The sequence below is a fragment of the Alteribacter natronophilus genome, from assembly GCF_006007885.1.
GTDB classification, from domain to species: domain Bacteria; phylum Bacillota; class Bacilli; order Bacillales; family Salisediminibacteriaceae; genus Alteribacter; species Alteribacter natronophilus.
In genome coordinates this window covers 1,371,464-1,422,034 of sequence record NZ_VCRO01000001.1, presented here as the reverse complement: position 1 = coordinate 1,422,034, position 50,571 = coordinate 1,371,464, and the positions used below count along the sequence as shown (strand labels likewise).

General features: G+C 48.9%; 48 protein-coding genes (1 of these 48 running past the window's edge). 30 read left to right on the top strand and 18 right to left on the bottom strand.

The annotated features are described in order from the left end of the window. Positions 1 to 237: 237 nt before the first annotated feature. The 6 genes from FGB90_RS07140 to FGB90_RS07115 all read right to left on the bottom strand — a co-directional run bounded on the left by FGB90_RS07140 (position 238) and on the right by FGB90_RS07115 (position 6,214). Positions 238 to 420, bottom strand: coding sequence for a hypothetical protein (locus FGB90_RS07140; RefSeq protein ID WP_138809889.1), 183 nt, complete (start codon positions 418 to 420; stop codon positions 238 to 240). A 73-nt stretch (positions 421 to 493) separates the two neighbouring features. Next, a complete protein-coding gene (locus tag FGB90_RS07135; RefSeq protein WP_138809888.1) occupies positions 494 to 718 on the bottom strand; it encodes a DUF5342 family protein in 225 nt (74 codons plus the stop codon). A 326-nt stretch (positions 719 to 1,044) separates the two neighbouring features. Then, complete coding sequence (locus FGB90_RS07130) at positions 1,045 to 2,070, bottom strand: YheC/YheD family protein (protein WP_138809886.1); 1,026 nt, start codon at positions 2,068 to 2,070, stop codon at positions 1,045 to 1,047. Next, positions 2,067 to 3,443 carry a YheC/YheD family endospore coat-associated protein gene (locus tag FGB90_RS07125; RefSeq protein WP_138809884.1) on the bottom strand — a complete coding sequence of 459 codons (1,377 nt, stop codon included), beginning with the start codon at positions 3,441 to 3,443 and terminating at the stop codon, positions 2,067 to 2,069. The genes FGB90_RS07130 and FGB90_RS07125 overlap by 4 nt, the downstream gene beginning before the upstream one ends. Continuing rightward, positions 3,427 to 4,530, bottom strand: a complete 1,104-nt coding sequence (locus tag FGB90_RS07120; protein WP_138809882.1) for a YheC/YheD family endospore coat-associated protein — start codon at positions 4,528 to 4,530, stop codon at positions 3,427 to 3,429. Before FGB90_RS07120 ends, FGB90_RS07125 begins: the two co-directional genes overlap by 17 nt. 301 nt (positions 4,531 to 4,831) lie before the next feature. Continuing rightward, on the bottom strand, positions 4,832 to 6,214 hold the full coding sequence (locus tag FGB90_RS07115; RefSeq protein ID WP_171051736.1) for a YheC/YheD family endospore coat-associated protein: 1,383 nt from the start codon (positions 6,212 to 6,214) through the stop codon (positions 4,832 to 4,834). A gap of 163 nt (positions 6,215 to 6,377) precedes the next feature. On the opposite strand from FGB90_RS07115, the gene FGB90_RS07110 reads away from it, so the two are divergent. The 4 genes from FGB90_RS07110 to FGB90_RS07095 all read left to right on the top strand — a co-directional run bounded on the left by FGB90_RS07110 (position 6,378) and on the right by FGB90_RS07095 (position 10,044). Continuing rightward, positions 6,378 to 7,517 (top strand): DUF445 domain-containing protein, encoded by a 1,140-nt coding sequence (locus tag FGB90_RS07110; RefSeq protein ID WP_171051735.1) that lies wholly within the window; start codon positions 6,378 to 6,380, stop codon positions 7,515 to 7,517. Between the two features lie 251 nt (positions 7,518 to 7,768). Further along, positions 7,769 to 8,140, top strand: a complete 372-nt coding sequence (locus FGB90_RS07105; RefSeq protein ID WP_138809876.1) for a YlbF/YmcA family competence regulator — start codon at positions 7,769 to 7,771, stop codon at positions 8,138 to 8,140. A 409-nt stretch (positions 8,141 to 8,549) separates the two neighbouring features. Continuing rightward, complete coding sequence (locus tag FGB90_RS07100) at positions 8,550 to 9,398, top strand: HAD family hydrolase (protein WP_138809874.1); 849 nt, start codon at positions 8,550 to 8,552, stop codon at positions 9,396 to 9,398. A 211-nt stretch (positions 9,399 to 9,609) separates the two neighbouring features. Beyond that, a complete protein-coding gene (locus FGB90_RS07095) occupies positions 9,610 to 10,044 on the top strand; it encodes a PaaI family thioesterase (RefSeq protein ID WP_138809872.1) in 435 nt (144 codons plus the stop codon). Positions 10,045 to 10,284: 240 nt separating this feature from the next. Here FGB90_RS07095 and FGB90_RS07090 read toward each other — a convergent pair whose 3' ends face one another. After that, positions 10,285 to 10,470, bottom strand: coding sequence for a YhzD family protein (locus FGB90_RS07090; RefSeq protein ID WP_138809870.1), 186 nt, complete (start codon positions 10,468 to 10,470; stop codon positions 10,285 to 10,287). Positions 10,471 to 10,763: 293 nt separating this feature from the next. On the opposite strand from FGB90_RS07090, the gene FGB90_RS07085 reads away from it, so the two are divergent. The 7 genes from FGB90_RS07085 to yhaM all read left to right on the top strand — a co-directional run bounded on the left by FGB90_RS07085 (position 10,764) and on the right by yhaM (position 20,655). Next, positions 10,764 to 11,663: an ABC transporter ATP-binding protein gene (locus FGB90_RS07085; protein ID WP_138809868.1), complete on the top strand. Its 900-nt coding sequence runs from the start codon at positions 10,764 to 10,766 to the stop codon at positions 11,661 to 11,663. After that, positions 11,656 to 12,906, top strand: a complete 1,251-nt coding sequence (locus tag FGB90_RS07080) for an ABC transporter permease (protein ID WP_138809867.1) — start codon at positions 11,656 to 11,658, stop codon at positions 12,904 to 12,906. The genes FGB90_RS07085 and FGB90_RS07080 overlap by 8 nt, the downstream gene beginning before the upstream one ends. A gap of 370 nt (positions 12,907 to 13,276) precedes the next feature. Next, a complete protein-coding gene (locus FGB90_RS07075) occupies positions 13,277 to 14,524 on the top strand; it encodes a metallophosphoesterase family protein (protein ID WP_138809865.1) in 1,248 nt (415 codons plus the stop codon). Next, positions 14,521 to 17,502 carry an ATP-binding protein gene (locus FGB90_RS07070; RefSeq protein WP_171051734.1) on the top strand — a complete coding sequence of 994 codons (2,982 nt, stop codon included), beginning with the start codon at positions 14,521 to 14,523 and terminating at the stop codon, positions 17,500 to 17,502. Before FGB90_RS07075 ends, FGB90_RS07070 begins: the two co-directional genes overlap by 4 nt. 97 nt (positions 17,503 to 17,599) lie before the next feature. Beyond that, positions 17,600 to 18,271: a response regulator transcription factor gene (locus tag FGB90_RS07065; protein ID WP_138809862.1), complete on the top strand. Its 672-nt coding sequence runs from the start codon at positions 17,600 to 17,602 to the stop codon at positions 18,269 to 18,271. Beyond that, positions 18,268 to 19,608 carry a sensor histidine kinase gene (locus tag FGB90_RS07060; RefSeq protein ID WP_138809860.1) on the top strand — a complete coding sequence of 447 codons (1,341 nt, stop codon included), beginning with the start codon at positions 18,268 to 18,270 and terminating at the stop codon, positions 19,606 to 19,608. The genes FGB90_RS07065 and FGB90_RS07060 overlap by 4 nt, the downstream gene beginning before the upstream one ends. 87 nt (positions 19,609 to 19,695) lie before the next feature. Then, positions 19,696 to 20,655 (top strand): 3'-5' exoribonuclease YhaM, encoded by a 960-nt coding sequence (gene yhaM / locus FGB90_RS07055; protein ID WP_138809858.1) that lies wholly within the window; start codon positions 19,696 to 19,698, stop codon positions 20,653 to 20,655. A 991-nt stretch (positions 20,656 to 21,646) separates the two neighbouring features. On the opposite strand, the gene FGB90_RS07050 is transcribed toward yhaM, so the two are convergent. Then, positions 21,647 to 21,982: a hypothetical protein gene (locus FGB90_RS07050; protein ID WP_138809856.1), complete on the bottom strand. Its 336-nt coding sequence runs from the start codon at positions 21,980 to 21,982 to the stop codon at positions 21,647 to 21,649. Positions 21,983 to 22,121: 139 nt separating this feature from the next. On the opposite strand from FGB90_RS07050, the gene FGB90_RS07045 reads away from it, so the two are divergent. Then, positions 22,122 to 22,394: a sporulation YhaL family protein gene (locus FGB90_RS07045; RefSeq protein ID WP_138809854.1), complete on the top strand. Its 273-nt coding sequence runs from the start codon at positions 22,122 to 22,124 to the stop codon at positions 22,392 to 22,394. Between the two features lie 45 nt (positions 22,395 to 22,439). Here the strand turns inward: FGB90_RS07045 and FGB90_RS07040 are convergent, their stop codons facing one another. Together FGB90_RS07040 and FGB90_RS07035 are read right to left on the bottom strand one after the other, a co-directional pair. Next, complete coding sequence (locus FGB90_RS07040) at positions 22,440 to 22,526, bottom strand: YjcZ family sporulation protein (protein WP_138810095.1); 87 nt, start codon at positions 22,524 to 22,526, stop codon at positions 22,440 to 22,442. A gap of 98 nt (positions 22,527 to 22,624) precedes the next feature. Beyond that, on the bottom strand, positions 22,625 to 23,338 hold the full coding sequence (locus FGB90_RS07035; protein ID WP_138809852.1) for a GntR family transcriptional regulator: 714 nt from the start codon (positions 23,336 to 23,338) through the stop codon (positions 22,625 to 22,627). A 163-nt stretch (positions 23,339 to 23,501) separates the two neighbouring features. On the opposite strand from FGB90_RS07035, the gene FGB90_RS07030 reads away from it, so the two are divergent. Together FGB90_RS07030 and FGB90_RS07025 are read left to right on the top strand one after the other, a co-directional pair. Then, the gene (locus FGB90_RS07030; RefSeq protein ID WP_138809850.1) at positions 23,502 to 24,833 is read left to right on the top strand and encodes a 6-phospho-alpha-glucosidase; all 1,332 of its coding nucleotides are present in this window, start codon (positions 23,502 to 23,504) and stop codon (positions 24,831 to 24,833) included. A gap of 305 nt (positions 24,834 to 25,138) precedes the next feature. Further along, complete coding sequence (locus FGB90_RS07025; protein ID WP_138809848.1) at positions 25,139 to 26,716, top strand: PTS transporter subunit EIIC; 1,578 nt, start codon at positions 25,139 to 25,141, stop codon at positions 26,714 to 26,716. A gap of 149 nt (positions 26,717 to 26,865) precedes the next feature. Here FGB90_RS07025 and FGB90_RS07020 read toward each other — a convergent pair whose 3' ends face one another. Then, entirely contained in the window at positions 26,866 to 27,798 is a 933-nt protein-coding gene (locus tag FGB90_RS07020) for a peptidylprolyl isomerase (RefSeq protein ID WP_246056099.1), read from the bottom strand. 134 nt (positions 27,799 to 27,932) lie between these two features. On the opposite strand from FGB90_RS07020, the gene FGB90_RS20210 reads away from it, so the two are divergent. Both FGB90_RS20210 and FGB90_RS07010 read left to right on the top strand, forming a co-directional pair. Then, the gene (locus FGB90_RS20210) at positions 27,933 to 28,190 is read left to right on the top strand and encodes a YjcZ family sporulation protein (protein WP_438502676.1); all 258 of its coding nucleotides are present in this window, start codon (positions 27,933 to 27,935) and stop codon (positions 28,188 to 28,190) included. 43 nt (positions 28,191 to 28,233) lie between these two features. Next, the gene (locus FGB90_RS07010; protein ID WP_138809844.1) at positions 28,234 to 28,323 is read left to right on the top strand and encodes a YjcZ family sporulation protein; all 90 of its coding nucleotides are present in this window, start codon (positions 28,234 to 28,236) and stop codon (positions 28,321 to 28,323) included. An 80-nt stretch (positions 28,324 to 28,403) separates the two neighbouring features. On the opposite strand, the gene FGB90_RS07005 is transcribed toward FGB90_RS07010, so the two are convergent. Then, entirely contained in the window at positions 28,404 to 28,583 is a 180-nt protein-coding gene (locus FGB90_RS07005; RefSeq protein WP_138809842.1) for a hypothetical protein, read from the bottom strand. A gap of 174 nt (positions 28,584 to 28,757) precedes the next feature. Here FGB90_RS07005 and FGB90_RS07000 point away from each other — a divergent pair, with 174 nt between their 5' ends. Continuing rightward, positions 28,758 to 29,372: a YpmS family protein gene (locus FGB90_RS07000; protein ID WP_138809840.1), complete on the top strand. Its 615-nt coding sequence runs from the start codon at positions 28,758 to 28,760 to the stop codon at positions 29,370 to 29,372. 7 nt (positions 29,373 to 29,379) lie between these two features. On the opposite strand, the gene FGB90_RS06995 is transcribed toward FGB90_RS07000, so the two are convergent. The 4 genes from FGB90_RS06995 to FGB90_RS06980 form a co-directional block, all read right to left on the bottom strand. Beyond that, positions 29,380 to 29,940, bottom strand: a complete 561-nt coding sequence (locus FGB90_RS06995; RefSeq protein WP_138809838.1) for a DUF3267 domain-containing protein — start codon at positions 29,938 to 29,940, stop codon at positions 29,380 to 29,382. Between the two features lie 230 nt (positions 29,941 to 30,170). Beyond that, entirely contained in the window at positions 30,171 to 30,761 is a 591-nt protein-coding gene (locus tag FGB90_RS06990; protein ID WP_138809836.1) for an HTH-type transcriptional regulator Hpr, read from the bottom strand. 360 nt (positions 30,762 to 31,121) lie between these two features. Further along, on the bottom strand, positions 31,122 to 32,195 hold the full coding sequence (serC, locus tag FGB90_RS06985) for a 3-phosphoserine/phosphohydroxythreonine transaminase (protein WP_138809834.1): 1,074 nt from the start codon (positions 32,193 to 32,195) through the stop codon (positions 31,122 to 31,124). A gap of 336 nt (positions 32,196 to 32,531) precedes the next feature. Further along, positions 32,532 to 32,972: an HIT family protein gene (locus FGB90_RS06980; RefSeq protein WP_138809832.1), complete on the bottom strand. Its 441-nt coding sequence runs from the start codon at positions 32,970 to 32,972 to the stop codon at positions 32,532 to 32,534. A gap of 124 nt (positions 32,973 to 33,096) precedes the next feature. On the opposite strand from FGB90_RS06980, the gene FGB90_RS06975 reads away from it, so the two are divergent. From FGB90_RS06975 to FGB90_RS06960, 4 genes are all read left to right on the top strand, one after another. After that, positions 33,097 to 34,254, top strand: a complete 1,158-nt coding sequence (locus FGB90_RS06975) for an MFS transporter (protein WP_171051732.1) — start codon at positions 33,097 to 33,099, stop codon at positions 34,252 to 34,254. 98 nt (positions 34,255 to 34,352) lie between these two features. Continuing rightward, positions 34,353 to 35,099 (top strand): ABC transporter ATP-binding protein, encoded by a 747-nt coding sequence (locus FGB90_RS06970; protein ID WP_138809828.1) that lies wholly within the window; start codon positions 34,353 to 34,355, stop codon positions 35,097 to 35,099. After that, positions 35,092 to 36,315 (top strand): ABC transporter permease, encoded by a 1,224-nt coding sequence (locus tag FGB90_RS06965; RefSeq protein ID WP_171051731.1) that lies wholly within the window; start codon positions 35,092 to 35,094, stop codon positions 36,313 to 36,315. Before FGB90_RS06970 ends, FGB90_RS06965 begins: the two co-directional genes overlap by 8 nt. A 76-nt stretch (positions 36,316 to 36,391) precedes the next feature. Next, on the top strand, positions 36,392 to 37,144 hold the full coding sequence (locus FGB90_RS06960) for an EcsC family protein (protein ID WP_246056072.1): 753 nt from the start codon (positions 36,392 to 36,394) through the stop codon (positions 37,142 to 37,144). A gap of 39 nt (positions 37,145 to 37,183) precedes the next feature. On the opposite strand, the gene FGB90_RS06955 is transcribed toward FGB90_RS06960, so the two are convergent. Continuing rightward, positions 37,184 to 38,374 (bottom strand): amidohydrolase, encoded by a 1,191-nt coding sequence (locus FGB90_RS06955; RefSeq protein WP_171051730.1) that lies wholly within the window; start codon positions 38,372 to 38,374, stop codon positions 37,184 to 37,186. A gap of 156 nt (positions 38,375 to 38,530) precedes the next feature. Continuing rightward, positions 38,531 to 39,250, bottom strand: a complete 720-nt coding sequence (locus tag FGB90_RS06950) for a cytochrome c biogenesis CcdA family protein (RefSeq protein ID WP_138809822.1) — start codon at positions 39,248 to 39,250, stop codon at positions 38,531 to 38,533. 223 nt (positions 39,251 to 39,473) lie between these two features. On the opposite strand from FGB90_RS06950, the gene FGB90_RS06945 reads away from it, so the two are divergent. The 9 genes from FGB90_RS06945 to hemY all read left to right on the top strand — a co-directional run. Further along, positions 39,474 to 39,983, top strand: a complete 510-nt coding sequence (locus tag FGB90_RS06945; protein ID WP_138809820.1) for a type 1 glutamine amidotransferase domain-containing protein — start codon at positions 39,474 to 39,476, stop codon at positions 39,981 to 39,983. A 247-nt stretch (positions 39,984 to 40,230) separates the two neighbouring features. Further along, entirely contained in the window at positions 40,231 to 42,417 is a 2,187-nt protein-coding gene (locus tag FGB90_RS06940; protein ID WP_306419223.1) for a transglycosylase domain-containing protein, read from the top strand. Between the two features lie 206 nt (positions 42,418 to 42,623). Further along, a complete protein-coding gene (locus FGB90_RS06935) occupies positions 42,624 to 42,821 on the top strand; it encodes a hypothetical protein (RefSeq protein WP_138809818.1) in 198 nt (65 codons plus the stop codon). Further along, on the top strand, positions 42,818 to 43,993 hold the full coding sequence (locus tag FGB90_RS06930; protein ID WP_138809816.1) for a GerAB/ArcD/ProY family transporter: 1,176 nt from the start codon (positions 42,818 to 42,820) through the stop codon (positions 43,991 to 43,993). The genes FGB90_RS06935 and FGB90_RS06930 overlap by 4 nt, the downstream gene beginning before the upstream one ends. Continuing rightward, a complete protein-coding gene (locus FGB90_RS06925; RefSeq protein ID WP_138809815.1) occupies positions 43,986 to 45,173 on the top strand; it encodes a Ger(x)C family spore germination protein in 1,188 nt (395 codons plus the stop codon). Before FGB90_RS06930 ends, FGB90_RS06925 begins: the two co-directional genes overlap by 8 nt. A gap of 36 nt (positions 45,174 to 45,209) precedes the next feature. After that, positions 45,210 to 46,748, top strand: a complete 1,539-nt coding sequence (locus FGB90_RS06920; protein ID WP_138809813.1) for a spore germination protein — start codon at positions 45,210 to 45,212, stop codon at positions 46,746 to 46,748. Positions 46,749 to 47,342: 594 nt separating this feature from the next. Continuing rightward, the gene (hemE, locus tag FGB90_RS06915) at positions 47,343 to 48,380 is read left to right on the top strand and encodes a uroporphyrinogen decarboxylase (RefSeq protein WP_138809811.1); all 1,038 of its coding nucleotides are present in this window, start codon (positions 47,343 to 47,345) and stop codon (positions 48,378 to 48,380) included. A gap of 24 nt (positions 48,381 to 48,404) precedes the next feature. Beyond that, positions 48,405 to 49,343 (top strand): ferrochelatase, encoded by a 939-nt coding sequence (hemH, locus tag FGB90_RS06910; RefSeq protein ID WP_138809809.1) that lies wholly within the window; start codon positions 48,405 to 48,407, stop codon positions 49,341 to 49,343. Further along, positions 49,340 to 50,571 carry the 5' portion of a protoporphyrinogen oxidase gene (gene hemY / locus FGB90_RS06905; protein WP_138809807.1) on the top strand. It continues 184 nt past the right edge of the window, so only the first 1,232 of its 1,416 coding nucleotides appear in the window; the start codon lies at positions 49,340 to 49,342; its stop codon lies beyond the right edge, outside the window. The genes hemH and hemY overlap by 4 nt, the downstream gene beginning before the upstream one ends.

The window sequence follows — 50,571 nt, the reverse complement described above, 5'->3', positions numbered from 1 at the left end:
TGAAAAATCAGGTGGAGGTGGAAGGGGTCCCCCTTCCACCTCCACCTAATAATAAAAAGTAAAAGAAGTTAACGGCATACCCTTGACTAAAGGTAAGAAAAAGGCTGGGACATAAAAAGTGTCCAACAGAGAATCCAGTGCCCTGCCTCAGCGGAGGATGTTTCACGAGCGGATTACCGCCCGGCCGCTGTTCGGATTCTCGTTTATTAAAACACTTCTGTCCCAGCCTCCGGCTGATCAGTCTTCCTTTTCTGCTGAATAGGGGGGAGCTTCTTTGTGAATGTCCTGTGATTCCTCAATCTGCCGTTTCCCGTAGGCAATGTGATCCCTGCCGCCGGCCAGGCCTTCATTTGTCATCCGGTCAACATCAAGGTAGGCATCGCTTTTTCCTTCGTGCTGGAGATCCCTGGGTTCACTCATGATTTTTCCTCCTGTTTTAAGGCTCTTTTCAGCCTGTTTACAGGTAGCTTGTGTGAAAAAGGGCAGTGTCATGCTAGTGATCTTCATACACGTGATAAAGCATGAGGTCATGGACGCACGTTTCAAGAAATGTGCGGTCTTTTTCTGTAAGTTCAGAAGGCCCCGGCTGTATCCATTCAATTGTCCCGTCTTTAAAATACTTCCCTTTATGTTTTGTCTGTCTGTAGTAAAATTCAAATCCCCATTCACGGTTGATCATGTTGTTTTTAATTTCAGTGTAGTGAAAGTGTGATAGCATGCGATTCCCGCCTTTTGTCATCAGAGTCTGACCTTATTTTATCACAGTCCGGGCAGGCTCTAATACCGTCAGGGCAGAGAGGAGGAAGTCCTCTGTCTGAATGCAGAGAGAGGCTGGGACAGAAGTGTTTTAATAGATGAAAATCCCTACAATCAATTCGCGGCGCAGGTAAATTGCTCCTGAAATATTCGCCCCTTGCCGCGGGAAGCGGCTGAGCCTCTGCGTACTTCGCCCTACGGGGTCTCACCTGCGCTTTTCCTCCCGCAGGAGTCGGCGAATATTTCATCCGCTTGCCAGCTTTTTGTTCGGATTCTTATCAAAACACTTTACTTCTGTCCCAGCCACTTTTCACGAAACAGTTGAATCAGATTTGCAGCACCAGTAAGTCGAATTGGCTCCTCATCAAAAATCATCGGCTTACTGTTAACATCAAACAGCCACAGTTTTCCCTCCTGGTCGCAGCCGATGTCCATGGAAACTTCCGCAAAAGAATCCGGGAGCAGGGAAGCGGCACGAAGAGCAAGCTGTTTTACTTTGTCAGGGTCGATGCCTGCCTCGCCGGGAGAAAGAATGGAACCTCCGTACAGGGCGTGGGTCGTGATCCGGCCTTTACCAGCCTGCCGGATTCCGAGGCCCGAGCAGGTCCAGCCGGAGGGAAGGCGATGCAGAAGGATCCTGAAATCAAATGGCAAACCGTTATTTTTCCTGAGTGGTACGAAAGTCTGCAGAAGAAACGTTCTTTTTGCAAGAGCGGGCTCGAGCAGGGTCCAGCATTGATCGGGTGTGAGGGGAAAAAGAACGCCTTTTCGTGATGTAAAGCGGATCCCTTCCTCCTCTTTTTCAATAAGGTAAATGCCTTTTCCTCTCGATCCGCTGCTGAGTTTAATCAGAAAAGCACGGCTGTCATGAAGCCAGTTCAGGAACTGTTCAAAAGAAACGAGAATTTCTGTACGGGGAAGAGCTTCCGACACAGCCGCGTCCTGAGCAAGAATCGTATTGATTTCCAGCTTTGTGAGGAACTGTTCATTTAGAAAAGGGATTCCGTTACGAAGGGCAGCCTGCCGGGTTTCCAGGAACGTCTTCGTTTTCTCCTCACGGCGGGTTGGTACACGGTTGTATACAGCATCGGGCAATATAGCAGTGCAGGGAGTCCAGTTTCCCTCTTCCTCCTGTACGAATCCTTCCATTTCAAGATTACTCCCTACATTGGAAAAGGGAACCACGATCAGGACAGCTCCCTGTTTTCGGGCTTCTGCAGCCAGGGCCCTGTACAGGCGTTCATCACCGGAAAACCCCTTTTCCGGGTGATCGCCCGTAAGCACAGCGATCACGGGTCCGGTAAAGGCGTTCATCGGTAATAAACCGGGGTGTCGCGGAGAAGCATCTGCTTAAACAGGTACGTGCCATAGGCAAAAGGAAGGTGGCGTGTAAGGTGGTCATCTTTCTTCAGGAACGGGTGGCTGAAAATTGACCTCCCCGGTTTGGAGTTTGCCTCAAACATCCAGATCCGGTCCTGGATATCGATCCCGAAGTCAAACCCGATTTCCCCTATGTTCCCTTCTATTTCCCGGTCGATTGTCTCACTTATTTCAAGGGCTGCAGCGCGGAGCTTTTCATACTGACGGTCTGAAATAACTGTATCGCTTTTGAGCTCCTGAAGGGATTTAATTTTCCCCCCGCTTTTCACGTGGGTGGTTACACTGCCGAGGCCGGCCATTTTAGCGGCGAAAGCACTGAGCTGCCACTCCCCGTTTTCATCCTTATTTGTATGGATTCTGAAATCCACCGGTTTCTGCTCGGAAGTGAGAAGATCGATGCCCTGCTGGACGACCATCTGCTTTAAACCGGCGGGGAACTGCTTTTTCAAAAGCCTTTGGAAGGAACTGTAGCGGCGGAGCCTGTTCTTTTCCTGATCCCGAAAGCGACAGTAATACATTTTCTGGTCCTGATCGTACAGGATCTGGTGAATGCCCGCTCCGAGACTTCCTTTTGCCGGTTTGACATAGATGTGCCGGTGTTCATGAAGAAATTCCCGTATGGATGTCATGTCCGGCCCGAGAATGGAATCAGGCAGATAACGTGAAGCCGGTGTGTCAGAGAGGGCCTGATGTATATGCCATTTGTCAAAAAAGCCCGGATTGAACCAGGGTATCTGATATTCGGTCTGCAGGCGTTCCCTTACTTCAGCGTACCCGGCGTGGGCTTCTGTTCTTCGGTTGGGAATCCGGTCGTATACGACATCGGGCAGGGGGAGGAGAACCTTTTTCCACCCTTCACGGTCATACACTAATCCTTCTACAAGCCCATCTTCCCAGTGAATGTGGGGAGCACCGAACAGAAAGCAGCTGATACCGGCTTTTTTTGCGGCAAGGAGATACTTGGAAAACAGAAACGAACGATCTCCCGCGGGACGAAGGAGGGACTGTGTAAAGCCGGCAGTGTAAATTCCGATGTGAGGACCCGCAGCAAGAATCCGGCTGTCAGGAACGGCATGAAAAGAGAGAGGGCCGTTTACAGGGAGGTAGAGCTGATCCTTCACATCTGTACTGATTTCAAACTCATTCAGAGCACTCTGGCGGACGCGTACTTCTGTTTCTTTCGTGCCGAACTGTAAAGTATAGAGGCTGCCTTCCTCGATTTGTTCGCCATTCATAAAGGAAGAAGGGAGGAAGACAGACCGTTTCGGATGCGGAGTTACTTTCCAGGTTTTAATGATTGTGCTCATGAATAGCAGCTGCTCCCTTCCGGCGTCTTTTGGACTTTGATTTTGAGTAGAGATAATTTCTTATTTTTAGATAAGCTTCAATCGGACCGCTGTAAACAGCTGACCTTCCGCTGTCTGTGCACGTACAAAGAACGGTCTGCATACCCGGTTTTGAATTCACTTCAAGGATCCACAGGTTTCCTTCCGGGTCGATGCCGATATCAACCCCAAGCTCATACAGCCGGTGATGGGCAAGTTCCAGACAGTCACCCACAGCACTCAGGATCAAGTCGAGCTGAACCTTCTGTTGTTCATTGAGTAGTCCATCCGGAGCAGGGTTCACAGTACCGCCGGCAGACAGATTGGAAACCATTCCTCCCGATTCGCCTTCTCTCAGACCCCGACCCAGTTCCTGCCAGATTCCCTTTCTGTCTTTACGGAGGACAACCCGCAGGTCGTAAGGTGCCCCATTGGCATTTTTCAGAGAAAGAAACGGCTGGATGAGATATGCCAGTCCGCCGGTCCGTCTGACCAGTTCCTCGTGGAGACGGTCGGGTGTGTACCTGTGGGAGATCTGCTGACCGGAATGGGCGTCTGTCCAGATGAAGGAACTTCTGGTTCGTGAAATCGTATGGATGCCTCTGCCGCCTGAGCCCGTAGCCGGTTTTATAAGCACCGTACTGTGTTCTTTGAGCATGGCGATGAGGCTGGATGGTTTCAAAAGCTTCGTCTCAGGCAGAAAAGGACTCAGACGGTCATCTGATCCCAGTGATTCGTAAACCTTCCATTTATCCGGAAGCCCGTAGCCGAGGAAGATCGTCCGTTCCTTCATCTGCCTCACGATTGCCATCGCTTTTTTCGCTTCTTCGGACCGGTTATAAAAACAGCGGTCATAGATCACTTTCGGCAGCACAAACCGCTCTGGTATGAATGAGAGAGAGACAGGGTCGAACTTTCTGCCGTTCACTGTGTTAGTTTCAGCATCCCAGTCAAATGGGGTGAAAACATGTACAGGAGTCCGGCTGGCTGCACCCTTCAGTGCAATCTGGGTGACATATTCCTGTTCCTGTTCCGCAGACAACTGCAGTATCCCAAAAGCGATATTCATAAATCATCATTCCTTTACGATAGCTTTTAAAGTGTGCTTATCTCACAGGCAAGCAAGAGGTAGTGCTTTTTATCCCTATTTTCGTAAAGATTGCTGCTGCTGCTCCACTACAGGCGGTCGCTTTCCGCGGGCAGGGCCTCAGCCTCCTCGGGAAAACCACCCTGCGGGGTCTTCTGCTCCTGCTTTTCCCGCCGGAGTCGCCGCCTTTCGCTTCATCATTTTTTTCTGAAAGCAGCAACTTTTCCGAAAACAACCTTTTTAAACCGCGCAAAGCCGGGACTCTTTTAAGAAGTGCCTGCAGTTAAAATCCACTCAGATACCTTGAAAAAGCAAGCAGACTTCTTGCTGACGGACGGACCGCGGCGCTGCCTCCATCCCTGGGATCAGCGGATTTGGACGGCTTCGTGTTTACTTCAATGATCCACGGATGGCCGGTGGTACTGATGCCGATATCTATACCGAATTCCCCGAAGCACCCTTTGGAGCCAATTTCACTGTCGATCGCTGTGGCCGCTTCGACAGCAAGTTCGTTCATCATCTTGGAGAGATGGAAAGCTTCGGTCTCAGTAAACAGTTCATCCAGAACCTCAGCTGCGATCCGCTGGGCGCCTCCTTTTGCCACGTTGGAAACGATCTGGTCTTTCACCCCGCACCTGGCAGTCCGTGAAACGACCTTCCATTCACCTGAAATATTCTTTACTGTGAGTGCACGGATGTCGGTTACGCCCCCATCCACGCTTATGAGGGGAATTCCCTGCTGGACAAGATATGCCTTTCTTTTCAGACGGCTGCCCAGCGCTTCATAAAATTCTTCGAAGGTGCCAAAAAAACGGGGCCGGTGGCCGCTGTCGGAAGGATACTCCAGACAGATTTTCTCTTTTTCACGGGTAAGACGGATAATACCGTTCCCTTCCCGGCCATGGACCGGTTTCATGTAAAGCTGTCCGAACTGCTTTACAAGCTGCCGGACGCCTTCCCGGTCGGATGCAGGGACTGTTTTCGGCAGGAAAGGATGAAGGTGTTCATGACGCTCAAGAATTTCATGCATTTCCCATTTATATATAAAACGTTCGTTGAAATAAGGAATCCGGTTCTGTTTTAATAGAGAAAACAGCTTTTCTGCGGGAGGTGACTGCTCTCTGGAAGTGCTGGACAGGCGGTTGTACATCACATCAGGCAGTGGAGTATCCACTGCGGTCCAGGACGGTTCCGTGTAAAAGAATGCTGATCCTCCCCCGGATGTCCAGAGCTGGTTATACGGGTAGACGAAAAAAAGTATCTTTGTACTTCCTGCATGTAAGGCCAGTTCCTCGGCAAATGCGTGCACAGCTCCGAACGTTACATCAGATCCGGTGCCTTCATTTACGAGAAGGCCGATTACAGGCCCCAGCCGCCATTTCCTGTCATCAGATCTGAACAGCCTGAAAGAAGTATCTGTGCTTAACAGCTGCGGGAACGGGAATAGTGAATGATGAATCCCGAAAACACCCGGAGGCAGACTGGCAGACGGGAAAAGGGTGAGATCCAGTTCCCTGTTTCCGGCCTGAAGCAGGATCTGATCCCCTTTCCTGCAGCCAAGTTCCAACGCAAGCGATTCCGGTATATATAGCCGGGGCAGCACTTCTTTTTCCTCCGCTGCAATGAAACGGACGAGGTGCTCCCGGTTGGTAAAATCAAGGGTCATGGACATCCCTCATTTGTTACTCTATATGATAGTCAGGAAGAAACGATTCCTTATTTGCCCGCACTGACTGCACACCCGGAGGCTCCGGAGTTCTGGGCGGGCGAATACCGTATACTATGAAATGCCCGTGTTAATGGTGCAAATAAGACACAAGGTGATGCTGATGGAAATATTGACAGTTATAGCACTTATGATCCTGATCGGCGCCTTTATAGGGGGCCTGACAAATCTGATTGCCATACGGATGCTGTTCAGGCCGTTTAATCCGATTTACGTGGGAAAAATGCAGCTCCCTTTTACACCGGGACTGATTCCAAAGCGGCGTGCCGAACTGGCGGAACAGCTGGGCAGTCTCGTAACAGGACACCTGATCACCGTGGAAGGGGTTAAAAGCAAACTGTTTGACGAAACGCTGATTCGGGAAATCCGCACGTGGTTTGGGAAGAAAGTAAAAGAAGTGGCAACGAGTGAGGATACTCTGGAGGAATGGTGGCGCAGTCAGGCCGGCGGGGCCTGGTCCCCTGGGGATACGAGACTCCGTTTCACCGGATCGGTGCAGCAGACTTTAATGAAAACCCTGGAGGATTACCGGAGCAGACCCGCAGAGGAGTGGCTCCCGGACTCCCTTATTCAGCGAGCGGATGAAAAAATCCCTGAAGTGACGACCATTATTCTTAAAAAGGGGAAGGAATTCGTCCGGTCACCGGAAGGAAAACAGAAGATTGAGGAGATGGTGAGCCGGTATTTTTCCACAAAAGGGAGCTTCGGGGGTATGGTCGGCCGGATGATGAGCAATGTTCCGGTTTCAGGGCGGATCCAGCACGAACTTCTTCGGCTTCTTGATGATGAGAAAGCAAGGGAGTTTATTGAAACCCGTCTCCGGACCGAGTGGCGGGAAATCATCAGCAAATCTCCGGACGAACTTGCTCCCGGTTTTGACTGGGAAAAGCGGGCAGCCCAGGTTGCCGACGAAGTGGCCTCAAGAGTACCCGTTCTTGGAGAATGGGAGCAGCCTCTTGGGAAGTGGGCTCACCGGTATGAAGCCCGGCTGACGGATACCCTCATGCCCGCTGTACTGGAGACGCTTTCGGCTATTATAGAACGCAATCTTCAGCGCATGCTTCAAAACCTGAAAATCGATGAAATTGTCAGGGACCAGGTGAACAGTTTCCCCCTCCCCCGTCTGGAACAGGTAATCCTTTCCATAGCAAAAAAAGAGCTTAAAATGATTGCACTTCTGGGTGCAGTAATCGGCGGGACTGTAGGACTGATCCAGGGGCTGATTGTTGTTGTGATCCTGTAGGCACGATTGAAAAGAGACGTGACAGGAAGCGGAGCGATAAAGAGCAGGCAGGTGATTTACGGTGAAAAGTGACTTCATTCGAGAAATTAAGCCCATCAGGATGAATCCGCAGGGGAAAGTGTGTTATAGTCGTAAAGAAGCAGATAAGTGTGTATCATGAGTGAATAACAGAGACCAGCATTGTAACTTTGGCTTTGACGATTTCCGTTTAGTAATGGATGCACACAATACATTTAGGAGGATTTTTATCTATGGCTAACCCTTACGATCAGGCGCATGAGCTTGCACGCGTTCTGAAAGAAAGCGAAGAATTCAGCAAACTTAAGGAGCTTCATGAAGTCGTAAACAGCGACGATGTGGCAAAGCGTATGCTTGACAACTTCCGCCAGGTTCAAATGGAACTTCAGCAGAAGCAGATGCAAGGCGCTCAGATTTCCGAAGAGGAAATCCAGAATGCCCAGAAGCAGTTTGAGCTTGTGCAGCAGCACGAGACAATCTCAAAGCTTATGGAAGCTGAACAGCGCATGAGCCAGGTGATCGGTGACATCAACAAAATTATCACTGAACCTCTTGAAGAGCTTTACGGTGCCCAGGGCCAGCAGGCTGAAGGCGGCGAACAGTAATTTAAGAAGAATATGCACGGGACGTCCTCTTAGCCGAGGGCGTCTTTTTTGATTGGCTGTATTAAAGCTTGGTGTTGATATTTAATAAGTTGATTGCAACGAATGCGCGACACTCCTGCGGGAAAAGCACCAACGGAAGACCCCGCAGGGCGATTTTCCCGAGGAGGCTGCAGTGGTGCCCGCGGAAAGGGAGCGTAGTGAGTGAAAATCAACAACAGACTTTAACAGAGCCTTTTGATTTGACAACGCAGATACATCCTGATTCATAGAATAAGGGTTGTCCGTATACCCAATCCCGCTCCCTGGCCCCTTCAGTCCAACGGAAATGGACATTTCCTGTTCTATTCATTTTTTCAGGTACATAAATATGAACCAATCATGCTGAGGAAGGCGAAGGGGGATGGCAGCAATGACGTACCGCTTATTAGCGTTGGACATCGATGGAACCCTGTTAAAATCAAATCACAGACTGACCAGAGAAACGAAGGAAGCAGTAGAATATGTTCGCAGCAAAGGAGTCTATGTAACGCTTGCAACCGGCAGAACATACCCGTCTGCAAGAAAGGTTGCCAAGGCGCTTAAAATTGAAGACCATGAGCTGATCACCCATGACGGGGCTTTTGTTGGCTCTTCTGTGGAAGAGCCGATGTTTGTCCGCCGGATTGATTCGGACCGGGTGTACCAGATCGTTGATATTCTTGAAAACTATCATTGTCACATCAGGCTTCTTCACGAAAAATATGCTCTTGCCAACAAGATTAAACAGAAGAACCACCTCGTAGCCAGGATGAATCTGGGAGTTGGCGATCCGCTTTTTTATGCAGTGAACTTCGTCGACTCACTCAGTCACCATATTATTGATCAGCCTGTTACGGTACCGAAGATCCGGGCACACTTCTGGAACGAGATGGAACGCCGGGATGCACTGGAGGAACTTGAGGAAGCTCTTGATGGCTGCAGATTTACCTCGTCTGATGAAATGAGTATAGATATTACTGAAGGCAGTGTCTCAAAGGCAAGAGGTCTTCAGATCGTCGGACGGAAGCTCGGCATCGGCCTCTCCGAGATGGTGGCGGTGGGCAGCTTCGAAAACGACAGGGAAATGATTGAGCAGTCAGGACTGGGAGTGGCCATGGGCCAGGCGCCGGAACATGTGAGAAATGCAGCGGACTGGGTAACGCGCTCAAATGATCAGAACGGTGTGGGGTACATGATCAGGGAAGTGTTCCGGAAACAGCTGAATATGAGTCTGATTTAATGTTTGAAACGGGGCGGATAACGAAGGGGACTTCTGTTGTCGGCCTCTTTTATTTTTTCCTCGTAAGGCCTGTGGGGCTTTGAACCGGGAATATTGACCTCGAAGTGCTGCTCGGCTACACTTGTGAAAGCACTAACGAGGCCGGGCCGGCACTGGTTTTATATTCAGCGGCTGCTGCCACGGGCCTGAAAGAACAGGAGAGTATACAAGCATGGATCCAAAACAGCTATCAGAAAAAGCCATACAGGCTGCAGAAAATCATCAGACAGGAACAGATTCCACGTTTCTGTATTCATTTCTGGATTTTTCCTTTGAATATTTAACGGAGGAGGAAAAAGTCAGGATCACCTGCCCCGTATCCGAAGTAATGTTCAATCCGATCGGGTTTCTGCACGGAGGAATTGTAATGTATATCGCTGATACAGCCATGGCGCATCTCTGCGCCTCCGTAATCGGCAGTCCCAGCGTTTCACTGGAGGTAAAAACCCAGTTTTTCCGGACAGCGAGGGAAGGAACAATAGAAGCTGAAGCCTACTTCACGAAGCGGGGCGGCACAATCCAATTTGCCGAATGTATGCTCCGGGATGAAAAAGGCAGTGAACTTGCCAAAGTGTCAGGTACATTCTACACAATGGGCAGTAAATAGAGCACTCCTGTTAAAGCCCTTTTTACGAAAATAGTAATACAGAGTAGAAAAGGATAGGACAAATGAGTCTCTGGTTAAGTCAAAAACGATGCCAACTATCGTCAAGCGATAATTGGCATCGTTTTGTTAATCCAATAAAGACTGAAGAGGCTGGCGGACGGTGCATTTTCCCGATTACTGCGTTATTAAGAAGATATCCTTTTTGGCTGGGTTTTCTCCTGCCTCTCTGCTCATTTACTGCTATGGATGAAATAGCACGAGCGCGCCGGATTCTTTTACGACCCGGTTAGGGTTTTTTGCATAGCCTTCGTCAAGAAGACGTTTCTGTCCCGTTTCTTTTGCCTCTTTGTCGTCTTTCGCTTCAAAACTTTCGTTGAGAAGGTGATTGCCTTTTTTGTCATAAGCGGTTAAAAAGTATTTTCCCATGATGACCGGTCCCCTTTTTATAATCTGAAATTTCATTTGTTTCTTACATTTATTTTATCGCTGGAAGCCGGCGGATTCAACTCCCGCAGGAGGAAATGGGCGGAATTGCATGGTAAAGTAGAGAGTAGATTCTCTGGAGAGCATAGTTCACCATATGCCTGAAGACCAAAGCGGATCGTTGCGGGGCGGGCTCCGGCCGGTGGTCCCGCGAAAAAAGAACGTACGGCATCCGGTGGAGCGATAATAGAACGATTTTCAGAGCAGATTCAAAATATCGAAGCGGGGAGGAAGCTATGACACTCAGACTTCAGGATGTGAAAAAGCGCTTCGGCTCTTTTACGGCCGTGGACAGTCTTTCCCTTACTGTACCTGAAGGGGAAATGTTCGGCATGCTCGGAGCAAACGGAGCAGGAAAGACGACAACATTCAGGATGATTCTCGGTCTGATTGACCAGTCGGGAGGAACCCTCACCTGGAAAGGAAAAAGAATAAGTTATGATTCAAGTCATCTTGTTGGCTACCTTCCGGAAGAGCGGGGTCTCTACCCGAAGATGAAGGTGTCCGAACAGCTCGTGTATCTCGGTCGTCTCCGTGGGATGAAAAAGACGGAGGTTCTCCGGGAATTGGACGGCTGGCTTGAAAAATTTCACGTACCGGAATACAAACATAAAAAAGTGGATGAACTGTCCAAGGGGAACCAGCAGAAAATCCAGTTTATTGCAGCTGTCATTCACAGACCGGAGCTTCTCATTCTGGATGAGCCTTTCAGCGGCCTGGACCCTGTCAATGTAGAGCTACTGAAAAACGCGGTTATTGAACTCAGGGAAAGGGGAACCACGATCGTGTTTTCCTCGCACCGAATGGAACATGTGGAAGAACTCTGTGAATATCTCTGCATCCTTCAGAGGGGTACCCCTGTTGTAAACGGAAAGCTGAAGGAAATTAAGGGGTCCTATGGAAGAAAAAAGCTACTTATTGAGGCTTCTTTTTCTCTGGAATTTCTCCAGGATGTGCCGGGCGTTACGCGCGCTTCCTTTTTTTCAGGAGGGGCAAAGCTGGAAGTCGAAAGGGAGGAAACAGCGGAGGAAATCTACAGTCTCCTCAGCGGCAGGGGATTTGTACGAAAGTTTCTTCTTGAAGAACCTTCGCTCAATGATATCTTCATAGAGAAAGCCGGTGCAGCCTATGAATAAATTTTTTATCATCCTGTTTCACACTTTTTTTACGAAACTGAAATCAAAGTCGTTTATTGTATCCACCTTAATAACAGCAGTGATTATCGTGGGAATTGCCAACATCGACCGGATCTTTGAAGCTTTTGAATCAGGCGGGGCAGCTGACCGCACCGTTTCGGTGGTCGAAGAAGGGGATCAAGGATTCGCAGATAGAATCAGGACGGAAGCTGAGGCACTTGGCATCAGTACAGATGATGCAGGTGGTCTTACGCCCGGCGAAGCGGAGGAAATGATAAGTAATGGAGATCTCGAAGCGGCTCTGATAGTGTCTGCGGATGCTTCGGGTCTTCCCCAAGCTGTTTACAAAGCACCGTCCATTGCTGACGAGCGTACTGCAGAAACACTGCGGCAGGCCGTTCAGACTGTAAAGGAGGAAGTGGCAGCTTCCCGGATCGGGATTGATGAGCAAACCCTTGAGCAGGTCTATGCCCCGGTAAACTTTACAGCCGAAGCAGTCAGTGATACTGCCAGGTCACAGGAAGAGCTTGATCAGGCAAGGTTTCTGGTAAATGCTCTCGTAGTGGTTATTTATTTCTCCGTTCTGGCGTACGGGAATATGATCGCGATGGAAGTGGCTGCCGAGAAAACATCACGGGTAATGGAAATACTGGTATCCAGTGTCTCACCGGTAAAGCAGATGTTCGCCAAGATTTTCGGGATCGCCTTACTCGGGATCACCCAGTATATCCTCATAATAACTGTCGGCCTCATCTCCGTGGCCGGGAATGCGGAAAGAGGAGGATATACAGAAGTAATTGCTGCAGAAATTCCGGTTGGCCTCCTTGTGTACGCGTTTATCTTTTTTCTTCTCGGCTATCTGTTTTACGCCACCATTTCCGCTGTTCTCGGCTCACTTGTGAGCAGAACCGAAGAAGTAAACATCGTCATTACTCCTCTTACACTGATTGTTGTAGTGGCATTTCTCATATCCATGTTCGGCATTAACGCACCGGAATCACCTATCATTACAGGTACCTCCTATATTCCGTTTTTTACACCGATGGTCATGTTCCTGCGGGTGGGAATGACGGATCTGCCTGTCTGGGAGCTGGCAGCGGGGATGGGCATCATGGTTATCTCCATTGTGCTGCTTGCACTGGCAGGGGCAAGAATCTATAAAGGCGGTGTTCTCATGTACGGCAAGGTTTCTTCCATTAAAGATATCCGTCAGGCCCTTGCAATCTCCAAAAAGGAGCAGTAACCCTTACCCGGTTGGAATACATTGGTCTGTTTCAAAGGGGGGCATGGGCATAATCTCAGACTGATTTAGCAGGCACGTTTCCGGTTAACAGGAAGCGTGCTTTTTGTGCAGGACAGAATGTGAACCGGAAGGGAGGGAATAAAAGGTTGAATCTGTAACTGACATCCGGGAGCAGAAAAAAGGCGAACGAATGATCGCTTTTGTGGTATAATTGGGCATCATAATAATAGAAGAGCAGAACGGTGTGCCGTTAAGCAGTTTGCTGACATCTGTGCAGGCTGAGCGCTGCCCGCGGAAAGCGTCGTTCTGCAGCGTAGATAATCAACAATCTTTCCGAAAATAAGCCTTAAAATAGAAAGGACGTGTAAATATGACCGCCGTAACGTTTATTCACTGTGCGGACCTTCACCTTGACCGGCCGTTTCAGACGTCCAAGCTTCCCCCGGAGATCCTTGAGGACGTAAGGAAGAGCGCTTATGTTTCCTTTTCCCGGCTGATAGACAGAGCGATAGAAGAAAAAGTGGACTTTTTTCTGATCAGTGGGGATCTGTATGACCTTGAACACAGGAGTATTAAAGGACAGCTGTTTGTGAAAAAACAGGCAGAACGTCTCGCGGAAGCGGGCATCCCTCTGTTTATTATCCACGGAAATCACGATCCGTTATCAGAAACGGTACGGGAGATTAAGATGCCCGATCACGTACACGTTTTCGGCCCGGACACGGCAAGCGTACTATACGAAAAAGATGGCAAGGCTGCTGCAAGAATTTACGGTTTCAGCTATGCTTCGCGCCGCGTTGATGAAAACCCCGTCCAGTCCTACATAAAAACGTACCAAGCTGATGCGCCATACCACATTGCCCTTCTCCACGGTCAGGAAAAAATGGAGGAAGGTCATGATCCCTATGCCCCGTTCAGACTGAAGGAATTAACGGAGACTCCTTTTGACTACTGGGCCCTCGGTCACATTCATAAACGGCGGGTTCTTCATCGTGGCCCTGCGGTTGTATATCCCGGGAACATACAGGGCGGTCATAAAAACGAACAGGGCCCCAAAGGCGGGGTGCTTGTAACACTGGCCGCTTCTGAGGAAGAGGTTACCTTTATAGATACGTCCCCGGTTGACTGGCATACGGTCAGACTGACGATTGATAAACTGACAGAGCTTGACGGGCTTTTCGCGGCAGCGGAAGAAAAAATTGCCGGAACCGTTACAGCGGGGAAGAGCAGTATTATTCAGCTTGTCATAACCGGGAGCGGGACTTTGCATGAATATCTGAGTACGCCCGAAACAGAAGAAGAAGTACTTGAGGAACTGAGGGAACTTTTCGGCAGGGCCCGTCCGTTTCACTGGATCGGCTCACTGACAGTTAATACCGTTCCCGATGTGGACCGCGAACGTGAAAAAGAGCAGCAGACAGTGCTGGGCGATATGATTTGTGCAGCAGAAACATTCAGGGAGAATCCTTCCCTTGCGGATGATGCCCTATCATCGCTCTACGGCCACCGGACAGCCCGCAGATACATGGAAAGCCTGTCACCTGAGGAAAAAAAAGAGCTCATCGATCAGGCTGAACGATGGCTTCTCACCAGGATTGTAAAGGAGGATGGAGCATGATTATTACCGGTATAGAGGTTTACGGTTTCGGGAAATGGCGCTCACAGTCGTTTACTCCTGAAAAAGGGATGAACCTGTTCTACGGTGAAAATGAAGCGGGAAAATCCACTCTCATGGTATTCATCCGCTCGGTCCTGTTTGGATTTCCAAGGCGCTCAGAGCAATTTGAACCTCTGGCCGGAGGTGATTTCGGCGGGTCCCTGACAGTGCACATCGAACGCGAAGGAAAGGTCAGGATCGAGCGGGTGCGAAAAAGAAAGGCAAAAGGGGACGTCACCCTGTATTTTCCTGACGGTAGAACAGGAGGCGAAGAAGATCTCACTACTCTTCTTGAAGGCATGACTGAACAGGTCTACAGAGGTATCTTTGCCTTCAGTCTTCAGGGTCTTCAGGGGATAGAATCGATGAATGCCCAGGAGCTGAACGACTACCTTTACGATGCTTCACTGAGCGGAGGCCAGTCTCTCCTTGCCTGCGAGAGGGAGGCAGAGAGGGAGATGCAGCAGCTTTTCAGACCAAGAGGGAAAAAGCAGCCGGTAAATGAACAGCTTAAACGTCTGCAGGATATGGAGCGGGACGTAAAGGAAAAAGAAGAGAAAGCGGGCTCGTATGCTGACCTGCTCGGCAGAAGAAAAGAAGCAGAGGAAAGGCTGGCCCGCCTTGAACAGAAAAAGGATCAGATTCAGCTTTCTCTCGGCAGGTGGGAGCGCGTGGAGAGACTTTCCCCACTTTACAGGGAGTATCTGGCGCTTAAAGAGAGCAGCGATCCGGACCTGACATTCCCGGATCGTGGAAAAGAAAAACTCGAACAGCTTCAGAAACAACGCCATGATAATACAGAGGCGATTCGCCGCGGAGAGAAAGAGGCGGCTAAGCTTAAGGAAAAGAAAACCGCCTTCACTCCGGTTCTGCCGCGGGAAAAGGCCGTCCGTCTCGAAGCACGGGCAGTGGAACTGAATAAACGGAGCGGTGTATATCAGGAGCTGGTTTCCAGGCAGGCAGGGATTGAACAGGAACGGTCAATTTCAGCCGGAAATATGCGGGAAATTGAGGAGGACTGGGCCTGGAGCAGACAAGATGAGCTTCTGCAGCATCGTGATACAACAAAAACGTCCAGGCAAAGGATGAAGTTTTTAACAGACGAAGTGGAACAGGCGGAAAGACGCAGGGAGCTTGCCGTTAAGGAACAGGGGCGCCTGAACAGCGCAAAGGAAGGCCTGAAAAAACGTATGGCGTCGGTGGAAGAGCAGATCCTTCCATTGGACCAGGAGCGGGCGTACAGGCAAAAATTAACCCGTCTCGCTGAATACGAAACAGTGAAAAAAAAGCTTCCTGAATACAAAGCGAAACTGATGTCGGGAAAAAGGTCTGCAGGCAGAATCATTCCTGCTGCAGGAGCAGGAATGATTATATCTGGAGCTGCCGGACTCTTTACCGGCGAAGCGATCACAGGGACGGGAGCCCTTCTTACAGGCCTTTTCCTTCTTCTGTACACCACATTCTTCAGCCGTTTCGGAAATACCGGAGACAGCAGTGACCAGGAAATCCGTGATGAGCTGACAGGCTGGGAACGGTTTGATAAAGAGGCTGCAGAATGGCCTGTGGAGGAATGGCGAAGGGCACTTGCTGTTCACGAGGAAAATGTACGGGAAAAGGCCCGAACTCAGCATCTGCTTAATGAAACGGAAAGCCATCTTTCAATTGCGGAAAAAGAGGCAGCTGAGGCCGAAAAATTGCAGGATGCTGCAAATGATGCCCTTATGGAGTGGGCGATCCAGGCAGGGTTCGAACCGGGGAGAGGATACCGTCAGTACAAAGAAATGGTAAATGATACTCTCGAATGGCAGGAACAGTATAAAAAGCACCGGGAGCTGTCGAGTCAGCTTGACGAGCTGAACAAAGAACAGCAGTCTTTTGAAGCGGATGTGAACCGCCTTGCAGAAGAGGCCGGAATTAATGAAGAGGACAGGCAGGCGGAAGCCCCTGCCGTACTGACGTCAGCAGAGCGGAAAATAAAAGACGCACTGAGAGCGCATAGAGAGTCGGAAACAATTGAAGAAAAAATCCGGGAGAACCTTCTGCGTTTAAAATCGGCAGAGGAAGAACTGGAGAAGACACAGACGGCAGTCCGTCAGCTTCTCACCAGTGCCGGTGCCGCGGGCGAAGAAGAGTTTGCTGAAAAAGAGGCCGCGTGGCAGAAAGAGAAACAAACAAGAAAACGGATCAGTGACCTTGAGCTTGAAATGCGGGCCATTTCACCGAAAACCTCCCGGGAAAAAGACCTGGAAGCCTGTATCAGGTGGGGGGAAGCTGCTGAGTCCAAAAGAGAAGAAACAGGAGAGATAAAGAAAGAAACAGAAAAGCTGGTAAGGGAGACTATTGAAGAGCTCAGTCTTACGAATCAGGCAATCGAAGAACTGGAAGAGGGAAGCAGCCTGGAGGAAACGCTGCAGCAGTTTGAACTGGAAAAAGAGTCTCTTGCCACTTCTGCAGAAAAGTGGGCTGTACTTGCCCTTGCCCGGGAAATCGCCGGCAGGACAAAAGAGATTCTTGAACGTGAGCGTCAGCCGGCTGTCCTTCAGGAAGCGGAAAAGCTATTTGAGCGTCTTACAGACGGCCGTTACACAGGACTTTACGCTCCGCTGGGAGAGGAGAGCTTTGTCGTACAGAGACACGACCAGATCCGATTCGAACCGGCTTCCCTCAGTCAGGGGACGCGGGAACTGCTGTATCTGTCACTCCGTTTTGCCCTTGCCCTGAACTACGGAAAAGAGGTTTCTTTTCCAATAATGATCGACGAGGCTTTTGTGAATTTTGACTCAGGAAGAAGAAGGCGGGTCATGAACGTCCTCAGGGAGCTTGCGCCGGATCGCCAGGTTCTCTGTTTTACCTGTCACGGCTTCATGATAGATGAGCAGCCCGGACTGAGGCCGGTCTATCTGAATCCACAGCCTGAAAAAGGGGCTGTCAGCCGGTAAACCGGGATTTATTGGTCTTTAGCGCCCAATTAATATAAAATAGGAGCGAATGCTGTTTTAAAAGGGTTAACTTTCACATAAGAAGGATGTGTTCGTTTTGGATAACTATAAAGTTTACCTTGTTGAAGATGAAAACAATCTCTCTGAAGTCATTAAGGCCTATATGGAAAAGGAAGGCTGGAGTGTGACAGTTTTTGCTGACGGGAAACAGGCCCATAATCATGTCACGGAAACACCACACCTCTGGGTACTTGATATTATGCTTCCGGGGATGGACGGTTACCAGCTCCTGAAAGCCATTAAAGCCGAGCATGACACACCGGTTATTTTCATTTCCGCCAGAGATAAGGATCTTGACCGGGTACTCGGGCTTGAACTTGGCAGCGATGATTACCTGGCTAAACCTTTCATGCCGGAAGAACTTGTGATTCGGGCAAAGAAGCTGCTCAAACGGGTATACCACAGCGAGCAGCAGGAAGAAAATAAAATTGAGCTGAACGGCTATACGGTTGACGCGAACTCCCGAATCGTACTGGATGAAGGAGAGCAGGTTGAATTGACCACGAAGGAAATGGACCTGATCATCCTCCTTACAACGAATGTGGGTAACGCCCTCTCACGGGAGCAGATTATCGAATACGTCTGGGGCGAGGATTATTTCGGCTCCGAAAGGGCGGTTGATGATGTGGTGCGCCGTGTCCGCAAGAAGCTGCCGCGGATCCATGTTGAAACGCTCTACGGTTATGGGTACAGGGTCCTCTCATCATGATTAAACTGAATCTGACACAACGGATCTGGTTTTCTTTTATTGCCATAATCCTGATGGTCGGGTTGCTGATCGGGATCATCTATCCGATCTCACTTAAAAGCACGCTCACAGAAGAAACTTATCGAATCATCGAGCAGCAGCAGGCCCAGTTTCTGAATAGCGGAGGCCGGGTTGTCTACCCTGATTCAGGGGAATTTCTCGACAGGAATGACGCAGTAAGATCTGTCGGTCACATCCGGGTTGAAGGCCAGTACAGTAAGCAGCGCGGAAATGCTCCTTTTGAAGTGATCCAGGAAATGATCCGCAGTTCAGAGGGAGTTGAAAGGCGCGGGCGTTTTGAGCTCACGTACAACGACGGAACGATTTTTTATGTTGTTTTTAACGCCTACACAGCGGATGGGGAAGTGCTCTACATTTCCTACATGTGGGACACGTATCGGGACCAGATGGTTAACCGCCTGTGGAGCCGTCTGTTCTACATTATGGTCATGGCAGGACTTCTAAGCCTGATTCCCGCATTCTGGCTCAAGCACTACCTGAAGCAGCCGCTGCTGAGTCTCGGAAATCATTTTGAGCAGATTGCCGAGCGTAACTGGAAAGAGCCGTTTCACTGGGAAAGTGATGATGATTTTGAAAAGTTGTCCAACCAGTTTGAGCAGATGAGACAGAATCTGATTAAGTACGACGGAGCTCAGAAAACCTTTATCCAGCATGCCTCCCATGAGCTGAAAACCCCTATTATGGTAGTAAAGAGCTATGCACAGTCTGTAAAGGACGGTGTCCTGCCGAAGGAAAACATATCATCCACCATGGATGTTATTCTGGAAGAATCGGAGCGTATGGAGAAACGCGTGAAAGATATGCTCTATTACACAAAGCTCGATTCTCTTCAGGAGGCAACGATGGAAAAAGAGCTGTTTGCATTCGGATCCATCGCCTATCAGATGGAGGAACGTTTCCGTATGCAGAGAGAGGACATTGAGATCCGGATCAGTGGGGAAAAGGTTTATCATTACGGAGATGTGGAACAGCTACAGATTCTCCTGGAAAATCTGGTTGAGAACGCCCTGCGCTATGCCGAATCCTTTATAGAAATCAGCGCTTCGGAAACAGAGCAGACCACGACCCTCGAAGTGAGCAATGACGGGGAAAAAATTCCGGAAAAAGAACTGGAGCACCTTTTCACCCCGTTCAGGAAAGGTAATAAAGGCCAGTTCGGACTCGGTCTTGCCATAGTGAAAAGTATCTGCGAGCTTCATAAAGGGTATCCGGAAGTGAAGAATAACGAAAAAGGCGTTTCATTTACTGTCGTTCTCCCGAAAAAACCTTCCGGCTGAAAGGATGGGAGAAACCAGCGTTAAATGCACTTGTGCTATACTAGTCAGAAAAAGGCCCCCGAGGCCGCAGAAATGAGGGAGGAGACGATGAAAAAAGGCATCAGGCATCATAAAGTAGGGGATGCAGTCGAGTCTTACCTGCTGATCAAAGGGGCAAAGAAAGGAATGGCAAGCAACGGAAAGCCATTTCTGACCCTGATGCTCACTGACCAGACCGGGGAAATTGAAGCCAAGCTCTGGGGCTGTTCCCCTGAAGACGAGGAGCTGTTTGTAAACAAAACCATCGTACATATTCACGGTGAAGTAAATGAATACAGAGGGAATCGTCAGCTCAAAATTAAAAGCATCAGGCCTACTTCCGAAATGGATCAGGTTACGGCAGGAGACTTTCTCCAGTCTGCTCCGCTGCCGCCGAACGAAATGCTGGAAAGAATCAATCAGTACTTGTTTGAAATGACTAATCCGAAGGTGCAGCGGATTACCCGCCACCTTTTGAAAAAACATCAGAAAGCTTTCATGGAAGCTCCAGCCGCTACGAGAAACCATCATGAGTATGTGTCGGGGCTTGCTTACCACGTTATCTGTATGCTCGACCTTGCACGCTCGGTATCCGCACTGTACCCGACCCTGGATAAAGACCTTCTTTATGCCGGTGTGATTCTTCACGATCTTGGAAAAGTCCATGAACTGAGCGGACCGGTTGCGCCGGAATACACGGTGGAAGGAAAGCTTCTGGGCCATATTTCGATCATTGTGAATGAAATTGGTGAAGCCGCCAAAGAACTTGAGATCGAGGGAGATGAAGTGATGGCGCTGCAGCACATCGTTCTGAGTCACCATGGAAAAGGGGAGTGGGGGAGTCCGAAATCCCCTATGATTCGTGAAGCGGAGATACTTCACCACATCGATAACCTCGATGCGAAAATGAACATGATGGATCGGGCCCTTGACGGCGTTGAGCCGGGCGGATTCAGTGACCGTGTATTTCCGATGGATAACCGGTCTTTCTACAAACCTTCCTTTCACGAAAAGCCTCTGGATCTGTAATGATAGTCTGGAAGAGTCCTGTCACCTGTCCTGCTGGGACCGGGGTGGCGGGGCTTTTTTATTTTGGTCTGAATCAGAGGTTGAAAGTACTGCCTGTCAGGTTACGGAAAGGCAGATGGAGAGGAAATATTCGATTAATTGGGATGAGTTATCATTTGAAGAGCTTAAAAGTAAGGCAAATCCGGTGGTTGGTGGTTAGAGGGTGAATAGAGGAGCTCATAAGTATGTGAAAACCGGCGGTCGGTGATTACAGGGTAAATAAAGGAGCTTATAAGTATGTGAAAACCGGCGATCGATGATTACAGGTAATTAGAGAGGAATATAAGTAAGGCAAAATCGGTGGTTGGTGGTTAGAGGGTGAATAAAGGAGTTCATAAGCATGTAAAAACCGGCGGTCGATGATTACAGGGTAGATAAAGGAGCTCATAAGTATGTGAAAAACCGGGGATCGGTGATTACAGGGTAAATAAAGGAGCTTATAAGTATGTGAAAACCGGCGATCGATGATTACAGGTAATTAGAGAGGAATATAAGTAAGGCAAAATCGGTGGTCAATGATTACAGGGTGAATAAAGGAGCTTATAAGGATGTGAAAACCGGTGGTCAATGATTACAGGGTGAATAAAGGAGCTCATAAGCATGTAAAAACCGGCGGTCGGTGATTACAGGTAATTAGAGAGGAATATAAGTAAGGCAAAATCGGCGGTCAATGATTACAGGGTGAATAAAGGAGCTTATAAGGATGTGAAAATCGGCGGTCAATGATTACAGGGTGAATAAAGGAGCTCATAAGCATGTAAAAACCGGCGCACTCTGATTACAGGGTAAATAGAAGAGCCCATAAATATCCCAAATCAAATAGCCTGCGATTAATTATAGACCATCAGGCACTCTGCTCCATATTAAGACACAGCAAATCGAACGTGCCTCTGGCCCGTCCGGTCTGCTGCTATGGGTCTTCTTTTGTTGCGGTGAACCGGCCGGCAATGTTTTAACTTTCTTCCTTCATAAGGCTCGTGGGACTGATCTCCTGAAGTGGCGGAGACTGATCAACTATTACGGCTTCCTGGAGCACGTCCTTAATCACTTCGTCTTCAAACCATCCATAACAGTCCGAATCAAACCATTCGTCCCAAGTCATTTCGCGGCAGTCGCCCCAGGCCTGCTGCCAGTAGGCGATCAGGAATGTCTCGACTTTTTCGTGGACAATTGGGAAGTATACGAGGGGAGAATTGTCCCGCTTTTCTTCGAGGCGCTGCATGGTCAGGCGAATCAGTTCCTCCTGAAACTGGCCGTATGTGAATTCTGATAGTTTTTCTTTCCTCATGGTATACCCTCCGATATGATAATTGACGTTAGTAGGCTATTCCCAAATACGGTCATTTGGAAACACAAACGATCATATTTTTCATAAAGTGGCCATAGTCTATTAGTGTATCCAGTTCACAAGAGAGGATGATAGAGGTTTGAACCGCATAAAAATAGCTGCAATCATTGCTGGTGTTATATTTACAGCGTTTACCATCCGGCTATTTTCCATGACAGCAGCCGGGCAGTTTATTCTTCATGTACCCGGGTGGGTTTATTTTATCTACGCAGGGATTCTGTTCTGTGCCTATAAAGTGGTACAGGCCTTCACCGACGACCGCAGAAAGGAACAGGCCCTTATTGAACAGGAAGGTGAAGTAATCATGAAAAAGGTGAGAGACCGGCGTGCCCGGAGGGATTCCCAGGCCTAAAAAAACAAACCCGAAGCCCCTCGCTTCGGGTTTGTGCATCAGGTTTTAGTAGGCGCAGGCACAGCCTATGATCACCAGAAGAACAAAAAGAACAACAAGAAGAGCAAAGCCTGAATTGTAGCCACCGGACATACGAAGTCATCCTTTCTCAAAATAAATGTATTGGGTATACCCATTACATAAGTATGTACGACTCCATAAAACGGCTACTGGGCAAGTGTGGAATTATGTCATCTTTCCCGGCTGGCAACGATAGTGAATTTGTATTCATCACTCTTGAAGTACAGTTCACTGTATTCAAAAATGGATCCGTCTGTAAACTTTGAATACAGCTGTACCTTCAGAATAGGAATGACTTCATCCAGAGCGAGCATTTCCTGTATATCGGGTTCCGGGAGGATGGGCACAACTTCCTGATAACTATCCTTGATGGTCTTATTTTTTTTATTCTCAATATATTCGTATTTGGACCCCTGCATCGTTTCGTAGCTCAGATCGGGAAACAGCCGGACTGGGAGCCAGGTATCCTCCAGAACAAAAGGCGTACCATCGACAATGCGCTGTCTTCTTACAAAAAAGGCTTTTTCCCCTTCCTCCATTTCAAGAATGGCCCGGATGTGCTCCTCCGGAATCACAAGCCTGAAATCGGTCACTTCACTTGCAATTTCTTTATCAAGTGCTTCCATCTCCTCCGTGAAGCTCCGCAGTGAATAAATATTGTGCTCTACTTTGCTTCCTTTTACATATGTACCGCTGCCTTGAATCTTGTAGAGAAGGCCCTCCTGAACAAGAACCTGAATAGCCTGCCGTACTGTAACCCGGCTGGCTTCAAACATTTCACACAGCCTGGCTTCCGTTGGAATGGCTTCTTCCGGAGGCCAGTTTTTTTTGTGTATTTCCTCTTTCATCCGGCCGGCAATCTGTCTGTACCGCGGTGAACTCATGCGAATTCCCCCTCATAGTAAAGTGGCTAATCCTAGAATACGTCAGAAAAATAAAATAATCAAATACATTTTGTTGACGCTTTCATTGAAATGTATTATATTTGTTTTAGAAATTAATTAATACAATTTAAATACAAATAATCGCTGCATGGAGGGAATCATCATGAAAAAACAAAACCTTGTTGTTGTGGGCGGAGGAAGTACCTACACAATTGGAATGATTATGAGCCTCATCGAGGAAAAAAAGCATTTTCCACTTAAATCCATTACGTTTTATGATACAAATGCTGAACGGCAGGAAAAGATCGCAAAAGCAGCCGAGGTGATTCTGAAGGACAAGTACCCGGAACTGGAAGCCTTCACGTACACAACAGATAAGAAAGAAGCATTCACAAATGTGGACTTTGCATTCGTACAGATTCGTACAGGCGGACTGGCCATGCGGGAGAAGGATGAACAGATTCCACTTCGTCACGGCGCAGTCGGTCAGGAAACCTGTGGTCCGGGGGGGATGGCATACGGACTTCGTTCGATCGGAGACATGATTGAAGTGGTAAACGACGTCCGTGAGTATTCACCGGAAGCATGGATCCTGAACTACACAAATCCGGCAGCCATTGTGGCAGAGGCTCTTCGCCGCGAGTTCCCGGACGACGAAAAGATTCTGAATATATGTGATATGCCGGCAGCAATTATGGTCAGCTACGCAAAAATTCTCGGAAAAGAAATCTGGGATCTTGTGCCGGAATACTTCGGGCTCAACCATTTCGGCTGGTTTACCAATATTTACGATAAAGAAGGAAACCGTCTCACCGATGATATTAAACGTGCAATTCTGGACGATGGATTCCTTCCGGAAGATTCTGAAATTGTGAATGATCCTTCATGGATTAAGACGTTTAAACAGGTGGAAACGATGCTTAATGATTTTCCCGACTACCTTCCGAACACCTATCTGCAGTACTATCTGTATCCTTCACAGATGGTGGAAAAGGAAGATGTGGATAACACGCGGGCACGTCAGGTCATTAACGGAAGGCAGAAACGGGTTAATGACTTGTGTGAGCAGCTGATCGCAGAAGGAACAACAGAGAATGCAGAACTGGAAGTCGACATCCACGGATGCTACATGATTCGCGTCGCAGCTTCACTGGCCTATAACCTGGGAGATACGTTTATTGTCATTGTGGAGAACAACGGAATTATCTCCAACCTTCAGGATGATGCAATGGTGGAAGTACCCGCGGCCCTCACGTCCCGGGGACCGAAAGCTTTCGCCGTTGGAGATATCCCGACATTTGAAAAAGGTCTGATCGAAGGGCAGCTTGCGTTTGAGAAACTTGTAGTAGATGCGTGGTACGAAAAAGACTACCGGAAACTGCTTCAGGCTCTTACGCTGAACCGTACGGTAGTGGACGCACCTCGTGCCCGTAAAATTCTCGATGATCTCATTGAGGAAAACAAAGAATTCTGGCCTGAATTTACAGTGAAATAAAAGGTACCGCAGACTCCTGCCGGTTCGATTGCCGCGGCCGGGGGAAGAGCCTCCGCGCGTATGGCAGCGGGGGACCCGTTTCTTCCGCGGTGTCCCGCGGCCTTTGTCCTTTACAGCTCATATTGAAACGGGGGTGGGACTTAAGTGAAGTTTTCAGATGGAAATCCGAACAAAAAGCTGACAGGCTTATATCTCAGCAGCGATTGACTTTCGCCGCATATCGACTGTTCGGATCCCCTGAAAACACTTTTGTCCCAGCCTGTGGATTACTTACTTTTATTACGATTCCTGGAGGAGGAAGAAACATGAATTTTGCAAGCCTGCAGAAATTCGGAAAATCATTAATGGTCCCGGTAGCTCTGCTCCCGGCTGCAGGGATTCTGCTTGGCATCGGGGCGGCTATGAACGGGCCGCTTGCCGATTATTTAACGTTTTTGCAAACGGATTCAATGCAGGCCGTAAGCTCGGGGATGACTGCAATCGGACTCAGTATCTTTGAGAATCTGCCGATAATATTTGCGGTAGGGGTGGCCATTGGCCTTACAGGTGGTTCGGGGATTGCAGCACTGGCAGCTCTTCTCGGATATATTATTATGAACACTACCATTTCCCTTGCGCTGAATATTACCCCTGAAATGGCGGGAGAAGCCGGGGAGTACGGGATGACGCTGGGGATTGCCTCACTTGAGACAGGTGTCCTTGGCGGAATTGTAGTCGGACTGCTGGCTGTCTGGGTTTATACCAAGTTTAAACGATTTCAACCGCCTGAAGTGCTCGGTTTTTTTGCCGGGGACCGCTCGGTCGGAATCGTTATGGTCTTTATGTCCATTCTTCTTGCTTTTGCAGTAATGATAGTCTGGCCGCCAATTCAGACAGGAATTAATGCCGTTGCGAATGTCATTGCCTCGGATGCGACAAACCCCGCATACATCGGTCTTTACGGATTTCTCGAGCGGGTGCTTATACCAACTGGACTTCATCATATCTGGTACGCGCCTTTTCTCTGGACACAGCTGGGAGGCACTGCCCAGGTGGCCGGAAGTTTTGTTTCAGGTGACCAGTACATCTTTCTGGCTCAGATCGCCGCAGGGGAGGAAGTAACGGCAGGGAGATTTATGGCCGGAAAATTTCCAATCGTTATGTTTGGCCTTCTGGGAGCTGCGCTTGCTATGTACCGTTCAGCTGATAAAAATAACCGTCCGGTCGTGAAAGGAATGCTGCTTGCTGCTGCAGGTACCGCATTTCTTACAGGCATCACAGAGCCCATTGAGTTCACGTTCCTGTTTGTAGCACCGCTTCTGTTTGTCCTGCACGCCATCATCACCGGCTTCAGTTTTGCGATTGCCTATATGCTCAACGTTCAGCTCGGTTGGGCCGGAGGTTCGGGGCTGATTGATTTTGTTCTTGTAAATGCCCTGCCCGGAACACCGAACTGGTGGATGAATATTGTAATGGGTGCAGTGTTCTTTGTGGTCTATTACTATGTCTTCTCCTTTGCCATCAGAAAATGGAATCTGGCCACTCCCGGCCGGGCCGGACAGGAAGCGAAACTTTATACACGCAAGGATTACAATGAAAAGAAAAAAGAAAACGGGCAGGGCAGTCCTGCTGCAGAGACCGTAAAAAAGAAAGATGATTACCGTGACAAAGCGCACCTTATACTTGCCGCACTGGGCGGACGTGAAAATATTGAGCATGTGGATGCCTGCTTTACCCGGCTTCGCGTAACGGTCCATGACGCAGCGAAGATTGACGAGAATGAATTGAAGAGCCTCGGGGCTGCAGGTGTGATGAAATACAATAAAAACATTCAGGCTGTTTTTGGAGGAAGGTCTGATCTTTATAAAAATGAAATCAATGATATTCTGAAGGAAAGTGCCTGATCAATCAAAAGGGATCCGGGGAATCGCGGTTTGACTGCGGTTCCTTTTTTTCCGGGCTATGTTTGAAAGACTGGGGAAGATAACAGCGGATCATAAACGGAAATAGAAAGCCTCCCGTCCAGATTTGGCGGAAGGCTTTGGTATTTTAATTATTCATCGTCAAGGAGGCCTTCAAAACGGTCATCCACTACTTCAACGTCCACTTCATCGAACAGCTCCTGCTGACGCTGGCTCATTTTTGCCATTTTGCGCTGGAAGATCACATTTCTGAGCTGGTCCTCAACTTCCTCGAAGGAGTCTTCATACAGATTCCGGTCAGTTACCTGGATAATGTGGTATCCGAAGTCGGAACGGACCGGCTCACTGATTTCATCATCATCAAGAGCAAAGGCTGCGGCATCAAATGGAGGAACCATCGTTCCCCGGCGGAAAAAGCCAAGGCTTCCTCCGTCAGCCCGGGAGCCGGGATCTGTAGAATACTGACCTGCAAGTTCAGCAAAATCCTCACCATCCATCAGGCGTTCGTAAAGTTCCTCTGCCAGTTCTTCGTCATCCACAAGGATATGCCGTGCTTCCACTTCTTCGCCGCGGTCGTATTCTTCACGGACGGTTTCGTCCTCAATATCGCCCTCGTCACCAGTCAGACGCTGAAGAACAAGGTGGTGCACAACGAGGGAGCGAAGATCTTCTTCATTTCCGATTCCCTGCATCTGGAGTGCCTGCTGGAACTGCTCGTCTGATTCGGCACCAAGTGTTTCACGAAGCTCGCTGATTTCTTCTTCAATATCTTCTTCATCAATACCAAGCTCGTCTGCCTGGTTCTGCATGATTTTCTCCTCAATCATATCCCGGAGTACGGCTTCACCATTTAACTCTATGAGGCGGTTGAAAAACTCTTCTTCTGTAATGTTACCGGCACTAGTTTCCACGATAATCTGTTCGCCGCTGTCTTCATTATAATCCTGAGCTTCTGCTTCTGTGTCGTCCCCGTTGTCTGCCGTCTGTTCTTCAGCCGTATGATCATCGTCTGAGCATGCAGATAGGGTCAGTGTTGCCGCGGATACTAACAGAACCCACTTCATCTTCACTCTGTCCATCTCCCTTTTGTCTTCGTCCCCAAAGTTGTTTTGCTATAACTATAGCATAATGGCAGGAGGATGGGAACGCCTGTAGTGGAGGCGGATGTGCCGGGAGAGGATGACAGAACCCCCGTAAAATGAGAGGTTCACCGTTATTGTGGAAAGGCACCTGTCCAGGCCCGTCCTGTCCGCAGTCGACTGTACAGCCGTCCCGGGCAGGAGAAATTATATATCCAACTCGTGACAAACGTCCACACAATGATCGGGCGTTTCAATACTATGTATGGAACGATGAAAAGGAGGGTACCATGTCTTATTCCTATGATAGTGGATTTGTATTGCTCGTGGTGCTGTTTATTCTGCTGGTGATTATCGGAGCGGTCTGGGGTTATTAGACGGTGATAGTGTATAAAGCACAAGAGGAAGGAGGGGACGCTTGTGTCTAAAGACGGATACAATCAGGGATTTGCGTTAATCGTCGTTTTGTTCGTTCTTCTTGTTATCGTTGGATGCTCCTGCTGGTACTAGGGTCCTTCAATGAAAGAAACGAAAGGGGTGTCCCGGCCGGCAGTACAGCCGGCCATAGACACCCCGTTTTTTTAAGCAGTTCAGGTATAGAAAATCCGCACGAATGAAGAAGTGAGGAGGATCATAATCAGTACGTTGATCGTCCGGAACACTTTTGGCTGCTTTTCTTCTGAAATTTCTTTCTGGATACATAGTGTATTAGTCATAGAATTAATTGCAAACAGGTAAAAAGCTGCAAATAATACGAATGGAATAATCATCCGGTAACCTCCATCAATTTGACTCTATCGTTCGTGTATTAATCTGATGTTTAACAGGGCAGTATCCAATACGCAGCATTTCCCAAATCAGGAGTGCCTTTGCTAAACTATGAAAGAAGGCAGTGAGTCATCAGAACCTGCGACCTGCAGGAATAGAGAGGAGCCGCAGATACGATGTTTAAACAGAAAGACAAGTGGAAACTGGCCTTCTTTTCGTTACTGTCTATTGTAACATTAATTGGGCTTATAATCATGTTTTTGTTTTTCCGCCTGTTTGCTCCCGCCGGTGATCTGGAATGGGAAACAGCAGACCGGGGCAGCTGGGAGGATACATATCCCTCCTTTACAGTTGAAGCCTCCCGGGACAGTCTGAACCGGCTGATTCAGCAGGAACTTGATGAAGAAGAGCCGGACAGGGAATACGATCTGTACATTGGGGAAGAGTACGTGCATTTTGATGCATCCTTCGGCGCGCTGGGGCGTCAGATTCCGATTGAGCTTAATCTTAAACCGGAAGTAACAGATGATGGCAACATCATGCTTCGTGAAGAATCTTTTAACGTGGGAGGCATTTCCCTTCCATCCTCACAGATCTTCAGCCTCATCCACTCCATGGCGGATTTACCTGAATGGGTAAAGGTGAATGCTCAGGAATCCTATTTTTATCTGCATCTGCATGAAGGAATTGCAGACGGCGTCCTTGCAGAGGCAGAAGAAATTAATCTCGCAGAAAACCGTATCCGTTTTACGATTTTTGTAACCACCAGGGAAAATAGCGAAGCCTCGTAACGAAAAGTTACGAGGCTTTTTTTCCAGTCAGTTCGGGATTTTCGCACAGAATGTGAAATCCGTCGTCGTATTCCTCCACAAAAGCATGGCGCGGTGCCCGCCGAATGTGGTTAACATAAAGAAAATCATTTACACACATGCCGATATTCAATGCCGACATAATCGCGGCGTAATGAAGCAGATGCGGGTAAACAATACTTACAGCAGCAGCTGTTCCTGTAATAAAGACCGCCGGTGAGCAGATGGCCATAAGTGACAGCTGCTTTGGCAGGGGCTGCTTTACGCTGAAGTAGAGATAGGGCCATTGTTTCATCCGGATTTTCATCGTTGCCTTTTTTCTAAGCATCCAGACCGGGAGACAATGCATCAGCATGTGTAAAGGATAGACTGCCAGAAGGCAGACAATCATGACTGCTGCACCATAATCAATCAGCGGTGCTCCGGATCCGAATGTACTGAACATAAGGAAATAAACAAGAAAATAAAGAACCATTACCATTCCCGAGAGAATCCACAGGCGGAAACGTCCAATGTCCTGGGTGATGGAGACCGTTTTCCAGCAGTTCATCTGCTCACCTCCTCTTGAAGTTACTATTGTAATTTACGCCCTCAGTGACAAAAAAACAAGGGGTTTTTGAAAAAAAAACATACACAATTTATATCTCGTCTTAAGGAGTGTCAAAGCGTGTCGGAACGTGTATTTTTAAGTGTCTGATTTCGGTGAAAAAGAAAAAAACTGCACGATTGTAATCGCGCAGTTCTGGAAGCTAAGTATGAGGGCCGGGTCAGTAACGTATGTTAGGAGGAACGGAGATCCACTTCCGAATCCTGCTTTTCCACAGGTGCCAGTTTACCGTCTATTTCCGTAAAGTCGCTTTCAATCTTGGAAAGGGATTTTTCAAAGATTGCCATAAAATCAGGGCCGTAAATGTGCTTAACGATGCTTGTTATTTCCGAAAATTCGGGGAATTTTCCGTATAGTTCCTTAATCGGAAGCGAACCGCTGTATACCCCGTAGTTTTCAGGTTTGTAATTCTCGAGTGTTTCAAGGAGCAGATCTTCTCCCTGCTGCGTCAGGAAGACATACGTGTTGCGCTTGTCATTCTGCCGTTTGGAAAACGTAAGAAGGCCGCGTTCCTCCAGTTTTTTGGAGAAATTGAAGGCTGTAGATACGTGCATAACCCCGAACTTTGCAATATCCGAGATTGAGGCCCCTTCAAGCTGATAGGAAATAAGCAGAATGTGATGTTCGTTAATGTTTAAATCGTAAGGCTTGATCCATGCCTGCCAGTCTTTTTCAATCGACTTCCAGAGTGCTTTACTTAACTGTGCGACCTTATGACTGAACATGATGGACTGTTTAATGGATTGTGTCACCTGAGTATCCATAAGTTCCCTCCATCTTCAAGAGAATCCCTAAGAAAACATAGATATTTTCTAAAAATTCATTATTTTTTCAGGAAAATGATATTTTAATCATAACACAAGGGGAAAACTTTTAACAATAGGGTATCAGTATTTTCTGAAAATTAGTTTTCGGTGATCCGGCAAAGGTGAGTGTGGTGCACTCGGACTGTGGTAGAGCAGTGAAAATAACCGGTTCTCCGACATGTGGCAGCAGGTTTTGGTGAACGGCGCTGAATAGCAGAGGATGGTGGGAATTTGAGGAGTATAGAATATTATTATAATAATAATGGGAGTATGCTGCCGTTATGACGGACCGGCTCCATGATCAGGAGCCGGGGAAATTCAGCAGGAATGCTTTTCGAGAAAGCGCAGCATAAAGGAGTGGAGATGTTCGACTGCCTCCGGGGTGACGGCATTATACAGGGAAATCCGGCAGCCTCCGACAGACCTGTGGCCTTTTAATCCAAGAAGCCTTTCTTCGGCAGCGTGACGCAGGAAGAGGGATTCAAGTTCCATGGACGGAAGCCGGAATGTTACATTCATCATGGAACGGCTGAGCTTTTCAGCGTGAGGCTGATAGAAATGGTGTGACTGGTCCATCAGGTCGTATACCCGGCCTGCTTTTTTTGCATTCTGCCGGTAGATTTTCTCCACCCCGCCCTGGGAATCAAGCCAGTCCATGACCAGCCCCGTAACATAGATGGAATAAGTCGGCGGTGTATGATAAAGGGAATTCTTTTTGTGGTGAGTCTGGTAGCTGAGGATCTTCGGTATATCCTGCTCTGCCTCTTCAAGCCAGTCTTTTTTTATAATTACAATCGTGAGGCCGGCAGGACCGGCATTTTTCTGGGCCCCTGCATAGGCGATATCAACTTTGGACCAGTCCACAGGCCGGCTGAAAATGTCACTGGACATGTCGGCTACTACCGGTACGTTGTGAAGCGAATCAGGGTATTGATACCACTGGGTTCCGTATACCGTATTGTTCGTTGTAAGGTGAAGATAGGCAGTATTTTCTTGCGGGTCCCATGTATGAATGGCAGGGATGGACCGGTACTGCCCGTCCGCCCCGCTGGCATAAACGTATGTATCGCCGAGCCGGCTGGCTTCTTCGTACGCTTTTTCTGCCCAGGCCCCTGTAAGGACATAACCTGCCTTTTTTCCCGGTGTGAGAAAATTCATCGGCAGCATGGCGAACTGGAGACTGGCTCCTCCCTGCAGAAAAAGTATGTCGAAGTCCTGTGGTACACGGAGAAGAGCGCGTATTTTTTCTTTTGTTCCAAAATGAATTGCCTCGTATTCTTTTGAACGGTGGCTCATTTCCATAACAGAGAGATCTTCGGCAAGTCCTTCCTGTCTGATTCTCTCTTTTACTTCAGCCGGCAGAGCTGCCGGTCCTGGATTGAAGTTATACATTCACTGATCCCCCCTGTACATAGTCCCACCGTTAGGTTTTCTTCATTGCTTCCTGAAATCCTCCACAGATTTAAAACTTTACCGGTAAGAAGAAGCGGCTGGGACAGAAGTATTTTACAGACGAAAATCCGAACAGCCAATATGCGGTGCAGGTAAATCGCTCCTGAAATATTCACCGCTTTCCGCGGTAAGCGGCTGAGCCTCCGCGTGCTTCGCCCTGCGGGGTCTCACCTGCGCTTTTCCTCCCACAGGAGTCGGCGAATACTTCATCCGCTTATCAGCTTTTTGTTCGGATTCTAATCTAAACACTTTCCTTATGTCCCAGCCTCATTATTATCAGGAGAGCTGAATATGCTTTTTTACTTCTGCAGCCATATTGGAGAGCTGCTCGGGGCTGTATTCGCTCCCGTGCTCTTTCCAGACCGAACCGAAACCGTCACCTTTACCGTAACGTGGGATTAAATGCAGGTGGTAGTGGAAAACAGACTGGCCTGCCTTCTCGCCGTTGTTGTTCAGAATGTTCAGGCCGATGGGCTCGAATGTCTGCTTTAGGGCCCGGGCTACTTTTGGGACAGCTGCAAACAGGCGGGAAGCTGTCTCTTCCTTAAGTTCATATACATTTTCCTCATGATTTTTCGGGATGACGAGCGTGTGTCCTTTTGTCACCTGACTGATGTCAAAGAAAGCAAGTACATGTTCATCTTCATACACCTTGGCACCGGGAATATCACCGTTCACAATTTTACAGAAGATACAGTCTTCACTTGAATGTGTCATAACAGTCCATCCTTTCGCTATGTAAGATTGTTCCTTATTGTAGCATAAGGGGGGCAGGAACCAAAAACAGCATGTCTATCTTCTTTCCCCGGTTCATAGAATGGAAAACGGGGGGATGAGAGTCATGATGTTATCGCGATCGGGACAGAAGCTGGCCCTGTTTGTTCTGCTGTTTCTGATTTTCACAAGTATACATATGCAGTTCCCTGTCCTGACGCCTCTTGCGGTAGGTCTGGGAGCTACCGGTTTCATGGTCGGTCTGATGCTTGGAGCCACATCTTTCGTTAATTTGGCAGGAAATCTGATTGCCGGTGTGGTCATCGACAGGACAGGCCCCAGAAGCTTTATTATAGTTCCTCTTGGTCTGCTGGCTGCTTCTCTCGGCCTTCATTGTTTTGTGAGTGATGTATCACACCTGTTTATTCTCAGACTCCTTAATGGGTTTCTGCTCGCTTTTCTAACCCCTGCATGTATGACGATGCTGTCCACATTTGCAGAAAACCGCCGTGAACAGAGCAGGAACATGGCGGTTAATACACTAATGGTCACTCTGGCCATGGCTGCTGCCCCAATTGCGGGAGGTAAAATCGGTGAATGGTTCGGTGCTTCATGGACGTTCGCTGCAGTATCGGCCATCATGGTGGCTGCATTTATTCTGGCCCGGTACACTGTCCAGTCAAACCTGGTCATCCGCACATACCGGGATGAACCGAATTACCGGTCCCTTGTAACCGCAAAGAGTATGCCCGTTTTTATTGCCGCTTTCGGGATCATGTATGCACAGGGGACGCTGATGTTTGAATTGCCGTTTTTATCTGTTGAAACCGACTTTTCCAAAGGGGATGTGGGCATGATGGTGAGTATGATCGGCATTGGCACCCTTCTTTCGCTGGCCCTGTTTTTCGTCCACTGGGTTAGTCCGTTTATCCGTCTTTTTACAGGTGTTGTAATGATGTGTGGGAGCTTTGGATGGATCCTTTTTTCCCACGGCGGCTATCCTTCAACCGGTTCACTCCTGCTTTTCGGGGCAGCTGCGGGTATTTTATTTCCTGCTATGATGACGATGCTGACAGAACGGATCGGTGAGGAGGCAAGGGGAAGGGGATTTGCCCTGCTTTCGGCTGTTTTTTCACTGGGGACGATTTCAAGTCCGTTTGTCGCGGGGATTATCAGGGATTTTATTTCTCCATATTATATAAGCTGGGTTGTGCTGATGTGTGTTCTTATGGTTATGGGAACGATGGAGCAGAAAAAAACGTCAACGGCGGTTTACGGCGCTTAATCTTTATGAATTGCTCCTCTTTTCCTTTTCTGCAGGAGCGAGATTCGATATAGTAAAAGTAGAGATTGCCAGACAGGATCTGTGAAGGAGACATGAAGATGGAAAATGTTTTGGAAGTTTCAGCACTAACAGGCGGCTATCAGCGAAGCAGGCCGGTGCTTCACGGTGTCAGCTTTTCCGTTAAACCTCATGAAATCGTCGGGCTGATCGGCCTGAACGGTGCCGGGAAAAGTACGACCATTAAGCATGTTCTCGGTCTTATGGAGCCGCATGATGGTGCGGTACATATTAAGGGACGCACGATGGACGAAGATATGGAAGCATACAGAAGCAGCCTGGCCTATATCCCGGAAACCCCGCTTCTTTATGAAGAGCTCACGCTGTGGGAGCACCTGGAGCTTACGGCGATGGCCTATGGAATTGATGAAAAAACGTTCGGTGAACGGGCGGAAGGTCTGTTAAAGGAATTCCGTATGGAAAAGATGGTGAAATGGTTTCCAAGCCATTTTTCAAAGGGGATGCGCCAGAAAGTCATGATTATGTGCGCATTTCTTGTAAACCCGGATCTGTACGTTGCGGACGAGCCTTTTGTGGGACTTGACCCCCTTGGCATCAGGTCCTTTCTCGACCATATGAAAGAGATGAAGGAAAAGGGATGCGGGATTTTAATGTCCACCCACATTCTTGCAACTGCCGAAAAATACTGCGACCGTTTTATTCTTCTGCATGAAGGCCGGATTGTTGTACAGGGAACAATGGAGGAGCTCCGGACACAGCTTGATCTGCCGGATGCGGACCTGGATGATATTTATGTCGCGGTTACAGAGGAAGGGCGCCATGGGTAACGTTCAGGAACTCTGGCAGAAACGGCGTGCCGATTACTGGGAAATGGCCGTCAGGTACCTCCGCCTGATCGCCAACAGCGGCTTTCTGTTTACGCTCTACCTTCTGTTTATTTTCGGAAGCTACTACTACGGTGAATTTCTGATGTGGCTTCCCGAGGATTTCCCCACAGTATGGGTATTTATTGTTCTTTTTACGTGGCTTGTGACCAGAGGGAGGGTCCGGACATTTGTAAGAGAGGCCGATCTTGTTTATCTGCCGCCTCTTGAAAGCAGAATGAAGCCGTATTTCCGCTCGTCCATTCTTTACAGCTGGATGATGGAAACCTTCTGGCTCGCGCTGCCGCTTCTTGTCCTTGCGCCCCTCTTTTTCCACCGCCTCAGTGATTCAGGTGCTCTATTGTTAACGATCCTGGTTATGCTGAGTCTTCTGAAGCTGTGGAACCTGGCTTCCGGTTTCGAGGAACAGCGGTTTCAGGAAAACAGCCGGGTAACCGGGCATACACTCATAAGAACGGTTCTGAATGTGAGTGCCGTTACGGCTATGTTTACGTTTCAGCCGGTCTGGATTCTGGGGGGGCTCGCAGTCCTTCTGGCTGTGCTTTACGCATTCTACTTCAACCGGCTGAACCGGACGCATGCTGTTAAATGGGACCGCCTTGCCAGGATTGAGGACAGTACGGTTATGACATTTTACAGGATTGCCAACTCTTTTACAGATGTGCCGCGACTGAAGATGTCAATTCGTCCCCGCCGGTATCTGAACGCCCTGCTTCAGGCCGTTCCGTACAGACAGAAAAACACGTACCTGTATATGTTCAGCCGTTCGTTTGTCCGATCAAATGACTACTTCGGTATTTTTGTCCGGCTTACGCTTCTCGGGGCACTGTTTCTTTACGTAGTGACGCTGAGCTGGGGGCTGTGGCTGATTGGGGCTCTGTTTATCTACATGACTGCGATTCAGCTGAAAACCCTGCGCGGACATTACAAAACGAGCCAGATGATTGATCTTTATCCGGTGGCGCTCAGGTATCGGGACGAAGCTCACCAGAAGCTGGTCAGAGTGCTTCTCAGTTTTCAGGTTATTGTATTTATGCTTTTTGCGGGGGCTGTGCACAACTGGAACGACGGTCTGATTATTGGAGCGGCCGGCTTCCTGCTTGCCTTTTTCTATGATCGTCTGTCAAGGAAGCGGGAGGTGCGGACGGCCGGGGCATAGGCAGCGTCCGCCTGCAGCGGAATAAAACAACAATCTTTCCGAAAACAGCTAAATGAAAAAGGGAGGCCGATGGAAATTGGGATTTGAGGAAAAAGTGGATCGGGAGATGACCCGCTTTGAACGGAACGTATACAAGTCACCTTCCATAACCGGCAGAACAGCCCGAAAATGGCAGAAAAAGATCAATGAAAAGATCCCCGAAAAAGTGCATCGGACTGTTGCAGACAGTGTGAGGCATATGGTGCAGGCCACTATCACAGGGTCTTCATACTTCTCCGACCAGGAGCTTGTGAGAAATCAGTCACTTGAAAAGAGGGAGGAGCTGCTGGAAGCGGGAAAAATCCGGTACAAGAGAACTGCGGCACTGGAGGGAGCAGGAACCGGTGCTGGCGGGATCTTCCTCGGCATTGCGGACTTCCCTCTGCTTCTCAGCATAAAAATGAAATTTCTTTTCGATGCGGCGAAGATTTACGGCTACGATACAGAAGACCCTGCAGAACGGCTGTTTCTGCTCCACATTTTCCAGCTTGCCTTTTCAAAAGAGGAGGCGCGCGTCCGTGCATATGAGCGGATCCTGAACTGGGAGGAAGAGAAGCGGGATCTGGGTAAAATCAACCCGCATTTAACTTCGGTGGACTGGAAGGCTTTCCAGCTTGAGTACAGGGATTTTATTGATCTTCCAAAAACCCTTCAGCTTGTACCGGGCTTCGGTGCCATTGTCGGTGCTGTGGCAAACTACCACTTTCTTGATCTGCTCGCTGAAAATGCAAAACATGCCTTCCGAAAGCGCATGCTTCTGGAAGGCAGGCTGAAAACCCCCGATGCCTAGGCATCGGGGGTTTTCAGGTATTTTGCTCCGGGCTTCCAACTATACACTTACCTTCGCATCAGCACCGACATAATGAAGAGCGACAGCTGCCAGTGATTTGGCGGCGATCACCATAGCGCGCTCGTCAAAATCAAAGTTCGGATGGTGATGAGGGTACGGCTCCTCCACATCCGGATGCTGGGCGCCGGTAAAGAAAAATGCCCCTTTTCTGTGCTGCAGATAATAGCTGAAGTCCTCTCCGCCCATAATCGGGGTCCGGTGTTCCACTTCATCGACTCCTTCAACTTCAGATAGAGTGGAGGCAACGAGGCGTGCTTCGTCCGTATGGTTCACCACAGCCGGATAGCCTTTTTCGTATGTGAGCTTAATCGAAGAATCGGTGCTCAGGGCCGTGCCGTCTGCTATACGCTGAATTTCGTCCTGTACGCGCTTTTGAACGCCCGGATCAAATGTGCGGACCGTTCCGGTGAGTTTTGCTTTATCGGCGATCACGTTAAAGGCGTTTACGGCTTCAAATGATCCGATACTTACAACGGCTGAATCAATTGGTGCTGTCCGGCGGCTGACAATCTGCTGCAGGGACTGTACGAGCTGGGATCCGATGATGATGGCATCTTTTGTATCGTGAGGCTCGGCCCCGTGGCCGCCTTTCCCCTGAACCTCAAGTTCAAACCGGTCTGCAGCTGCCATAAGGGGCCCTTCGTTATACTGAATTCTTCCTGTAGGGGTTATTGCCCATAAGTGGGTTCCGAATACGGCGTCAACTCCATCGAGGCAGCCGTCTTCAATCATGGCTATGGCTCCACCCGGTGCCTGTTCTTCGGCATGCTGGTGGATAAACACAATGGAGCCGTGCAGGCTGTCTTTCTGCTCTGTCAGGGCCTTTGCGAGAACGAGAAGGGTGGCTGTGTGGCCGTCGTGACCGCAGGCGTGCATCACCCCCGGAACTGTGGACTTATATGGAACATCCTTTGCATCCTGGATCGGCAGGGCGTCAAAATCAGCTCTCAAAGCAACAACAGGGCCCGGATGTGCTCCGGTCAGACGGGCCGTAACCCCGCGTCCTCCAACGTTTCTTTTTACGTCGAGTCCCAGTTTTTCGTGGTAATTTGCGATGTAGTGAGGGGTGTTTACCTCCTGGAATGAAAGTTCCGGATACTGATGCAGGTAGCGCCGAATCTCCACCATTTCACTGTAGTAGCTGTCTAGTGCGCTGAAAAGCTGTTTCATAAAAGTAAGTTTCCCCTTTCCCGGTCGGTAATTTGGAAATGTTCAGAAAATAGTTCGGATGAAAAAGGCCCGCATGGAAGCGGACCCGTTTACGTCCTTAAGTATTATGAACAGTTTAACATAATACGGGCAGGACTTCATATTTACTGGACTCATTCAGAGAATAATATACTGTGCAAGATAGGCGGACATCCGGTTGAATAAACCGGTAAAGAGCAGAATCCCGAATACGATCATGACGCCACCGCTCGCTTTCTGAATCACCGGAAGATAGCGGTTTATGTTTTTCATTCTATTGAGTGACTTCGCATACAGCATACCGACGAGCAGAAACGGAACGGCAAGTCCCATGGAGTAGATAAAGAGCAGGAACATGCCTCCCCACATGGATTCCGTTGAGGCAATCGACAGAATCGATCCCAGCACAAGACCGATACATGGTGACCATGCAGCGGCAAAAAACAGACCGAACAGAATGGAGCGGACAAAGCTCGCCGTTTTTTTAGGGCTGTGATAACGCTTTTCCTTCATAAGGAAGGACAGGGTAAAAACACCGGTGAGCTGCAGGCCGAACAGAACAAGGACAATACCGCCAAGCTGTTCCAGGAGCTGCTGGTTTGCGGCAAATAAACTTCCGATCATCGTTGAGGAAGCGCCAAGGAGCAGAAATATGGACGTAAACCCGATGATGAAGCCGATACTTCTCGTAAAAATGAGTTTCCGGTCAGCCTGGAGCTGATTATTGGTTATATTTGTGCCTGTCAGCTGTGCAAGGTATGCCGGTACAAGGGGAAACACACACGGTGACAGAAACGACACGACCCCTGCAAACAGAGCAAGCCACATCGATAACAGACTGATTTCTTCTATTGTCATATAGGTACCTCCTGATGCGGGCACGTATGGGCTTTTACATCGGCCGCATTCCGCACTCTCAATCTTCAATCACATTATAATTCATATGCACGTCTTTTAGAAACCTTGTCACAGGATTGTCTTATTTAGAAGGGAGAAAGCTGTTACTTTCTGTCCCGGCATCATGTTTGACCATCCCGGGTGCCGGGTAAAGTGTCGATAGTCTTTGAAGGGAGGAATCATAATGAGCAAAATCGCATGTGTAATGACAGATATGTTTGAAGACTCGGAGTATACGTCCCCGGCAAAGGAATTTGAAAGCGGCGGTCATGAGGTCATGGTGATCGGTCCTGAGAAGGGGAAGGAAGTAACAGGGAAAAACGAGGATGCGAAAGTGACTGTTGACCTGGCTATTGAAGATGCGAAGCCTGAAGATTACGACGCCCTGTTTATTCCGGGTGGTTTTTCTCCTGATATTCTCCGTGCAGACGACCGTTTCGTACATTTTGCGAAGCATTTTATGGATGAAAACAAACCGGTGTTCGCCATTTGTCACGGTCCCCAGCTGCTTATTACAGCCGATGTACTGAAAGACCGTTACGTAACCGGATTCAAGTCCATTCAGATGGACCTTAAGCATGCAGGTGCAAACTTCAAGGATGAGGAAGTCGTTGTGTGCCACAATCTTGTAACAAGCCGTACACCGGATGATCTTCCGGCATTTAACCGCGAAAGTCTGAAACAGCTTAGTTAATTAGTGAAATTACAATGACCGCAGGGGCGAACAGCCGCTGCGGTTTTATTTGTTCTCGACAGCTAAATCTATCCGCCCCCTGATGCTGAAACCTATCCCCCTTATATACCGTATTAAAGTAGAGTGAATTTTTGCTGCGGCTGTCTATCATAGAACGGTAAAAGCGGTTTATACTAAAGATGCTGCGTGAAGTGGAAGTCTCTGAGACTGGAAGCGGCATAAAGCTGATACATCAGGGGGGATTGCCTTGAGAAAGAAGCGGCGGGTAAAAAAGAAGACAGTCATTCTGGCTGCAGCATTCGCGGCTGTGATGTTTGTGCTTGGCATCACCATGTACTTTTCCATTATTATTTTCGGCAATTATGCAATAGACAATAAAAAGCTTGTGATGCATGAGGCAAGCGTACTTATGGACAGTGAGGGCAACGAGATTACGAAACTGTTCGAGGAAAACAGGCAGCTGGTGGACAGCGACGACATCCCTGAACACGTTAAAGACGCGTTTGTGGCGGTGGAGGATCAGCGCTTTCATCAGCATCAGGGCATAGATTTCCGCGCAATCGGACGAGCACTCTACCGGGATGTCATTGAGAGAAGTGCCGTTGAAGGCGGGAGTACGATAACCCAGCAGCTGGCAAAAAACACATTTCTGAGCAGTGAAAAAACACTGATGAGAAAAACAAAAGAGGTCCTGATTGCCATCAATCTGGAGCGCCGTTATTCAAAGGATGAAATCCTGGAAATGTACCTGAACCGGATCTATTTCGGTCACGGGGCTCACGGAGTTGAAGCAGCAAGCCAGCTCTACTTTAACAAACCGGTAACGGAGCTGGATGCAGCAGAAGGAGCACTTCTTGCAGCGCTTCCGAAAGGCCCCAATGCCTATTCGCCGATCGACAATCCCGAACGGAGTAAAGAGCGGCGTGACCTTGTACTGAGTCTGATGGAACGCCAGGGCTATCTTACGGCAGAGGAAGCGGTAAGACTGCAGGGGACTGCCATTCCTGCAATAGAAAATAAGATTACAAATAACCCTGCCTATCTGGCTTATGTCGATCTTGTCCTTGAGGAAGCGGAGGAACGGTTCGGGCTGACACAGGAAGAGGTCCTCCGCGGCGGATATACGATTGAGGTTCCAATGAACAGGGAACTGCAGCAGATTGCCTATCGTCATTTTCAGGACAGTGAAGCCTTTCCTGATGACGGGGCCGAAAACCAGGTGGAGGGCGCCATGACTATGCTCGATAACCGGACAGGCGGTGTCGCTGCTGTACAGGGCGGCCGTGACTATGTCAGGAAGAGTTTTAACCGGGCAACAGCAAAGCGTCAGCCCGGTTCGGCCTTTAAGCCCCCGGCAGTGTTTGCGCCGGCACTGGAAACGGGGAAATATGGTCCTTACAGCCTCCTGTCGGACGAAGAAGGGGCAGATTTTGACGGGTACAGCGTCAGGAACGTAACTGGCAGCTATGCAGGTGAGCTGATGATGTACGATGCCGTTAAGGATTCCGCCAACGTTCCGGCTGTGGCGCTTCTGGAAGAAATCGGAGTGCCTCGCTCGAAGGCGTATCTGAGTGAGCAGCAGATCGATCTGGAGGAAAACGGGCTGGGCATTGCCCTTGGTGCTCTTGATTATGGAGTGAGTACACTGGAACTGGCATCCCTCTATACGCCGTTTTCAACAGGCGGAAGTTTCAGAGAACCGCATTTTATTACCCGGATGACTGACCGGAGCGGGGAAGAAGTGGCCGGTAAAAGCGTGTTAAATAAAGAAGTGCTCTCGGCCCAGAGTGCCTGGAGCATAACCCGGATGCTGGAGGCGGCTGTAACGGACGGAACCGCCCAGGCAGGGCATTACGAGGGTGCGCTTGCAGGAAAGACGGGAACGACCTCCTTTGAAGCCGTTCCGGGGGGCGCAAGGGATATATGGTTTGCAGGCTACACCCCACAGTACACTGGGGCTGTCTGGATGGGGTTTGACAGAACTGATGAAAATCACTACCTCACTGCATCCAGCTCTGTATCTGCATCCATGTTTAAATCGATTCTCCAGGAAGCGGGAGAGTCTGGTTATGCCGAGATGACAGCATTTGAAAAGCCTGAAGGTGTTGACGATGTGGAGGAACCGATCCGCTTTGTGGACATCGGCGATTTGGAAGCTGACTTATCCCTTGGCTGGTCGGGAACCCACGTGGAACTGAACTGGACTAAGAGCAGCGATGAAAGGCTTCACTATAAAATATACGAAGTTTCCGCTGACGGTCTGCAGAAAGTGGGGAGCGTTGTCGGAGATGATCAGTATACTGTCAAGCGGGTAAATCCATTTGGGGATCATGAATATGTGGTGGTTCCCTACAGTCCCCAGACCGGGCTGGAAGGCTCCCCGTCCAACCGTGCACAGGCAAACTGGCAGCTCTTTTCACAGGATGCGTCCTGATGGAATTTGCAGATATATTTTGGAGACCGACTGACCGGTGGCGTATTTACGCCGCCGGTCAGTTTTTTTGTTTCAGCAGCCCTTCTGCCAGTCTGTTCAGGCACGCCTGTGTGCATGACAGGGCAGTCGGCGGGTTTTCTTTAATAGAATCCGGCTGTTCGGTGCAAAATAAGGAAAAACCTCAGAACATTGGAAGGGGTGGCGGTATGTGGGAGGCATTTCAGCATCGGTTTTTCGGTTTTCTGCCTGAACGGGGGACGCTGGTGATTGCACTTATTTATTTTGCAGTGTGCTTCATTTCGCTGAAAGTATCGGAAAAGATGACCCATGCGTACGCCATGCCGTGGCAGAAAGAGGAAAATAAGCAGGCGAGAGAAAGGATCAGGAAGGAGGAGTCCGAATGAAGGATCAGTCGGCAGCTCATTACACGATGTCGCCCCTCGAGCTCTCAATTACGCACATATCATTTACAATCAGTGCCGGTATTCTTACTGTCCCGCGCGCGCTTGTCTACATTCTTGAAAGTTCTTTTGGCTGGATATCGGTTATCACCTGCGGTGTGATTGTCTGTCTCTATATATGGCTGATTTTTCTTCTTCAGAAAAAGCTCGGAAATGAGGGGCTCTTTGACTACCTGAAAAGGATCGGGCGACTGAAATGGGCCGGGAAGCTGTTCTCTCTCCTGTTCTTTCTGTATTTCCTTGCTTTTTTCTGCATTGAAGGGAGGATCCTTGCAAGAGTCGTTCAGATTTACCTTCTCGATCAGACGCCCGCGGAAGTAATCTTTCTTTTTATGGTTCTTGCCACTACGTATGCCTGCAGTAAAGGTGTGGAGGGGATCGTTCACATCAGCCTGATGTATTTTCCGTTTGTTCTTTCTGTGCTGGCAATTGTTGTCCTCCTGAACATAGGCAATTTCCAGGTTAATGAACTCAGGCCGTTTGTTGCAGGAGACGTAATGGAATCATTCAACATTTTACGGATGTTTTATTTTTTTCTCGGCTTTGAAATTTTCTTCTTTTTCCAGAAATACGTGAATCCGGTGGAGGCGGATGGAAGAAAACAGAAAAAACTGAAACCGCTTCGGACCTACATTTTAGGTGTTGGAAGCATAGTTTTCATCTACGGCATGATTGTTGTTTTTTCATACGGTGTTCTCTCTGTGGAGGCAACGAAAGTTATGCCGTTTCCGACCGTCGAGCTGTCGAAGGAAGTGGAAGTCCTTGAAGGGCTGATTGAGCGTGTTGAACCTCTGATCATTGTGATGTGGATCATGACCATATTTAATACAATGGCCATTCTTCACTTCCTTGCAGCTGATACCTTTCATGCCCAGTGGCTGCCGGGGAAAAATGCAAACACGATTGCATTCACTTTCGGGCTGCTGTCGTTTATGTTTGCTTTTTACCCTGAATCTCTCACCGAGACCCTGTATATGTCTGAATGGATCGGGTATGGCGGCTGGATCGTGGTCACGCTTTTTCTTGCCCTCGGCTTTCTGACAATAAGAAAAAACAGCCGCTCCACCCGGGGGACTCCGGCAGATACGAAGCCCGGAGGTGAAGTGAGTGGATAAAAGAAAACGTGTTTTAGCTTTACTGCTGATGCTTCCGCTTCTCGTTTCCTGCTGGGACCGGACTGAAATTGAGGAGGTCGGTTTTGTTATTGCGGCTTCCGTTACAAGTGCAGAATCGGTGAAGGAGGATGAAGAATTTGATGTTGGTGAGGATAAACTTGCTCTCACATATCAGGTGGCAATTCCGGCCCGCATGGTGGGCGGCGGAGAGGAAGCTCAGGATGAACGTCCTTTTCTCACAGTTAAAACGACTGAGCGGTCCAATTTTGGTGCCAACAGGAATCTGCCGTCCCGGCGTCCCCGTCTGATGAACTACGAACACCTTAAGGTAGTTCTGCTGGAGGAAGAGCTGGTTGAAAAGAACATGCTCAAGTATGTGCTGGATTTTTTCATCAGGGATCATGAAATGCGGCGTAATACGGAAGTTTTTATTGTCGATGGTGACGCCTCCATGGTGCTGAACGATGACCGGCTCCCGGACCCGCTGACAGGGATGTCCATTATGAGTACAGCTGAAAATGAAACCAGGGATCTGGCCATGCTTGAACCGAGAACAATTTCCTACGTTACGAATGCGCTGCTCAACAACAGCAACTTCGTAGTACCGCGGCTGATTGAACGGGAGAATACTTCTTACAGAGTCCGGGGCGGGGCCATTTTCAGCGGAGATGGGAAATTTATGGGCTGGCTGTCTGATGAAATGACGATCGGTTTAAAGCTGATGGAAGGAAATATGAAAAACGGAATAGTGGAAACAGCAATTGATGATGAACAGGACAAGCTGTTTGTGTTTGAAACCTCACGCATGAGCAGGAATATTGAAGTGGACACATCCGGGGAAACTCCTTCATTCCATGTATCCATGAAAGCGGAAGGTACGCTGGTTGAGAGCTGGATTGAAGATGAGGAAGCAGTAAGTCCTGCTTTTATAAACGAAATGGAAGAGTCGGTGGAATCCTATATGGTTGATCAGGCTGAAAAAACAGACGCCTTCCTGCAGGAAGACCTGTACCTGGACATTCTCGGACTGGTTGAGGAGCTCCGTATTCAGGATCATGAACTCTGGCGCCAGTTAAAGGACGATTGGGACGGACCTGAGGGAGTATTCAGGGGTCTGGATATTACCATTTCAGCTGATGTGAAGATCCGGCACTTCATGACGAAGGAGCGGGTTTTTTAACCCCATTACAGGCCAGTGTGAAAGGAGGGAACCGGCGTGTTTAAAAAATTGTTCCGCAAGCTCAATCAGGACCCCGTCAGGCAGAGAGATGAATATAATATCGAGCTGTCCGAAAATATCGAGGAAACAAAAGAGACCCTCGATAAAATTATCGCTGAAAGTGACGATGTCATCGTAAGGGAGTTTAATATTGCCAGAAAGCGAAAAGCCGTAATGTATGTCCTCGACAGTCTGGCAGACATGCAGGCACTGGAGCAGAATATAATCAGGCCTCTCATGTATTACCGGGAAGAGCTGCCATCCATAAAAAATGAGGATGCGTTTATCGATGCACTGCTGGAAGATACCATTATGTTTAATGAGGTGGAAACGGCTGATAACCTTGATGAGGCCATTCTCGGATTTATGAGCGGACAGGCCCTTCTTGCAATCGACGGCGTGCAGACATTCGTCATTATCGATGCAAGGCAGTTTGAGCAGCGCGGGCTGGAAGAGCCCCCGAGTGAAATGCTCGTACGCGGACCGAGGGATGGTTTTAACGAAGTGCTTCATACCAACATCGGTCTCATCCGCAGGCGAGTACGGGATCCGAACTTCGTTCTGCAGTTCGGGCAGATCGGGCGCCGGTCGAAGCGTGATTTTGCGATCATGTATATAAAGGGCATCGCTGATCCGAAACTGGTTGATGAAGTGCGTTACAGGGTTTCCTGTATCGATACGGATGACACAGAAGAGTCGGGGAACATCGAGCAGCTGATCGAGGATAACGTAATGTCCCCGTTTCCCCAGGTTCTTAGAAGTGAGCGGCCGGATAAAACCGTCAGTTCCCTTATGAATGGAGGAGTGGCTATTTCCCTTGACGGGACTCCCTTTACGATACTTACGCCGATAACGCTTCAGTTTCTGTTCAAATCACCGGAGGACAATTATGACAGGTGGCAGATTGGCACGCTGATCCGTCTTTTGCGTTATGTTGCTGCTTTTATCGCCCTTTTCCTCCCCGCGATTTATATTGCCATGGTTTCCTTTCATCAGGGCATGATTCCCACTCTTCTGGCGCTTTCAATTTCGGGGACAAGGGAAGGTGTGCCGTTCCCGAGCTTTATAGAAGCCTTTGCCATGGAGTTTACACTGGAACTCCTGAGAGAGGCAGGAGTCAGACTGCCTACACCGATAGGCCAGACAATCGGAATTGTCGGTGGTCTGGTGATCGGTGATGCGGCAGTCCGGGCCGGGGTTGTCAGCCCCATTATGATTATCGTAGTCGCACTCACCGCCATTTCCTCATTTGCCATTCCATCCTATAACGTAAGCATTACGTTCCGGATGCTGAGGTTCGGACTGATGATCCTTGCTGCAGGGTTTGGGCTCTACGGTATTGTAATCGGGTTTATTTTTATCACGGTACACCTGGCCAGTCTGAAAAGTTTCGGAAACTACTATATGAGTCCGTTTGCCCCGTTCAGGCTCAGGGACTGGGGAGACCTGCTGTTCCGGGCTCCGCTTTCGGGTCATAAAAAGCGTCCCCAGGTTCCCAACACTTATGACGATCAGAAAAGCAACTGGACAAAATAGCCTATTATTAGCGAATTTATGACATTTGAGCCCTTGACCTGTACAATTGCCCGTACGATTAGTATATTTAATACGACTGTTAATTTAAAAATGCTGTTTTGTGAAAGTCTCTGTTAAATCTTATTTAAGTTGATTGGAGCGAACGCGCGACACTCCTCCGGGAACAGCAAAGAACATCTGCTTCATGAGTATGCTGTGATCTGCTTCGACGCAGGCTGTTTCGGAGCTTTTCCTGCAGAGGAAGAAGCACCAACGGAAGACCCCGCAGGGACGAGCGCTTACATCGTGAGTTTGCTTCGAGCTGCTTCGACGCATACACTTCGAAGCGATGCTGGAAAAGGAAGAAGCACGCTAACATCTGCGCAGGCTGCAGTGGTGCCCGCGGAAAGGGAGCGCAGTGACCGAAAATCAACAACGAACTTTAACAGAGTCTTGTGAAAAAACACTGTACCGGCCGGCAATGATGCCGGCGTTGTCAGCGGCAGCAGCTTTTTTATATGACGTGTGAAGGGAAGGGACGTTTACCGCCGGTGAACGGCCACCCTTCCTGAGCGCAGTCCGGAGTAAGAGATACATAAGTGAGGTGCTCGAGGAATGTTTAACGATCGACTTTTAAAAGCAGCCAGAAAAGAAGCGGTGGACCATACGCCTGTATGGTACATGAGGCAGGCGGGCCGTTCCCAGCCTGAATACCGGAAACTGAAAGAGAAATACTCCCTTGAGGAGATTACGGAACAGCCTGAGCTGTGTGCATGGGTAACAAAGCTGCCGGTTGACCAGTACAACAACGATGCAGCCATCCTTTACAAGGATATTATGACTCCGTTGCCTGCCATGGGCGTGGATGTGGAAATTAAAAAAGGAATCGGTCCGGTTATCGATAACCCGCTCCGTTCACGTGCGGACGTGGATAAACTCGGTGAGCTTTATCCGCCGGATCATGTGCCGTACGTCCTTGATACTATCCGGATTCTGCGGGAACAGCTGAATGTCCCGCTCATCGGATTCAGTGGTGCCCCGTTTACGCTTTCAAGCTATATGATTGAAGGCGGACCGTCCAAAAATTACAATAAAACTAAAGCGATGATGTATTCCGATCCCGAGGCGTGGTTCAAGCTGATGGACAAACTTGGGGATATGGTAATTACCTATACGAAAGCCCAGGTAGAAGCGGGAGCCCAGGCAATTCAGATATTTGATTCGTGGGTAGGTGCCTTGAGCGCTGCCGACTACCGAACCTATGTGAAGCCCGTCATGGAGCGGATTTTTTCGGAAGTGAAAGAGGAAACCGGTGTTCCGCTCATTACATTTGGTGTTGGGGCACGGCACCTTACGCAGGACTGGCACGAGCTTCCGGTTGACGTTGTCGGTCTTGACTGGCGTTACCCGATAGGGGAAGCGCGGGCAGACGGTATTACGAAGACAGTCCAGGGAAATCTTGACCCTACTATTCTCCTTGCTCCCTGGGATGTAATTGAAGAGCGTGCGAGAGAAGTGCTCGACCAGGGGCTTCAGCAGCCGGGCTTTATCTTCAACCTCGGCCACGGTGTATTTCCTGAAATAAAGCCGGAAACGCTCCAGCGTCTGACCCGGTTCGTTCATGATTACTCAAGAGAAAAACTGGCTGAATAATTCTTTAATCCGGAGGGGTAATAGATGAAGGAAAAGTACGGATTACTTGTCATGGCGTACGGTACGCCAAGAAGTCTCGATGAGGTTGAACCATACTATACGCATATCCGCCGCGGTCGTAAGCCGTCAGATGAGGCGCTAAACGACCTGATTGAGCGCTACGAGGCAATCGGTGGAATATCCCCACTTGCAAAAATTACGACCGAGCAGACTGAAAAGCTTGAAGCGGAACTGAACCGCCGCTATGAAGACCGTGAGTTTAAAGCCTATCAGGGGCTTAAGCACATCGATCCGTTTATCGAGGATGCCGTTCATCAGATGAAGGAAGACGGCATCGATAAAGCGGTCAGTATCGTTCTTGCTCCTCACTACTCCACATTCAGTGTAAAATCCTACAACGGGCGTGCAAAAGAGGAGTCTGCTACAATCGACGGACCGGAGATTACGAGTGTGGACAGCTGGTATGATGAGCCGAAGTTCATCGACTACTGGGCTGCACAGGTTGAAAAAACGATGTCATCCATGTCCGAGGAAGAACGGGAAAAGGCAGTTGTCATTTTCTCCGCCCACAGCCTGCCGGAAAAAATCCTGCAGAACGGCGATCCTTATCCGCAGCAGCTGGAAGATACTGCAAAGCTTATTGCGGAGCAGGCAGGAGTGAAAAATTACGAGATCGGCTGGCAGAGTGAAGGAAATACGCCTGATCCGTGGATCGGCCCTGACGTTCAGGATCTCACTCGTGATCTGCACAAAGAGCACGGCTACGAGTCATTTGTCTACTGTCCGGTAGGATTCGTCGCCGACCACCTTGAAGTGCTCTATGACAACGATTATGAGTGTAAAGTCGTAACAGATGAGCTGGGCCTGAATTACTACCGTCCGGAAATGCCGAACGCCAAGGACGAGTTTATCGACTGTCTGGCAACCGTAGTGGAAAAGAAGCTGAAGGAAGAAAGCAAATGAGTCTTAAAATAGCAGTGATCGGAGGCGGCATAACGGGACTGAGTGCCGCCTTCTTTCTTGACCGTAAAATTAAGGAGGATGGCCTTGATGCAGAATATGTTCTCTTTGAGGCCGGAGACCGGCTCGGCGGTAAAATCAGTACCGATTACACCGGCGGTTTTGTTATCGAAAATGGTCCGGATTCCTTTCTGGCGAGGAAAAAAAGTGCAGCAGAGCTCGGAGGACAGGTCGGCTTAAACGACAGTCTCGTTTATAACAATGCCACCAGTGCCTATATTTACAGTAACGGCGGCCTTCACCCGATGCCGGGAGGCGCCATAATGGGCATCCCAACCCAGTGGAGTCCGTTTCTTGCCACAAAAATACTGAGCCCTAAAGCAAAAGCCCGTGCTGCTGCCGACCTGGTGCTTCCACGGACGAAGAAGGGTGACGGCGACCGCTCCCTAGGTGAGTTTTTCAGAAGCCGTCTCGGTAACGAAGTTGTTGATCGGCTGATTGAGCCTCTGCTGTCGGGTATTTATGCCGGGGATATTAATGACATCAGTCTAAACGCAACTTTTCCACAGTTTCAGAAAATGGAAGATAAACACCGGAGCCTGATCCTCGGAATGAAGTCGTCCATGGCAAAAGCCCCTGGGGAAAGCCGGGAAAAGTCAGTGAAAAAAAGAGGGATGTTCCAGACTTATACCGGAGGGCTGCAGAGTCTCGTGGAGAAGATTGCAGAAGAGCTTCAGGATGGCTCCGTAAAAACCGGTGCTGCATTACAAAACGTCACTAAAAGCGACGCAGGGTATACGCTCACTTTTCGGGACGGTTCCAGTGAGTGCTTTGACCGGGTAATTGTCACCACACCGCATCATGTTACAGCATCCTTTTTCGAAAATGATCCGGCGTTTGACTTTCTGGCTGAAATGCCGGCAACATCTGTAGCAACAGTGGCTGTGGCTTTCGACAAGTCAGCTGTAAAAGAAGACATCGAGGGTTCGGGTTTTCTTGTGCCAAAAGGGAATGGTTTTACGATAACAGCGTGCACGTGGACCCATAAAAAATGGAACCACACTGCCCCTGAGGGCAAAATCCTCCTGCGGGCATACGTTGGCCGTCCGGGTGAAGAGGAGATCGTTGACCGCTCTGATGATGAAATCATCGATGTCGTCATGGATGACCTGAACCGGATTATGAAGCTTGAAGGCAGACCGTCATTTCACCGGATTACCAGGTGGTACGA

Excerpts from the sequence above, each read along its gene's own strand:
- FGB90_RS06950 (WP_138809822.1), bottom strand. The coding sequence starts at position 39,250 with ATGACAATAGAAGAAATCAGTCTGTTATCGATGTGGCTTGCTCTGTTT.
- FGB90_RS07025 (WP_138809848.1), top strand. The coding sequence starts at position 25,139 with ATGAATTTTGCAAGCCTGCAGAAATTCGGAAAATCATTAATGGTCCCG.
- FGB90_RS07110 (WP_171051735.1), top strand. The coding sequence starts at position 6,378 with ATGGAAATATTGACAGTTATAGCACTTATGATCCTGATCGGCGCCTTT.
- FGB90_RS20210 (WP_438502676.1), top strand. The coding sequence starts at position 27,933 with ATGAGAGGTTCACCGTTATTGTGGAAAGGCACCTGTCCAGGCCCGTCC.
- FGB90_RS07100 (WP_138809874.1), top strand. The coding sequence starts at position 8,550 with ATGACGTACCGCTTATTAGCGTTGGACATCGATGGAACCCTGTTAAAA.
- FGB90_RS07120 (WP_138809882.1), bottom strand. The coding sequence starts at position 4,530 with ATGAATATCGCTTTTGGGATACTGCAGTTGTCTGCGGAACAGGAACAG.
- FGB90_RS06970 (WP_138809828.1), top strand. The coding sequence starts at position 34,353 with ATGGAAAATGTTTTGGAAGTTTCAGCACTAACAGGCGGCTATCAGCGA.
- FGB90_RS07105 (WP_138809876.1), top strand. The coding sequence starts at position 7,769 with ATGGCTAACCCTTACGATCAGGCGCATGAGCTTGCACGCGTTCTGAAA.
- FGB90_RS07075 (WP_138809865.1), top strand. The coding sequence starts at position 13,277 with ATGACCGCCGTAACGTTTATTCACTGTGCGGACCTTCACCTTGACCGG.
- FGB90_RS06930 (WP_138809816.1), top strand. The coding sequence starts at position 42,818 with ATGAAGGATCAGTCGGCAGCTCATTACACGATGTCGCCCCTCGAGCTC.
- FGB90_RS06955 (WP_171051730.1), bottom strand. The coding sequence starts at position 38,374 with ATGAAACAGCTTTTCAGCGCACTAGACAGCTACTACAGTGAAATGGTG.
- FGB90_RS07125 (WP_138809884.1), bottom strand. The coding sequence starts at position 3,443 with ATGAGCACAATCATTAAAACCTGGAAAGTAACTCCGCATCCGAAACGG.
- FGB90_RS06990 (WP_138809836.1), bottom strand. The coding sequence starts at position 30,761 with ATGGATACTCAGGTGACACAATCCATTAAACAGTCCATCATGTTCAGT.
- yhaM (WP_138809858.1), top strand. The coding sequence starts at position 19,696 with ATGAAAAAAGGCATCAGGCATCATAAAGTAGGGGATGCAGTCGAGTCT.
- FGB90_RS07000 (WP_138809840.1), top strand. The coding sequence starts at position 28,758 with ATGTTTAAACAGAAAGACAAGTGGAAACTGGCCTTCTTTTCGTTACTG.
- FGB90_RS07090 (WP_138809870.1), bottom strand. The coding sequence starts at position 10,470 with ATGGGAAAATACTTTTTAACCGCTTATGACAAAAAAGGCAATCACCTT.
- FGB90_RS07050 (WP_138809856.1), bottom strand. The coding sequence starts at position 21,982 with ATGAGGAAAGAAAAACTATCAGAATTCACATACGGCCAGTTTCAGGAG.
- FGB90_RS06975 (WP_171051732.1), top strand. The coding sequence starts at position 33,097 with ATGATGTTATCGCGATCGGGACAGAAGCTGGCCCTGTTTGTTCTGCTG.
- FGB90_RS06995 (WP_138809838.1), bottom strand. The coding sequence starts at position 29,940 with ATGAACTGCTGGAAAACGGTCTCCATCACCCAGGACATTGGACGTTTC.
- FGB90_RS06935 (WP_138809818.1), top strand. The coding sequence starts at position 42,624 with ATGTGGGAGGCATTTCAGCATCGGTTTTTCGGTTTTCTGCCTGAACGG.
- FGB90_RS07020 (WP_246056099.1), bottom strand. The coding sequence starts at position 27,798 with ATGAAGTGGGTTCTGTTAGTATCCGCGGCAACACTGACCCTATCTGCA.
- FGB90_RS06980 (WP_138809832.1), bottom strand. The coding sequence starts at position 32,972 with ATGACACATTCAAGTGAAGACTGTATCTTCTGTAAAATTGTGAACGGT.
- FGB90_RS07005 (WP_138809842.1), bottom strand. The coding sequence starts at position 28,583 with ATGATTATTCCATTCGTATTATTTGCAGCTTTTTACCTGTTTGCAATT.
- FGB90_RS07095 (WP_138809872.1), top strand. The coding sequence starts at position 9,610 with ATGGATCCAAAACAGCTATCAGAAAAAGCCATACAGGCTGCAGAAAAT.
- hemH (WP_138809809.1), top strand. The coding sequence starts at position 48,405 with ATGAAGGAAAAGTACGGATTACTTGTCATGGCGTACGGTACGCCAAGA.
- FGB90_RS06965 (WP_171051731.1), top strand. The coding sequence starts at position 35,092 with ATGGGTAACGTTCAGGAACTCTGGCAGAAACGGCGTGCCGATTACTGG.
- FGB90_RS07080 (WP_138809867.1), top strand. The coding sequence starts at position 11,656 with ATGAATAAATTTTTTATCATCCTGTTTCACACTTTTTTTACGAAACTG.
- FGB90_RS07085 (WP_138809868.1), top strand. The coding sequence starts at position 10,764 with ATGACACTCAGACTTCAGGATGTGAAAAAGCGCTTCGGCTCTTTTACG.
- serC (WP_138809834.1), bottom strand. The coding sequence starts at position 32,195 with ATGTATAACTTCAATCCAGGACCGGCAGCTCTGCCGGCTGAAGTAAAA.
- FGB90_RS07060 (WP_138809860.1), top strand. The coding sequence starts at position 18,268 with ATGATTAAACTGAATCTGACACAACGGATCTGGTTTTCTTTTATTGCC.
- FGB90_RS07040 (WP_138810095.1), bottom strand. The coding sequence starts at position 22,526 with ATGTCCGGTGGCTACAATTCAGGCTTTGCTCTTCTTGTTGTTCTTTTT.
- FGB90_RS07030 (WP_138809850.1), top strand. The coding sequence starts at position 23,502 with ATGAAAAAACAAAACCTTGTTGTTGTGGGCGGAGGAAGTACCTACACA.
- FGB90_RS07070 (WP_171051734.1), top strand. The coding sequence starts at position 14,521 with ATGATTATTACCGGTATAGAGGTTTACGGTTTCGGGAAATGGCGCTCA.
- FGB90_RS07140 (WP_138809889.1), bottom strand. The coding sequence starts at position 420 with ATGAGTGAACCCAGGGATCTCCAGCACGAAGGAAAAAGCGATGCCTAC.
- FGB90_RS07130 (WP_138809886.1), bottom strand. The coding sequence starts at position 2,070 with ATGAACGCCTTTACCGGACCCGTGATCGCTGTGCTTACGGGCGATCAC.
- FGB90_RS06945 (WP_138809820.1), top strand. The coding sequence starts at position 39,474 with ATGAGCAAAATCGCATGTGTAATGACAGATATGTTTGAAGACTCGGAG.
- FGB90_RS07115 (WP_171051736.1), bottom strand. The coding sequence starts at position 6,214 with ATGACCCTTGATTTTACCAACCGGGAGCACCTCGTCCGTTTCATTGCA.
- FGB90_RS07035 (WP_138809852.1), bottom strand. The coding sequence starts at position 23,338 with ATGAGTTCACCGCGGTACAGACAGATTGCCGGCCGGATGAAAGAGGAA.
- hemE (WP_138809811.1), top strand. The coding sequence starts at position 47,343 with ATGTTTAACGATCGACTTTTAAAAGCAGCCAGAAAAGAAGCGGTGGAC.
- FGB90_RS07135 (WP_138809888.1), bottom strand. The coding sequence starts at position 718 with ATGCTATCACACTTTCACTACACTGAAATTAAAAACAACATGATCAAC.